Origin of the sequence: Saccharomonospora glauca K62 (assembly GCF_000243395.2) — a bacterium.
GTDB lineage: Bacteria > Actinomycetota > Actinomycetes > Mycobacteriales > Pseudonocardiaceae > Saccharomonospora > Saccharomonospora glauca.
Map to the genome: position 1 here is coordinate 1,876,783 of NZ_CM001484.1, position 54,118 is coordinate 1,930,900.

At 71.1% G+C, this 54,118-nt stretch carries 60 protein-coding genes, 1 tRNA gene and 1 pseudogene (2 of these 62 running past the window's edge); 20 read left to right on the top strand and 42 right to left on the bottom strand.

The annotated features are described in order from the left end of the window. Positions 1-462 carry the 5' end (the start) of a Gfo/Idh/MocA family protein gene (locus SACGLDRAFT_RS09055; protein WP_005463852.1) on the bottom strand. 957 nt of this gene lie to the left of the window's left edge, so 462 of the gene's 1,419 nt are visible here — the first part of the coding sequence; the start codon lies at positions 460-462; the stop codon falls past the left edge of the window. 254 nt (positions 463-716) lie between these two features. Further along, entirely contained in the window at positions 717-1,655 is a 939-nt protein-coding gene (locus SACGLDRAFT_RS09060; RefSeq protein WP_005463854.1) for a 1-phosphofructokinase family hexose kinase, read from the bottom strand. Positions 1,656-1,831: 176 nt separating this feature from the next. On the opposite strand from SACGLDRAFT_RS09060, the gene SACGLDRAFT_RS09065 reads away from it, so the two are divergent. Then, on the top strand, positions 1,832-2,617 hold the full coding sequence (locus SACGLDRAFT_RS09065; protein WP_005463856.1) for a DeoR/GlpR family DNA-binding transcription regulator: 786 nt from the start codon (positions 1,832-1,834) through the stop codon (positions 2,615-2,617). Positions 2,618-2,729: 112 nt separating this feature from the next. Here the strand turns inward: SACGLDRAFT_RS09065 and SACGLDRAFT_RS09070 are convergent, their stop codons facing one another. Then, positions 2,730-3,356, bottom strand: coding sequence for a TetR/AcrR family transcriptional regulator (locus tag SACGLDRAFT_RS09070; RefSeq protein ID WP_005463857.1), 627 nt, complete (start codon positions 3,354-3,356; stop codon positions 2,730-2,732). Positions 3,357-3,412: 56 nt separating this feature from the next. On the opposite strand from SACGLDRAFT_RS09070, the gene SACGLDRAFT_RS09075 reads away from it, so the two are divergent. The 3 genes and pseudogenes from SACGLDRAFT_RS09075 to SACGLDRAFT_RS09085 all read left to right on the top strand — a co-directional run. Then, on the top strand, positions 3,413-4,165 hold the full coding sequence (locus tag SACGLDRAFT_RS09075) for an SDR family oxidoreductase (RefSeq protein WP_005463858.1): 753 nt from the start codon (positions 3,413-3,415) through the stop codon (positions 4,163-4,165). After that, the gene (locus SACGLDRAFT_RS09080; RefSeq protein ID WP_005463859.1) at positions 4,162-4,941 is read left to right on the top strand and encodes an SDR family oxidoreductase; all 780 of its coding nucleotides are present in this window, start codon (positions 4,162-4,164) and stop codon (positions 4,939-4,941) included. The genes SACGLDRAFT_RS09075 and SACGLDRAFT_RS09080 overlap by 4 nt, the downstream gene beginning before the upstream one ends. A 74-nt stretch (positions 4,942-5,015) precedes the next feature. Further along, positions 5,016-5,572 (top strand): annotated as a pseudogene (locus tag SACGLDRAFT_RS09085) (TetR/AcrR family transcriptional regulator); the annotation flags it as partial. A 14-nt stretch (positions 5,573-5,586) separates the two neighbouring features. On the opposite strand, the gene SACGLDRAFT_RS09090 reads toward SACGLDRAFT_RS09085, so the two are convergent. Continuing rightward, on the bottom strand, positions 5,587-6,510 hold the full coding sequence (locus tag SACGLDRAFT_RS09090) for a serine hydrolase (protein WP_005463861.1): 924 nt from the start codon (positions 6,508-6,510) through the stop codon (positions 5,587-5,589). Continuing rightward, entirely contained in the window at positions 6,507-7,451 is a 945-nt protein-coding gene (locus SACGLDRAFT_RS09095; RefSeq protein WP_005463862.1) for a LysR family transcriptional regulator, read from the bottom strand. Before SACGLDRAFT_RS09095 ends, SACGLDRAFT_RS09090 begins: the two co-directional genes overlap by 4 nt. A 114-nt stretch (positions 7,452-7,565) precedes the next feature. Between SACGLDRAFT_RS09095 and bla the strand changes: the two genes are divergently transcribed. After that, positions 7,566-8,468, top strand: coding sequence for a class A beta-lactamase (gene bla, locus SACGLDRAFT_RS09100; protein WP_005463863.1), 903 nt, complete (start codon positions 7,566-7,568; stop codon positions 8,466-8,468). A gap of 204 nt (positions 8,469-8,672) precedes the next feature. Here bla and SACGLDRAFT_RS09105 read toward each other — a convergent pair whose 3' ends face one another. From SACGLDRAFT_RS09105 to SACGLDRAFT_RS09140, 8 genes are all read right to left on the bottom strand, one after another. Beyond that, a complete protein-coding gene (locus SACGLDRAFT_RS09105; RefSeq protein ID WP_005463864.1) occupies positions 8,673-9,809 on the bottom strand; it encodes an acyl-CoA dehydrogenase family protein in 1,137 nt (378 codons plus the stop codon). Continuing rightward, entirely contained in the window at positions 9,806-10,999 is a 1,194-nt protein-coding gene (locus tag SACGLDRAFT_RS09110) for an acyl-CoA dehydrogenase family protein (protein WP_005463865.1), read from the bottom strand. The genes SACGLDRAFT_RS09105 and SACGLDRAFT_RS09110 overlap by 4 nt, the downstream gene beginning before the upstream one ends. Beyond that, a complete protein-coding gene (locus SACGLDRAFT_RS09115; RefSeq protein ID WP_005463866.1) occupies positions 10,999-12,207 on the bottom strand; it encodes an acyl-CoA dehydrogenase family protein in 1,209 nt (402 codons plus the stop codon). The genes SACGLDRAFT_RS09110 and SACGLDRAFT_RS09115 overlap by 1 nt, the downstream gene beginning before the upstream one ends. Further along, a complete protein-coding gene (locus tag SACGLDRAFT_RS09120; RefSeq protein WP_005463867.1) occupies positions 12,208-13,227 on the bottom strand; it encodes a phosphotransferase family protein in 1,020 nt (339 codons plus the stop codon). Between the two features lie 103 nt (positions 13,228-13,330). Beyond that, positions 13,331-13,792, bottom strand: a complete 462-nt coding sequence (locus SACGLDRAFT_RS09125) for a MaoC family dehydratase (protein WP_005463868.1) — start codon at positions 13,790-13,792, stop codon at positions 13,331-13,333. Next, the gene (gene fabG / locus SACGLDRAFT_RS09130) at positions 13,789-14,550 is read right to left on the bottom strand and encodes a 3-oxoacyl-ACP reductase FabG (RefSeq protein ID WP_005463869.1); all 762 of its coding nucleotides are present in this window, start codon (positions 14,548-14,550) and stop codon (positions 13,789-13,791) included. The genes SACGLDRAFT_RS09125 and fabG overlap by 4 nt, the downstream gene beginning before the upstream one ends. Before the next feature lie 84 nt (positions 14,551-14,634). Further along, complete coding sequence (locus SACGLDRAFT_RS09135) at positions 14,635-15,285, bottom strand: DUF998 domain-containing protein (RefSeq protein ID WP_232284103.1); 651 nt, start codon at positions 15,283-15,285, stop codon at positions 14,635-14,637. Positions 15,286-15,391: 106 nt separating this feature from the next. Further along, entirely contained in the window at positions 15,392-16,531 is a 1,140-nt protein-coding gene (locus SACGLDRAFT_RS09140; protein ID WP_005463871.1) for a J domain-containing protein, read from the bottom strand. Between the two features lie 305 nt (positions 16,532-16,836). Between SACGLDRAFT_RS09140 and SACGLDRAFT_RS09145 the strand changes: the two genes are divergently transcribed. Further along, positions 16,837-17,610 carry a mechanosensitive ion channel family protein gene (locus tag SACGLDRAFT_RS09145; RefSeq protein WP_005463872.1) on the top strand — a complete coding sequence of 258 codons (774 nt, stop codon included), beginning with the start codon at positions 16,837-16,839 and terminating at the stop codon, positions 17,608-17,610. 66 nt (positions 17,611-17,676) lie between these two features. Here the strand turns inward: SACGLDRAFT_RS09145 and SACGLDRAFT_RS09150 are convergent, their stop codons facing one another. The 11 genes from SACGLDRAFT_RS09150 to SACGLDRAFT_RS09200 are packed head-to-tail and all read right to left on the bottom strand — an operon-like array spanning position 17,677 to position 23,296. Beyond that, positions 17,677-18,054, bottom strand: a complete 378-nt coding sequence (locus SACGLDRAFT_RS09150; RefSeq protein WP_005463873.1) for a DUF6401 family natural product biosynthesis protein — start codon at positions 18,052-18,054, stop codon at positions 17,677-17,679. Between the two features lie 23 nt (positions 18,055-18,077). Beyond that, positions 18,078-18,392 carry a gas vesicle protein K gene (locus SACGLDRAFT_RS09155; protein ID WP_005463874.1) on the bottom strand — a complete coding sequence of 105 codons (315 nt, stop codon included), beginning with the start codon at positions 18,390-18,392 and terminating at the stop codon, positions 18,078-18,080. After that, entirely contained in the window at positions 18,389-18,628 is a 240-nt protein-coding gene (locus tag SACGLDRAFT_RS09160) for a gas vesicle protein (protein ID WP_005463875.1), read from the bottom strand. The genes SACGLDRAFT_RS09155 and SACGLDRAFT_RS09160 overlap by 4 nt, the downstream gene beginning before the upstream one ends. Positions 18,629-18,630: 2 nt before the next feature. Beyond that, positions 18,631-19,455: a GvpL/GvpF family gas vesicle protein gene (locus SACGLDRAFT_RS09165; RefSeq protein WP_005463876.1), complete on the bottom strand. Its 825-nt coding sequence runs from the start codon at positions 19,453-19,455 to the stop codon at positions 18,631-18,633. Beyond that, a complete protein-coding gene (gvpJ, locus tag SACGLDRAFT_RS09170) occupies positions 19,448-19,861 on the bottom strand; it encodes a gas vesicle protein (protein WP_005463877.1) in 414 nt (137 codons plus the stop codon). The genes SACGLDRAFT_RS09165 and gvpJ (SACGLDRAFT_RS09170) overlap by 8 nt, the downstream gene beginning before the upstream one ends. A gap of 27 nt (positions 19,862-19,888) precedes the next feature. Further along, entirely contained in the window at positions 19,889-20,158 is a 270-nt protein-coding gene (gene gvpO, locus SACGLDRAFT_RS09175; RefSeq protein ID WP_005463878.1) for a gas vesicle protein GvpO, read from the bottom strand. Positions 20,159-20,163: 5 nt separating this feature from the next. Then, the gene (locus SACGLDRAFT_RS09180) at positions 20,164-20,418 is read right to left on the bottom strand and encodes a gas vesicle protein GvpG (RefSeq protein ID WP_005463879.1); all 255 of its coding nucleotides are present in this window, start codon (positions 20,416-20,418) and stop codon (positions 20,164-20,166) included. 37 nt (positions 20,419-20,455) lie between these two features. After that, positions 20,456-21,259, bottom strand: coding sequence for a GvpL/GvpF family gas vesicle protein (locus SACGLDRAFT_RS09185; protein ID WP_005463880.1), 804 nt, complete (start codon positions 21,257-21,259; stop codon positions 20,456-20,458). After that, positions 21,260-21,622 (bottom strand): gas vesicle protein GvpJ, encoded by a 363-nt coding sequence (gene gvpJ, locus SACGLDRAFT_RS09190; RefSeq protein ID WP_005463881.1) that lies wholly within the window; start codon positions 21,620-21,622, stop codon positions 21,260-21,262. A 15-nt stretch (positions 21,623-21,637) separates the two neighbouring features. Further along, positions 21,638-22,675, bottom strand: a complete 1,038-nt coding sequence (locus SACGLDRAFT_RS09195) for an SRPBCC family protein (RefSeq protein WP_005463884.1) — start codon at positions 22,673-22,675, stop codon at positions 21,638-21,640. A 3-nt stretch (positions 22,676-22,678) separates the two neighbouring features. Next, the gene (locus SACGLDRAFT_RS09200; RefSeq protein WP_005463886.1) at positions 22,679-23,296 is read right to left on the bottom strand and encodes a hypothetical protein; all 618 of its coding nucleotides are present in this window, start codon (positions 23,294-23,296) and stop codon (positions 22,679-22,681) included. Between the two features lie 178 nt (positions 23,297-23,474). Between SACGLDRAFT_RS09200 and SACGLDRAFT_RS09205 the strand changes: the two genes are divergently transcribed. After that, positions 23,475-25,157, top strand: coding sequence for a serine/threonine-protein kinase (locus SACGLDRAFT_RS09205; RefSeq protein WP_005463888.1), 1,683 nt, complete (start codon positions 23,475-23,477; stop codon positions 25,155-25,157). Positions 25,158-25,227: 70 nt separating this feature from the next. Here SACGLDRAFT_RS09205 and SACGLDRAFT_RS09210 read toward each other — a convergent pair whose 3' ends face one another. The 4 genes from SACGLDRAFT_RS09210 to SACGLDRAFT_RS22700 are packed head-to-tail and all read right to left on the bottom strand — an operon-like array spanning position 25,228 to position 27,317. Then, positions 25,228-25,722, bottom strand: a complete 495-nt coding sequence (locus SACGLDRAFT_RS09210) for a hypothetical protein (protein ID WP_005463890.1) — start codon at positions 25,720-25,722, stop codon at positions 25,228-25,230. After that, positions 25,719-26,465 (bottom strand): metallophosphoesterase family protein, encoded by a 747-nt coding sequence (locus SACGLDRAFT_RS09215; protein WP_005463892.1) that lies wholly within the window; start codon positions 26,463-26,465, stop codon positions 25,719-25,721. The genes SACGLDRAFT_RS09210 and SACGLDRAFT_RS09215 overlap by 4 nt, the downstream gene beginning before the upstream one ends. Further along, positions 26,462-26,737 (bottom strand): BON domain-containing protein, encoded by a 276-nt coding sequence (locus tag SACGLDRAFT_RS22695; protein ID WP_005463894.1) that lies wholly within the window; start codon positions 26,735-26,737, stop codon positions 26,462-26,464. Before SACGLDRAFT_RS22695 ends, SACGLDRAFT_RS09215 begins: the two co-directional genes overlap by 4 nt. Next, a complete protein-coding gene (locus tag SACGLDRAFT_RS22700) occupies positions 26,715-27,317 on the bottom strand; it encodes a nucleotidyltransferase family protein (protein WP_005463896.1) in 603 nt (200 codons plus the stop codon). Before SACGLDRAFT_RS22700 ends, SACGLDRAFT_RS22695 begins: the two co-directional genes overlap by 23 nt. A gap of 199 nt (positions 27,318-27,516) precedes the next feature. Here SACGLDRAFT_RS22700 and SACGLDRAFT_RS09230 point away from each other — a divergent pair, with 199 nt between their 5' ends. After that, a complete protein-coding gene (locus tag SACGLDRAFT_RS09230; RefSeq protein ID WP_005463898.1) occupies positions 27,517-28,905 on the top strand; it encodes an aldehyde dehydrogenase family protein in 1,389 nt (462 codons plus the stop codon). Between the two features lie 36 nt (positions 28,906-28,941). Here the strand turns inward: SACGLDRAFT_RS09230 and SACGLDRAFT_RS09235 are convergent, their stop codons facing one another. Both SACGLDRAFT_RS09235 and selD read right to left on the bottom strand, forming a co-directional pair. After that, the gene (locus SACGLDRAFT_RS09235) at positions 28,942-29,409 is read right to left on the bottom strand and encodes a YbhB/YbcL family Raf kinase inhibitor-like protein (protein ID WP_005463899.1); all 468 of its coding nucleotides are present in this window, start codon (positions 29,407-29,409) and stop codon (positions 28,942-28,944) included. Between the two features lie 80 nt (positions 29,410-29,489). Then, positions 29,490-30,482: a selenide, water dikinase SelD gene (gene selD, locus SACGLDRAFT_RS09240; protein WP_040919774.1), complete on the bottom strand. Its 993-nt coding sequence runs from the start codon at positions 30,480-30,482 to the stop codon at positions 29,490-29,492. A gap of 74 nt (positions 30,483-30,556) precedes the next feature. Here selD and SACGLDRAFT_RS09245 point away from each other — a divergent pair. From SACGLDRAFT_RS09245 to selB, 3 genes are all read left to right on the top strand, one after another. Next, positions 30,557-30,651, top strand: a tRNA-Sec gene (locus SACGLDRAFT_RS09245). 26 nt (positions 30,652-30,677) lie between these two features. After that, complete coding sequence (selA, locus tag SACGLDRAFT_RS09250) at positions 30,678-32,009, top strand: L-seryl-tRNA(Sec) selenium transferase (RefSeq protein WP_005463902.1); 1,332 nt, start codon at positions 30,678-30,680, stop codon at positions 32,007-32,009. Further along, entirely contained in the window at positions 31,997-33,748 is a 1,752-nt protein-coding gene (selB, locus tag SACGLDRAFT_RS09255) for a selenocysteine-specific translation elongation factor (protein WP_005463904.1), read from the top strand. Before selA ends, selB begins: the two co-directional genes overlap by 13 nt. Here selB and SACGLDRAFT_RS09260 read toward each other — a convergent pair. Next, positions 33,739-35,766, bottom strand: a complete 2,028-nt coding sequence (locus SACGLDRAFT_RS09260; protein ID WP_005463906.1) for a CocE/NonD family hydrolase — start codon at positions 35,764-35,766, stop codon at positions 33,739-33,741. The genes selB and SACGLDRAFT_RS09260 overlap by 10 nt on opposite strands. A gap of 15 nt (positions 35,767-35,781) precedes the next feature. Next, complete coding sequence (locus tag SACGLDRAFT_RS09265) at positions 35,782-37,056, bottom strand: ATP-grasp domain-containing protein (protein ID WP_005463907.1); 1,275 nt, start codon at positions 37,054-37,056, stop codon at positions 35,782-35,784. A 271-nt stretch (positions 37,057-37,327) separates the two neighbouring features. On the opposite strand from SACGLDRAFT_RS09265, the gene trxA reads away from it, so the two are divergent. Together trxA and SACGLDRAFT_RS09275 are read left to right on the top strand one after the other, a co-directional pair. Further along, positions 37,328-37,687, top strand: a complete 360-nt coding sequence (trxA, locus tag SACGLDRAFT_RS09270) for a thioredoxin (protein WP_040919777.1) — start codon at positions 37,328-37,330, stop codon at positions 37,685-37,687. Positions 37,688-37,751: 64 nt separating this feature from the next. Then, positions 37,752-38,021 carry a PASTA domain-containing protein gene (locus SACGLDRAFT_RS09275; RefSeq protein WP_005463911.1) on the top strand — a complete coding sequence of 90 codons (270 nt, stop codon included), beginning with the start codon at positions 37,752-37,754 and terminating at the stop codon, positions 38,019-38,021. Positions 38,022-38,038: 17 nt separating this feature from the next. Here SACGLDRAFT_RS09275 and SACGLDRAFT_RS09280 read toward each other — a convergent pair whose 3' ends face one another. After that, complete coding sequence (locus SACGLDRAFT_RS09280; protein ID WP_005463913.1) at positions 38,039-38,554, bottom strand: flavodoxin domain-containing protein; 516 nt, start codon at positions 38,552-38,554, stop codon at positions 38,039-38,041. Positions 38,555-39,151: 597 nt separating this feature from the next. On the opposite strand from SACGLDRAFT_RS09280, the gene SACGLDRAFT_RS09285 reads away from it, so the two are divergent. From SACGLDRAFT_RS09285 to SACGLDRAFT_RS09295, 3 genes are all read left to right on the top strand, one after another. Further along, a complete protein-coding gene (locus tag SACGLDRAFT_RS09285; RefSeq protein ID WP_005463915.1) occupies positions 39,152-39,625 on the top strand; it encodes an NUDIX domain-containing protein in 474 nt (157 codons plus the stop codon). 152 nt (positions 39,626-39,777) lie between these two features. Then, positions 39,778-40,083: an LIM domain-containing protein gene (locus tag SACGLDRAFT_RS09290; protein WP_040918834.1), complete on the top strand. Its 306-nt coding sequence runs from the start codon at positions 39,778-39,780 to the stop codon at positions 40,081-40,083. Positions 40,084-40,291: 208 nt separating this feature from the next. Then, entirely contained in the window at positions 40,292-40,813 is a 522-nt protein-coding gene (locus SACGLDRAFT_RS09295) for a hypothetical protein (RefSeq protein ID WP_005463919.1), read from the top strand. Between the two features lie 20 nt (positions 40,814-40,833). Here the strand turns inward: SACGLDRAFT_RS09295 and SACGLDRAFT_RS09300 are convergent, their stop codons facing one another. The 3 genes from SACGLDRAFT_RS09300 to SACGLDRAFT_RS09310 form a co-directional block, all read right to left on the bottom strand. Beyond that, a complete protein-coding gene (locus tag SACGLDRAFT_RS09300) occupies positions 40,834-41,544 on the bottom strand; it encodes an alpha/beta fold hydrolase (RefSeq protein ID WP_157608912.1) in 711 nt (236 codons plus the stop codon). An 85-nt stretch (positions 41,545-41,629) separates the two neighbouring features. Beyond that, positions 41,630-42,172, bottom strand: a complete 543-nt coding sequence (locus SACGLDRAFT_RS09305; protein ID WP_005463922.1) for a dihydrofolate reductase family protein — start codon at positions 42,170-42,172, stop codon at positions 41,630-41,632. Between the two features lie 158 nt (positions 42,173-42,330). Continuing rightward, on the bottom strand, positions 42,331-43,428 hold the full coding sequence (locus SACGLDRAFT_RS09310) for an ABC transporter ATP-binding protein (protein WP_005463924.1): 1,098 nt from the start codon (positions 43,426-43,428) through the stop codon (positions 42,331-42,333). A 128-nt stretch (positions 43,429-43,556) separates the two neighbouring features. Between SACGLDRAFT_RS09310 and SACGLDRAFT_RS09315 the strand changes: the two genes are divergently transcribed. Continuing rightward, on the top strand, positions 43,557-44,756 hold the full coding sequence (locus tag SACGLDRAFT_RS09315; protein WP_005463926.1) for an ROK family transcriptional regulator: 1,200 nt from the start codon (positions 43,557-43,559) through the stop codon (positions 44,754-44,756). A gap of 6 nt (positions 44,757-44,762) precedes the next feature. On the opposite strand, the gene SACGLDRAFT_RS09320 is transcribed toward SACGLDRAFT_RS09315, so the two are convergent. From SACGLDRAFT_RS09320 to SACGLDRAFT_RS09330, 3 genes are all read right to left on the bottom strand, one after another. Beyond that, on the bottom strand, positions 44,763-45,434 hold the full coding sequence (locus SACGLDRAFT_RS09320; RefSeq protein WP_005463928.1) for an SRPBCC family protein: 672 nt from the start codon (positions 45,432-45,434) through the stop codon (positions 44,763-44,765). 24 nt (positions 45,435-45,458) lie between these two features. Beyond that, positions 45,459-45,806, bottom strand: a complete 348-nt coding sequence (locus SACGLDRAFT_RS09325) for a histidine triad nucleotide-binding protein (protein ID WP_040918837.1) — start codon at positions 45,804-45,806, stop codon at positions 45,459-45,461. 105 nt (positions 45,807-45,911) lie between these two features. After that, positions 45,912-46,265, bottom strand: a complete 354-nt coding sequence (locus tag SACGLDRAFT_RS09330; RefSeq protein ID WP_005463932.1) for a histone-like nucleoid-structuring protein Lsr2 — start codon at positions 46,263-46,265, stop codon at positions 45,912-45,914. A gap of 631 nt (positions 46,266-46,896) precedes the next feature. Between SACGLDRAFT_RS09330 and SACGLDRAFT_RS09335 the strand changes: the two genes are divergently transcribed. After that, on the top strand, positions 46,897-48,090 hold the full coding sequence (locus tag SACGLDRAFT_RS09335; RefSeq protein ID WP_005463934.1) for an aminotransferase class V-fold PLP-dependent enzyme: 1,194 nt from the start codon (positions 46,897-46,899) through the stop codon (positions 48,088-48,090). Between the two features lie 147 nt (positions 48,091-48,237). Next, positions 48,238-49,707: an SDR family oxidoreductase gene (locus SACGLDRAFT_RS09340; protein WP_005463936.1), complete on the top strand. Its 1,470-nt coding sequence runs from the start codon at positions 48,238-48,240 to the stop codon at positions 49,705-49,707. Positions 49,708-49,783: 76 nt separating this feature from the next. On the opposite strand, the gene SACGLDRAFT_RS09345 is transcribed toward SACGLDRAFT_RS09340, so the two are convergent. The 3 genes from SACGLDRAFT_RS09345 to SACGLDRAFT_RS09355 all read right to left on the bottom strand — a co-directional run bounded on the left by SACGLDRAFT_RS09345 (position 49,784) and on the right by SACGLDRAFT_RS09355 (position 52,696). Beyond that, a complete protein-coding gene (locus tag SACGLDRAFT_RS09345) occupies positions 49,784-51,178 on the bottom strand; it encodes an APC family permease (RefSeq protein WP_005463938.1) in 1,395 nt (464 codons plus the stop codon). Between the two features lie 175 nt (positions 51,179-51,353). Further along, positions 51,354-52,286: a hypothetical protein gene (locus tag SACGLDRAFT_RS09350; RefSeq protein WP_198283536.1), complete on the bottom strand. Its 933-nt coding sequence runs from the start codon at positions 52,284-52,286 to the stop codon at positions 51,354-51,356. Continuing rightward, a complete protein-coding gene (locus SACGLDRAFT_RS09355) occupies positions 52,253-52,696 on the bottom strand; it encodes a hypothetical protein (RefSeq protein WP_005463942.1) in 444 nt (147 codons plus the stop codon). The genes SACGLDRAFT_RS09350 and SACGLDRAFT_RS09355 overlap by 34 nt, the downstream gene beginning before the upstream one ends. A gap of 89 nt (positions 52,697-52,785) precedes the next feature. Here SACGLDRAFT_RS09355 and SACGLDRAFT_RS21530 point away from each other — a divergent pair, with 89 nt between their 5' ends. Next, on the top strand, positions 52,786-54,118 hold the start of the coding sequence (locus tag SACGLDRAFT_RS21530; RefSeq protein WP_005463944.1) for a CHAT domain-containing protein. 1,802 nt of this gene lie beyond the right edge of the window; only the first 1,333 of its 3,135 coding nucleotides appear in the window; its start codon is at positions 52,786-52,788; its stop codon lies off the right edge, out of view.

Here is a 54,118-nt window from a genome sequence, read left to right on the forward strand (position 1 = left end):
GACCGCGGCCAGGCCCTGGCGGAAGTGCCAGTCCCAGGGGGTCGCGACGTAGACGAGGTCGACCTCGTCGGACGCGCACAGCTCCTCGTAGGCGCGATCGCCACCGGTGTACACGGTCGGCCGCGCCCCGGTCTCCGCCTGCACGGTGTCGGCCGCCCGGTTCGCGCGGTCGGGCAGCGTGTCGCACACCGCCGTGACGACGGCGCCGGGTACGGCGACCCATCCGGTCAACATGCCCATGCCGCGGTTGCCCAGGCCGATCAACCCGATGCGCACCTCGTCGTAGCGGTCGAACGGCACGCCGATCATCGAGCGTTGACCCGCCGCGCGGGCCGGTGCGACGGCGGTGCTCGTCTCGGCGTTCGCGGGCAGCGCGCCGCTTGCGGCGAGTGCTCCCGCTGCCCCCGCTGCCAATCCCATGCTCTGCAGGAACGAACGTCGACTCGGTCTGGCTTCCACCATGACTTCTCCCTGTCGGCCTCGACGTGGTCGGCATCGGTGCGAACCCCGGTGGCACCGGGTGCGGGAACCGCGGGATGCCGGCTGCTCCATTGCGTGGCGGCAATCTTTGCCCCGCCGTCAACAAGATGTCAAGAGTTGATCGAATCGAGCATGTTTCAATCAAAATCAATCAAGAACGCGGCGTGTCCGCAGCTGGCGTCCGCGTGTCCGCAGGTGCCGTACGGCGAGTGGAGTATTCGGCTCCGGCGAGCGGGTCAGTGCGCGCCGGACGACACCGGGACGCGATCCCGTGTGCGCCGGTACAACTCCAGGTCCACCTCGCCCGCCACCGGCCGGGCCACGGCCGCCGCGGACAACGCCACGGCGTCGGCGAGGTGGGTCGCGACGAGCTCGGGGACCGGACGCCGTGAGCGGTGCAACGCGCGCGCCAGCGCGGCGACGGCGGCGTCCCCGGCGCCGGTGGGATTGCCGGAGACGACCGAGTCCGGCCGGGCCGTCCACATCCGGTGTGGACCGCCTGGGTCCGCGGCCACGGCGAGCATTCCCACCTCGCCTCGTGACACCACCACGCAGCCGGCTCCGTCGGAGAGCAGGACGCGGGCACCCGCGACCACGTCGTCGAGCCCCGTGGCGGCGCGCAATTCGTGGTGGTTCGGTTTGACGAGCGTGGCGCCCGCGCGGGCGGCGGCGCGCAGGAGCGGGCCCGAGGTGTCGACGACGACGCGCGCGCCGCGTCCCGTCGCCGTCCCGACGAGCGCGGCCACCGTCGCGTCGGTGGTGCCGGGCGGCATCGAACCCGACACCACCACGACGTCCCCGGTGTCCACCAGTTCGGTGACCAAGGCGCGCAGCCGGGACCACGCCTGTTCGGGCACCGAGGCACCGGGTTCGTTGAACAGGGTCGTCCCCGACGGTGCGACGACGGCGGTCGTGCGCCGGGTGGAAGCCGGGACCGGAATCCAGCGTTGCTCGACGCCGGTGAGGAGCTCGCGCAACCGTTCGCCCGTCTCGCCGCCGAGGAACCCCGTGCACGTCACCGACTCGCCGAGCTGGTGGAGCACTCGGGCCACGTTGACGCCCTTGCCGCCCGCCGTCTCGGAGACCGTCTCGACCCGATTCACGTCTCCCCAGCGCACGTGCCGAAGGTGGTAGGTGACGTCGAGGGCGGGGTTGGGCGTGATCGTGAGGATCATGGATGCTCGCTTCCCGCTGCCGGACGCGACGGCAGCCCGAAGTGCCGTGTGCCGAAATGCTTACTGCTGCTCGTTTCCCAGGAGTTCCAATCACTTTCCATCACGAGCGCAGTACGATGAGGACAATAGCACCGGATGTCGTCGCCGGGGCCTGACAAAGGAAAGAGAAAGTGTCGATGAAGCGCCATGAAAGGCTAGCGGGACTGCTCGAACTCGTCATCGAACGGGAGAGCGTCCATGTCGACGACCTCGTGCGCGAACTCGGTGTCTCGGCGGCCACCGTGAGACGGGACCTCGACGAACTCGCCGAGCAGCAACTCATCACGCGCACGCGGGGCGGCGCCACGACCGCTCCCGGCTCCTCGGACCTGCCCCTGCGCTACAAGACGACGCGTCACCCGGAGGAGAAGATGCGCATCGCGCGGGAGGCGGCGTCGATGGTGGAGGCGAGGCAGGTGGTGGGGCTCAACGGCGGCACCACGACCACCGAGGTGGCGCGTGAGATCGCGTCGCGGCCCGAATTGCGGTCCCCCGCGCCCGGTGACGAGGTCGTCGTCGTCACCAACGCCGTTAACATCGCCAACGAGCTGGCCGTGCGCCCGCATCTGCGGGTGGTTGTCACCGGGGGAGTGGCGCGGGCGCTGAGTTACGAGCTGACCGGCCCTCTCGCCACGCCGATCCTCGAACAGGTCACCCTGGACGTGTTGTTCCTCGGGGTCGACGCGCTCGATGTCGCGCACGGGGCCGCCGCGCACCACGAGGGCGAGGCGGCGGTGAACGGCGCGTTCGTCGCGCGGGCCAACCGTGTCGTGGTGGTGGCGGACTCGGCCAAACTCGGCCGGACGGCCTTCGCCACCATCTGCGACATCGAGGCGGTGGACACGCTGGTCACCGACACCGGGGCCGACCGGGGCCTCGTGAAGGAGCTGCGCCGCAGCGGTGTGGAAGTGATCCGGGTGTGAGCGACTCCGCGGGGCGGGACTGGCGCAAGAGGTGAACGAGCGCTTAGTATGTCGCTGGCCGACGGGAACGAACCCGTCGTGCGGCGGTCCGGGAGGTGTGCGTGCGACGCGGTCAGTTCGACGACCGGGTGGGGTCGGCGCCGAGCATGCGCAACGCGAGTTCGCCGTACTCCCGACCCAGCGTGGTGGGGGACTTGCGAGAGCGGTCCGTGTACCAGCGTGCGACGTCCACGCCGAGCGAGAGCACCGCGCGGGCGGCCGTCATGGGGTCGGACACGGTGAAGTCGCCCGCTTCCACCCCCTCGATCACGAGGTCGTGCACGATGCGCTCAATGTCGCGGCGCAGCTCGGCGACGACGCGGTACTCCTTCTCGGGAAGCGCGCCGAGTTCGTACTGCACCACGCGCGCGATCGTGTGGCGCCGGGCGTGCCAGGCCACGAACCGTTCCACGATCTCCCGCATCGAGTCGACGGGCGTGTCGGCCGACTCGGCGGCGGTCTTGACGAGTTCGAGTGCCTGCTCGTGGCCGCTGCGGCTGATCGCGAACAGCAAAGCGGCCTTCGACGGGAAGTGCACGTACAGCGCGGCCGGACTCATGCCCGCGTTCGTCGCGATGTCGCGGGTGGTGGTGGCGTGGTAGCCGCGCTGGGCGAAGGACTCGACCCCGGCCAGCATGAGGCGGCGGGCCGCGTCCGGTTGGACATCCGGCCACAAGTCGGCCGTCAGCGACATCGTCATGCCCGAAATTGTAAGCGAGTTGTAAGCGAGCGCTTAGCGCGGATTGGAGAACGTCCGTGGGAGAATTGACGGACCGTGTCGCCATTGTGACAGGTGCCAGTCGCGGGATCGGTTTCGGGGTCGCGCAAGCGCTGGTCGCCGCCGGGGCGAAGGTCACCATCACCGCTCGCAAACCGGACCCGCTCGCCGAGGCCGTCGAGAAGCTGGGTGGCGACGCGGTCGCGCTCGGAATCCCCGGCAAGGCCGATGACACCGCTCACCAGGACGAGGTGGTGAAGCGCACCCTGGAGACGTTCGGCCGTGTCGACTTCCTCGTCAACAACACGGGAATCAATCCCGTCTACGGGTCGATCCTCGACGTGGAGCCCTCGGCGGCGGCCAAGATCCTCGGGGTCAACGTACTGGCGCCGCTGGCGTGGACCCGCAAGGTCCGCGACGCCTGGATGGGGGAGCATGGCGGCGCGATCGTCAACGTCGCGTCGATCGCGGGACTGCGCACGTCGCCGGGCATCGGCATGTACGGCGTGAGCAAGGCGGCGCTGATCCGACTCACCACCGAGCTCGCCCAGGAGCTGGCGCCGTCCATCCGGGTCAACGCCGTGGCTCCCGCCGTGGTGAAGACGGCGTTCGCCACGGCGCTCTACGCCGACCGTGAGGAGGAGGTCGCCGCCGCGTACCCGATGAAGCGGCTCGGCGTACCGTCCGATGTGGCCGGTGCCGTGAAGTTCCTGCTGTCGGACGAGGCGGGCTGGATCACCGGTCAGACCCTCGTCGTCGACGGCGGCGTGACACTCGGCGGTGGGCTGTGACGGTGGAACTCGACGGCGCGGGTGCCGTCGTCACCGGCGGGGGCCGCGGCATCGGCGCGGCGCTGGCCGCCCGGTTGGCCGCCGAGGGCGCGCGCGTCGTGGTCGCCGACCTCGACGGCGAGGCCGCCTCGGAGGTCGCCGCCCGGATCGGGGGCACGGCCGTGCCCGGCGACGCCGCGTCGGAGGACGGGGTCCGCGCTCTGGTCGCGGCGGCGCGTGAGGCGCTGGGGGAGATCGACCTGTTCTGCGCCAACGCGGGGATCGCCGTGCCCGGCGGCCCCGAGGCGCCCGAGGAGGACTGGGCGCGGGTGTGGGAGGTCAACGTCATGGCCCATGTCCGCGCCGCGCGCGAGCTGTTGCCGCGCTGGCTGGAACGCGGGCGGGGGCACTTCCTCGCCACCGTGTCGGCCGCGGGGCTGCTCACCAACCTCGGGTCCGCGCCCTACTCCGTGACCAAGCACGCCTCCCTGGGATTCGCCGAGTGGCTCGCCGTGACGTACCGGCATCGCGGTATCCGGGTGCAGGCGATCTGCCCGCAGGGAGTACGCACGGACATGCTCGCCGGCGCCGGATCGATGGGGGCAGCGTTGCTGGAGCCGGGTGCCATCGAACCGGAACAGGTGGCCGACGCCGCCGTGGCCGGACTCCGCGACGGCCGGTTCCTCATCCTCCCGCACCCCGAGGTGGCCGAGTACTACGCGCATCGCGCCACCCGGACCGAACAGTGGCTCGCCGGGATGAACAAGCTCCAGCGCAAACTGGAGGACGCGTCGTGACGGTGGGGCCCGGGGACCGGGCCCCGACCACGGCGGTCAATATGTTCGCCGCGATGAGTTTCTCGTAGTCCGACGTGCAGTGCGGACTGCTGTCGGCAGCCACCCGGCTGTTCGCCGAGCGGGGTTTCGACCGCACGTTGGTGAGCCGGATCGTCGAGGCCGCCGGGGTCGCCGAGGGCGCGATGTACCACTACTTCCGCTCCGAGGACGACCTGTTGTACGAGGTCTACGCGCGGGTGTTGCGCGAGCAGACGCGGCGGATGGAGACATTCGCCGCGAGCGACGAACCGGTGGGCGACCGGTCGCACGCGATCGCCGCCGACGTCGTGGTGAGCACCATCGCCAACCTCGACGACACGACGATCTTCTTCCAGTCCATGCACCGGCTCGCCCCCGCCACACGGGCCGCGGTGCGCAGGCAACGTCGCCGCTACCACGAGCGTTTCCGGGGCTGATCGAGGAAGGGCAGCGCTCCGGCGAGTTCCGTGCGGACAAACCGGCGGAGGTCGTTGTGGACTTCTTCTTCGGCGCGGTGCACCACCTCGGCTTCCGATGCCGGGCGAGTGGTGAGCTGTCGGCCCGTGAGGTCGGTGACCACTTCGCCGACCTGGTGCTCGACTCCCTACGGCCGACCGCTGGGCGACGTCAGCGCCGCAGACTCTCGAACGCCGCTCTGGCGGCGGCGCCGATGGCGAGATCGATGTCGTGGGCGACGATCGCGCGTCGGTGGGAGCGGGTCAGCGCGGCGATGGCGACCCGGTCGCCGGACTCCGACTCGACGACCCCGATCTCGTGTCGCAGGTGCAGGAACGAGCCCGTCTTGCCGCTGACCTTCACCGTGTCGGTTCGCAGGTCGGCTGAGAGCCGGTGGGTAAACACCTGTAGTCCCATCAGCCGTCGTAGCTCCGCGGTGGCCGACGGGTGGGCGAGGCGGTCGAGCCAGATGCGGTGCAACAGCTCGACCAGCGCGGCGGCCGAGGCCACGTTGCCGTGGGCCGGATCGAGCGTGTCGATCGAGTGCTGGCGGGTGGTGTCGTCGCGGATCGCCAGTTCCAACGCGAGATGGAAGTCGTCGCCCGCGACGCCCGCCGCGCAGTCGTACATGCGTTGAAGTCGGTGCCGCACTCGGATGCCGGAGCATCCCCACTCGCGCAGGCGGTCGTCCACTGTCGTCACACCTACCAGGTCGAACAGGGCGTCGCCGCTGGCGTTGTCGCTGACGGACAGGGTCTGGTGGAGCAGGTCGCCGACCGCGAGGGTCGCGGGATGCCGGAACGCCGACACACCGGTGGGGCCGACGCTGCGTCGCGCCGGTTCGATGGTCACGGGCCGAGCGGCGTCCAGGCGGCCGTGCGCGATTTCGTCGAGCACCACCAGGGCGAGCGGGACCTTGACGACCGATGCCAGCGGCACGGGCGTCTCGGCGTCGAACCCCAGCTCCTCTCCGGTGTCGAGGTTGCGGGCCAGCAGGTGTCCGAGCGCGCCGACCTCGCGCCAGTGCTCCGCGATCGACTCGGCCACGCGCAGCAGTTCCGTCGACGTCGCCACGTAGGTGGGTTCGGTACTCATCCTCGCGCCGCCAATGGGTTGTCACGGCGGGAACTTCGACTGTCCGAAGCGGACGCGGCGTCAGGTGGAGTCGCGCCGAGCGCAGCCGCGACCAGGGGAGTGAGCCACGCGAGGTCACCGCGCTCCGTGGTGCGTCGAGGGGAGAACGCCACCTCGTACCCGCGATGCAGGGAAGCATCGGCGAGTGGGCGCCACGACAGTCCGTGCCGACGGGCGAGTTCCGCCGGACACAGCAGCAGCGACGGGCCTGCGAGGGCGTCGGCGACGGCCGCGGACAGCGACGTGGCGGGCACGAGGCGACTCTCGGCCAGCCCGGCGCGGGCGAGGGCCTTGGCGAGCCGGTCGGCGGCGAAGGGCACGTCGTCCTCGGCGGTGACGAGAATCGGCGCGGGTCGGTCCGCGCTTCCCCGCCGGGGCCGCAGGTCCTCCAGGTGCACGGTACGGCCGGGGCCGGGGGAGCCGGTGGCGAGGCCGAGCGGCACGCGCACCGACGCGGTCTCCGGTGCCACGCGGACCACCGCGCAGGTCAGTGACCCGTCGGCGAGGCCGTGTTCGCGGTCCTCGACGGACAACTCGCGCACGGCCACGGTGACGCCACGCTCGGCGCCGGCCCGGATCACGCGGGCGAGCCCCGTCGGGTCCGCGTCGGGTGGGATGCCGAGCGTGTGGGGAGCGGTGGCCAACGCCGTCGCGGCCACCTGTCGCAGGTGCTCGACCCGCCCCAGCACGTCGCGCGCGTGGGGCAGCAGCAACTGCCCGAGATCGGTCGTGGTCACGTGACGGCCGCCGCGGTCGAACAGCGCGCCGCCGAAGTGCTTCTCCAGCGTCTTGATCCGCCGACTCAACACCGGCTGCGCGACGTAGAGCGTGTCGGCGGCGGCGGAGAAACTGCCCTGCTCGGCGATCGCGACGAACGCTTCGAGGTGCGCCAGCAGGTCCACGCCTGCGGTTATATCAGAACGCTATGGCCGTCGCGGACATTGCTCTTGGACATGGGAGGCGTGGCGCTGCTTGGCTCGCCTCGAACCCGTTGCCCGACAAGACGAGGAATGCCGATGAGTGTCACCTTCTCCCGCCGTTCGTTGCTCCGTACCGGGCTGGCGGTCACCGCGGGCCTCGCGACCGTGGGACTCTCAGTGCCCGCAACCGGCTCGGCGACGGTCTCGCGGAGCGTGTCGGCGGAGTTGCGGGCGTTGGAGTCACGACACGCCGCCCGACTCGGCGTGTTCGCGCTCAACGTTCGCTCGGGAGCCGTCGTCTCCTACCGCGCCCACGAGCTGTTCCCGATGTGCTCGACGTTCAAGACCCTCGAAGTCGCGGCCGTGCTCCGCGACCTCGACCACGACGGCACGTATCTCGACCGGTGGGTGCACTACACGGAGGCCGACCTGGTGCCGGGATCGCCGATCACCGAGCAGCACGCCGTGACGGGCATGCGGGTGGAGGACCTGTGTGCCGCGGCCATCCGGCAGAGCGACAACACGGCGGCGAACCTGCTGCTACGGCCGTTGGGGGGACCGAGCGGCATCACGCGCTTCTGCCGCTCGCTCGGTGACTCCGTCACCCGGCTCGACCGGTACGAGCCGGACCTGAGCGACGGTGTCCCCGGAGATCGGCGGGACACCACCACGCCCGCCGCCATCGCCGCCGACTACCGCCGACTGCTGCTCGGGCGTGCGCTCGACGACGCCGACCGGGATCGGTTGGTCACGTGGCTCACCGAGAGCGTCACGAGCGACACGCGGTTCCGCGCCGGACTGCCCTCCCACTGGCGGGTCGCGGACAAGACCGGGTCGGGCGGGTACGGCACGGCCAACGACGTGGGCGTGGCGTGGACGGACGACGGCACCCCGCTGGTGTTGGCCGTGCTGACGACCAAGGAGGTCGAGGACGCCGACTGGGACGACGACCTGGTCGCCGGCACGGCCGAGCTACTGGCGCACACGCTCGTCGGGTAGGTCGGCCCGTGAGCGGCCGGCGGCCTGGATCGCACCCGCACTTCCCCTGCTTCGAAAGCGCGGGTGAGGACGGGGGAGGCAGCGCGAACCGGTGTGAGACGGACGGCTGTGGTCACTCGGGTTTCGCCCCGTTGGAGCGCCTGATCGCACCGCGGGCGGCGTCGGGGACCTCGACGCCGCCCGCTGACGAAACCACTTCCGCGATCACGCCGGGGGGAGGTCGACCACCTCGGCCAGGTGCGCACGATGCCGCCCCGGCGTTCCCAACGCGAGCTCGTCGGCCTTGGCGCGCTTCAGGTACACGTGAGCCGGGTGCTCCCACGTCATACCGATCCCGCCGTGCAGTTGGATCGCCTCCTCGGCGGCGTGCACGGCCGCCGACGCGCAGTAGGACTGCGCCACGGCCACGGCCACCTCGACGTCGGAGCCGGGGTCGAACGCCTCGGACGAGGCGAGCACGTCGGCGGCATAGCGGGCGGAGGCTCGGGCGGCAACGAGCTCCAGCCACACGTCGGCGAGCCGGTGCTTGAGCGCCTGGAACGACCCGACCGGCCTGCCGAACTGGTGGCGCTGCCGCACGTACTCCACGGTCGTGTCCAGACACCACTGCGCCACGCCGAGCTGTTCCGACGCCAGCAGCCCCGCGGACGTCAGCAGGCCCCGTGTCAGCGCGACGGCGGCGTCGGGGCCGCTCACCAAGAGGTGGGCCGGGGCCCGCCGCAGCCGCACGTCACCCACGCGCCGGGTGAGGTCGAACGACACGACGTCGGCGATCTCCACCTCGGCGGCGGAGGCGTCCACCGCGAACAGCGCCGGGCCGTCCGGGCCCGTGGCGGGCACGACGAGGACGTCGGCGACGGAGACGTCGGCCACCGTGGTGACCGTCCCGTCGAGTACTCCCGCGTCCGCCCGGACCGTGGTCGGGAACTCCGCGTGCGGGGTCGTCGACAGCGGCACGGCCAACGCGGCCGTGGTCTCACCCGCCGCGAGTCGGCGCAGCAGCGCGGCCACCGGTTCGGCGTCGACGTCGGCGTTCAACAACACGGACGTCGCCAGGACGGCGCTACCCAGGAACGGCACCGGCGCGACGGCTCGGCCGAGCTCCTCCAGCACGAGTGCGGTCTCGCGGAACGACGCGCCCTGACCCCCGAGCCGCTCCGGCACGGGCAGCCCCACGAGCCCGAGGTCGGTGGACAGCGTCCGCCACAGCGCCGGGTCGTAGGTCGGTTCGCTGTCCGTGCCCGACACGAGCGAGGCGGGCAGCCCGCGGTCGGCCAGCACGTCGCGGACCGTGGCGCGCAGGTCGTCCTCGACGTCGGAGTACAGCAGGTTCGGGGTCATCGGGGCAGGTCCTTCCACGCGACGTCCTTGTCCACCCTGGGGTCGGCGGGCAGCCCGAGCACCCGCTCGGCGATGATGTTGCGCAGAATCTCCGAGGTGCCTCCCTCGATGGAGTTGCCCTTGGCCCGCAGGTACCGGTACCCGGCTTCGCGGCCGGTGAAGTCGACCCGCTCCGGCCTGCGCAGCGACCAGTCGTCGTAGCGCAGACCTTCCTCGCCCAGCAGCTCCAGTTCCAATCCGGACAGTGCCTGCGAAAGCCGGGCGAAGGCGAGTTTCATCGCCGACCCCTCCGGGCCCGGTGCTCCCGCCGCGAGTTGCTGCCGCAGTCGCACACCCGCGAGCCGGAACGCCTCCTGCTCCACCCACAGGCGCAGCAGCCGCTCGTGCAGTTCCGGGGTCCGCAGTTCCGGCCGGTTCCGCCAGGTCTCCACCACCCGGCCCAGCATGCCGCTCTCGCGTGGCGCGGCGTTGCCGCCGATGGCCACGCGCTCGTTCATCAGGGTCGTCTGCGCGACTCGCCAGCCCGCGCCGACCTCGCCCAGCCGGTGGGAGTCGGGGATCCGGACGTCGGTGAGGAACACCTCGTTGAACTCGGCCTCGCCGGTGATCTGCCGCAACGGGCGCACCTCGACCCCCGGCGCCGTCATGTCGCACACGAAGTACGTGATGCCCCGGTGTTTGGGGACGTCCGGGTCGGTCCGGGCGAGCAGGATGGCCCAGCGCGCGTTGTGGGCCGACGACGTCCACACCTTCTGACCGTTCACGACCCAGTCGTCGCCGTCACGGACGGCCCTGGTGGCCAGCGCCGCCAGATCCGAGCCCGCGCCCGGCTCGCTGAACAACTGGCACCAGATCTCCTCGCCGGTCCACAGCGGGCGGAGGAAGCGCCGCTTCTGCTCCTCGGTGCCGACGGCGAGGATCGTGGGCGCGGCCATGCCGAGCCCGATGCCGTTACGGCGGGGATCGTTGTCCGGCGCTCCCGCCTCCGCGAACGCGGCGTCCACCACCGGCTGTGCTTCCCTCGGCAGCCCGAGACCGCCGAGGCCGACGGGGTAGTGCACCCACGCCAACCCGGCGTCGAACCGGGCGCGCAGGAACTCCAGCCGGTCGGTGGTCGCCGGATCGTGCTCGGCGAGGAACGCCGCCACCCGTTCGCGAAGCTCGTACGTGTCCACGACGTCAGCGCTCATCACAGGTACCTCTTCAGCTCACGTCGGGCGAGGGAACGCTTGTGCACCTCGTCGGGGCCGTCGGCCAGGCGGAGCGTGCGCACCGCCGCCCACAGGGAGGCCAGCGGGAAGTCCTGGCTCAACCCACCCGCGCCGTGGAGCTGGATCGCCTTGTCGATGATCCACTCGACGGTACGCGGGGTGGCGATCTTGATGGCTTGGATCTCCGTGTGCGCGCCCTTGTTGCCCACGGTGTCCATGAGCCACGCGGTCCGCAGCACGAGCTGCCGGAGCTGTTCCACCCGGACCCGCGACTCGGCGATCCAGTCCTGCACCACGCCCTGTTCGGCGAGCGGCTTGCCGAACGCCACCCTGGACACCGCGCGGCGACACATCAGCTCGATGGCCCGCTCGGCCATGCCGATGGCCCTCATGCAGTGATGGATGCGGCCGGGACCGAGCCGGGCCTGGGCGATGGCGAATCCGTCGCCCTCACCTCCGATGAGGTTCTCGGCCGGGACCCGAACGTGGTCGAAGACGACCTCGGCGTGGCCGCCCGCCTCCTCGTCGCCGTAGCCGAACACGGTCATCGGACGCTTGACCTCGACCCCCGGAGTGTCGCGCGGAACGAGGATCATGCTCTGCTGCCGGTGCGGCGCCGCGTCCGGGTCGGTCTTGCCCATGACGATGAAGACGCGGCAGAGCGGGTTCATGGCGCCGGAGATGAACCACTTGCGACCGGTGATCACGTACTCGTCGCCGTCGCGTTCGATCCGGGTGCCGATGTTGCGGGCGTCGGAGGACGCGACGTCGGGTTCGGTCATGGCGAACGCCGACCGGATCTCGCCTTCGAGCAGCGGTTCCAGCCACTGCTTTTGCTGCTTGGGCGTGCCGAACTCGGTCAGCAACTCCATGTTGCCCGTGTCCGGTGCCGCGCAGTTGGTGGCGATCGGGGCGAGGTGGGGGCTGCGGCCGGTGATCTCGGCCAGCGGCGCGTACTGGACGTTGGTCAGGCCCGCACCGCGTGCACCGGGCAGGAACAGGTTCCACAACCCGCGACGGCGGGCCTCGGCCTTGAGCTCCTCGATCACCGGAAGTGTCGCCCACGGGTTCTCGGCGGCCTTCGTCTGCTCGGCCAGCACCGGTTCGGCGGGGTAGACGCACTCGTCCATGAACGTGAGCAACCGCTCGCGGTAGCGCTCGGTGGTGGCGTCGTATGCGAAGTCCATTCAGTCCTCCTTCAGCACGGAGTTCCCGCGCGCCACCAGCGGCGCGACGCTCGCTCCGAGGCGGTCGAAGCCCTCACCGACGGTCTTGCCCTGCCGGTAGCGGAAGTAGATGCCCTCCAGGATCACGGCGAGCTTGAAGAACGCGAAGCCGAGATACCAGGCCATCGCCGAGGTGTCCCGCCCGGACGTGGCCGTGTAGCGGGCCACGAGGTCGTCGATGCGAGGGAAACCGGGGGCGGTGGCGACGCTGCTGATCTCGTCCCCCAACGCCTCGCCCTCGGTGTAGGCGACGAGCAGGGCGACGTCGGTGAGCGGATCGCCGAGCGTCGACATCTCCCAGTCCAGCACGGCGGTGATCTCGTCGTCGGCGCCCACCAGGAGGTTGTCGAGCCGGTAGTCACCGTGCACGATCGTGGGTGCCGATGACGTCGGGAGCCGTTTCGACAGCCGCTCCCGCAACGTGTCGATGCCGGGCAGGTCGCGGCTGCGCGAGGCGTCGAGCTGTTTGCCCCACCGGCGCAACTGGCGTTCGAGATAGCCCTCCGGCCTGCCGAACTCGGCGAGCCCCACCGAGGCGTAGTCCACCGCGTGGAGCCGGGCCAGCGTGTCGATCATCGCCTCGGCGATCCGCCGGGTGCGGTCCGGTCCGAGTGCTTCGAGCTGGTCACGGCGTCGGTAGGGCGTGCCCTCGACGTAGTCCATGACGTAGAACGGAGCGCCGAGGACGGACTCGTCGGTACACAGCAGGACGGTGGGCGGTACGGGTACCTCGGTGTCGCCGAGCGCGCTGATGACCGTGTGCTCCCGCGCCATGTCGTGGGCCGTGGGCAGGACGTGGCCCAGGGGAGGGCGGCGGACCACCCACCGGTGGGTGCCGTCGTCGACGACGTAGGTCAGGTTCGACCGGCCGCCCTCCACGAGCTGGGCGCGCAACGGTCCGGTGACCAGACCGGGCCGCTCGGCGTCGAGATGCTCCCGCAGCCGGGCCGGATCGAGTCCGGGTGGGGTCTCCTCGCTCATGTGATCTCCTCGTCGTGGCGGGCACGGCGCCGCGCGCGGCCGGTCCTCCAGGCCGATCGGCACCGTGCCCGCCGGGGCTTCGTGCTCCGGTGTGCCGGGCGAGTTACGGCACCAGCAGCGCGACCGTCTCGGCTACACAGGCCGGCTTCTCGACGTTTTCGATCTCGATGGTCCATCGCACCACCGCCCGGCTGCCCCCGGAGCCGGGCGTGACCGAGAGCAGCTCGGCGTGGGCCCTGATCCGCGAGCCGACCTTCACCGGCTGCGGGAACCGCACCTTGTTGAGGCCGTAGTTGATGCCCATGCTCAGACCCTCGACGCGGTAGATGTCCGCGCCGAGCTTGGGGATCAACGACAGCGTCAGGTAGCCGTGCGCGATCGGCCCTCCGAAGGGCCCCTTGGCCGCCTTGTCGAGATCGACGTGGATCCACTGGTGGTCGCCGGTGGCGTCGGCGAAGAGGTTCACTTGCTCCTGCGTGACCTCGTGCCACGGGCCGGTGCCCAGGGGCTCACCCACCGCGGCGGCGAACGCTTCCAGATCGGGAAAGACGCGGGGACCGGTCATGCCTTCGGCCCGCCCGCCACGTAGATGACCTGGCCGGACACGAAGGACGCGTCGTCGCTGACCAGGAACGACGCCACCCCCGCGATGTCGGACGGCTGGCCCACCCGGCGCACGGGGATCTCCGCCGCGGCCGCCTTCTTGAACTCCTCGAACGACACGCCGAGCCGCTCGGCGGTGGCCGCCGTCATGTCCGTCTCGATGAAGCCCGGCGCGATGGCGTTGACCGTGATGCCGAACTTGCCCAGTTCGATGGCCAGCGTCTTGGTGAAGCCCTGCAGGCCCGCCTTGGCGGCGGAGTAGTTGGCCTGGCCGCGGTTGCCCAGCGCGGACGTGCTGGAGAGGTTGACGATGCGGCCCCAGCCCTGTTCGGTCATGTACTTCTGTGCGGCGCGGCTCATCAGGAACGAGCCCCGCAGGTGCACGTTCATCACCGAGTCCCAGTCGGACTCGGTCATCTTGAACAGCAGGTTGTCCCGCGTGATGCCCGCGTTGTTCACCAACACCGTGGGCGGACCGAGTCGCTCGGCCACCTCCGTCACGGCCGTCTCCACCGACTCGGCGTCGGACACGTCCACACCGATGCCGATCGCCCGGCCACCGTCGGCAGTGATCGCGTCCGCGTTCGCCTTCACGGCGTCGGAGGCCAGGTCCAGCAACGCGACGGCGAACCCGTCGGAGGCGAGCCGCCGGGCGACCGCGGCGCCAATACCGCGTCCTGCGCCCGTCACGATGGCGACGCGGGAGGGGGAGTCGGTCACTGCAATCCTCCTGTTCGGACCCCGAAGCGATGCAACTTCTTCGCTGCGCGGCCCCGTCTCGTCGTTGAGTTGGTAAGCGTGCGCTTAGTACCGTACCAGGGGATCGCCCTTTTCGGGGGTGAGATCGTCCGCGCGCAGTAACCCCGGCGCGAGCGACAGCACGGCCGCGACCTCCGTGCCCGCGAGCAGTCGTTCGACGAGTCCGAGCGGGATCGACCGCCACCACGGCTCACCGCCGGCGAGCATCACCGCGACGGCGGTGAGGATGACCCCGAGCCATGCCCACGACACCAGCGCCAGCAGTCGGGTCACGACGCGCGGCCGGGACGCCGCGCCGAACACCACGTTCGCGGCCGACCAGACGGCGAACGGCAGACACAGGAAGGCCACCACGCTGGCGTAACGGTGGATAGTGCCCGCCACGCTCGGCCCCACCGACCAGTCCGTCTTGGGAAACACCACGACCGCCACGAGTCCGAGCACCCACAGGCCCCCGAACACCGTGCTCGCCGGGACCCGGCGTGCCGGAGCGCGCCCGGCCACGACGACGAACACCCCGGCCGACCCGAGCGCCACCAGTAGCACGGCCGTGTCGAACAGCCACTTGTCCGGACCGTGGGCGTACTCGCTGATCGTGCGTCGTACCGGGTCGATCCCGGCGCTCGACGGCACGAGGTGCAGCAGGCCCATGACGGCGACGCCACCCACCAGCGCCACCACGGAGACCAGAGCCATCACGGAGCTTCGCGCGAATGTGCCGGTGGCACGACGACCGGACGTCATGGGGTCCTCCCGAAGTGAACGGCGGCGTCAGCCTAACGGCGCCGCCGTTGTCTCCGCGTCACGTGCGCGACCGCGACGTCGCGGAAAGACCGACCACCTGACCCAGCACCGTGCGCAGGACGTGCCGGTCGACGCTGACGGGGTCCGCCGCCAGCCAGTCGCCCATCAGCCGCACGAACTGCTCGGGGGTCAGCGGGGGCACGAAGTCGAGATCGTCGAGGTCGTCCTCGGTCAGTTCGTCGGCGGTGAGGTCGCCCTCCCGGCTCGGGTACAGCACGAGCGCACCCCGCACCTCCACGTCGGGCAGCAGGCGGCGGAAGGCCTCCACGCTGGTGGGCAACTGGGTTCCGCCGCCCCGGAACCGGCGTCCGTTCCGGGTCAGCGTGTCGTCCTCGGCGAGACCGTAGTGACCGGGCAGCCACGACTTCGACTCCACGAGGACGAGCCTGCGACCGCACAACACCGCGTGGTCGACGTCGGCGAACACCGAGTCGGGCCAGGACAGACCGTGGAAGATGCGCACGCCGGGCAGGCGGGTGAGGTAGCGCTCGAACACCTCGGCGGTCAGCCGCTGCACCACCTCGTCGTCCTCCGAACCGGGGGAGCCGAACACGACGCGGTCGCCGAACTCGCTGCGGAAGGACTTGAGAGCGCGCAGCGACTCCAGGTGCCGTCGCACGAGCAACACCGTTGTTGCCGACGCCGACACCACGAGCAGCACCCACATCACCATCAGCCACGTCGGGAAGGCGGACGGCGCCAGCAGCGGCAGGGGCAGCACCACGGCCCCGAGCAGCGCGCCTCCCACGGGAGCGTGGCCGGGGGACCCCGGATGGGAGTAGTGCACGCGGGAGACGCCCTCCACGAGGTCCCACCACGGCAGGTCACGGACGTCGATCGTGGGGGCGGAGGGCACGAAGTTCGGGTCCTCGCCGAACCGACGGGGCGCGGCACGGCGGGTCGCGCGCCTCTCCGCGGCCAGCGCCAACGAAGGACGCCTGCCCCGACGGTCGTAGGCGGCGCGCAGCGCCGGGTCGGACAGGGTCTCGTAGGCCTGCCGCAACAGTTGGAACTCTTCGGCCGAGCCCCCCGCGTCCGGGTGGGCCCGGCGGGCGCGGGACCGGTACGCCGACTTGATCTCCGCGGTCGACGCGGCACGCTCGACGCCCAGCACTGCGTAGTAGTCGACCTCGGTCACGTCCACCTCCGCTCGCGGGCGCTCACACTATGGCGTGGCGACCGCTCGACAGTGACAACGACCTGTGGATATGCCGTCACGTACCGTGTGCTATTGGTGGTCTTTTTCGGGGTTTGCGTCCCGTTCTTCACTCCGGCGAGCCGAGTCGGGACTCGAAAGGGTGCCTACGGTTCGTGAGTGTCGGGTCCGAAATCGGGTACTCCCCCGCACAGCCGACGAACCGTGTGGCCCGGCGTCAAGATCCGAGTGGCCCCGTCCGCGTGACGAGCTAAGACCGGCCGGCCACGGAAAGGATGTGAACACCGATGAACATCACGGAATCGTTCAACGACGCGCTTCGGTCGGTCATCACCTTCCTGCCGAAGTTCGCCGCGTTCCTGGTCATCCTGCTCATCGGATGGCTGGTGGCGATAGGGTTACGCAAGCTGGTCAACGTCGTGCTGGAACGTCTGAACTTCGACCGCGCCGTGGAGCGCGGGGGCATCAAGCGGGCGCTGGAGCGGTCGAAGTACGACGCGAGCGGTCTCGTGGCGGCGATCGTGTACTACGCCGTGCTGCTGATCGCGCTGCAGATCGCGTTCGGCGTCTTCGGGCCCAACCCGGTGAGCTCGCTGCTCGCGGCCATCGTCGCGTGGTTGCCCAGGGCCGTCGTCGCCATCGTGATCGTCGTCGTGGCCTCGGCGATCGCCAACGCCGTCAAGGACATCATGGGCGGTGCCCTGGGCGGGCTGAGCTACGGTCGGGCGCTCGCCACGGCCGCGCAGGTGGTCATCATCGGCCTCGGGGTGATCGCCGCGTTGAACCAGATCGGCATCGCCACCGCGGTGACGACCCCGGTGTTGATCGCGGTTCTCGCCACGGTCGGTGCCATCCTCGCCATCGGGGTGGGTGGCGGTCTGATGCGGCCGATGCAGCAGCGATGGGAGCGGTGGCTCAACCGTGCCGAGAACGAGATGCCGAGCGCCAAGGCGCAGGCGGAGGCCTACCAGCGGGGCAGGGAGGACGTCAGCCAGGCCCAGACGGAGCCCCTCCAGACCCCCGAGGAGCAGGAGCGTACCGCGCACCGTCCGACACCCTGAGCCGACAAGACTCGTGGACACGAAAAGACGCCGAGCGCGCGAGCGTCGGCGTCTTTTCGTAGGTTCTCAGGTGAACAGCAGCGGATCGATGTCGGGGACGTCGTCGGCGGAGGTCTCGGCGAGCACGCACACCGCGAGCAGGCGCAGCACGATCCACTCGGTGGTGGCGCACGCGGGGACGGTGGCGTGGGTCTCGGGCGTCCAGCCCGCCTCGGCCGCAGCGTCGAGCGCGCCCTGGGCGTAGGCGGCGAGTTCCACGACCCCCGGCGTGCCCCTTCCGGTCGTCAGGGCGTCGCGCACCGCGGCCGCGTGCTGGTCGAGACCCGCGAGCTGCGCGGGACCGAGAGCCGACGTGCTCAACCCGGCAGCGTGGAGCCGTTCGGCGAGAACACGGAGATCACGCCGGGCATAGTCGGCCTGCCGTGCGCCTGACAACCAACCCATGGCGCGACAGCATAGGAAACGCCTTACTCGTCGCCGAGCAGAGGTCCCAGAGGTCCCAGGTCGATGTTGAGGTCCTCCGGTTCGAGCCCGAAGTGCTCCCGGAGTTCCTCCATACGCTCCTCCAGCTTCATGAGGGTCAGACCAATGCGTTCCACCTGCTCCTCGGTCAGATCACCCGCGTCGACCCGGCGCAGGGCCTGCCGCTCCATGAGCTGACGCAGCAGCTCGATGATGGTCAACACCAGGCCCGCCAGACCCTGTTCGACGGACTCCGGGTCCGAGTCGATGCGCTCGGCGAGCGGATTGCGGTGGCGCGCGTCACCGGTGGGCTCGCTCACGGTCGGCCTCCTCGTTCCAGCGTGCTCACCGACGTGATCAGTGCCCGTAACGACACGTGCACGAGGTCGACGTCGGCGATGGAGATCGTGACCTCCCCCGTGATCACCACACCGCCCGCGAGGACCCGGTCGAGTAGGTCCACCAGGGCGATCCGGCGCTCGGGCGAGGCGACGGGAGCCGAGTCCACCGCGGAGTCGAGGCGGTCTGCGGTGTCGGGAAGGGGGTCGCCGGTCACGGTCACTCCGGCTGACTCACGGCCGCGAACGAGTAGGGCGGCCAGGGACCGGTCAGCTCCACCCGCACCGCCTCGTGCTCGGCGTCGAGGGCCCGGACCAGGTCGGCGAACTCGGTCGCCCGTTCGTCGTCGACCAGATACGCACCGTTGAGCACCATGTGGGCTCGCTCGCCCGACAGCTTCGGGTCCTGCGGCGGATGCCGACGGTACGCCACCGCCGCGCGCGCCAGGCGGGCGTGCAGGTGTTCGGCGTGTTCGGCGGCGATCCGCTCGCCGGTCTCCCTGGCCGACAGGGCCGCCTTGCGGCGGCGCAGGTAGGCAGTGCCCGAGCCGGCGGAGCCGCCCGAGGCGGACGACACGGAGGCCGTAGGTTCGGCCGCCCCGGCGAGCTTCGCGGGATCGGTGTAGACCTTCACACCCCACTCGGTACGACCGGTGAGGGCGTCCAGGGCGGTGGTGAACTCCTGTTCACGCTCCGTCAGAAGGTCGCGCACGCGCTCGTCGTCGAAGCAGACCGTGGCCAGCCTCAGCGGAACCGCGGCCGAGGAGGCGGCGGACACGGCCGCCACGACCGCGTCGTGGGCGCGTGCCGTGGTGGCCAGCCAGTCGAGGTCCTCCAGATTGCGCCGCAGCGCCTCCTCCCCGAACTCGGCGAGGGGCACCGGTCCGACCACCGCCGTCAGCGGTTCCTCCCCGGAGCCTTGCCCACCCATCGCGACGGTGCGCACCTCGGCGTCCGCGACCCCGCGCAGCCCGGCCAGCGGTGCCGGGTCGAGTCCCCGCGCCACCGCGTACAGCCACAGGCCGGTCGCCGTCGGCTCACTCATCACGGCTCTCCGCGACGGGCTCGGCGTCGATCACGTCCTCGGTACGGGGAACCCCCGCCTCCACCTGCGCGGCGGAGGACTTCGCCTCCAACGCCTCGATCCGGCTGCGCAGCTCCCGGTTCTCCCGCTCCAGCGTGCTCCGCTCGTGTCGGTCGTCGCGGCCGGTGAGCCACGGATCGTTCTCCCACCAGTTGATGCCCACCTCCTTGGCGGTCTCCAGCGAGGCGACCACCAGCCGGAGCTTGATCGTGAGCAGCTCGATGTCGAGCAGGTTCACCTGGATGTCGCCCGCGATGACGAGCCCCTGGTCCAGGACCCGTTCGAGGATGTCGCCGAGGTTGGCGGACTGGTGCCCCGCCGAACTCGACGACGTCAGCGCCGAGCCCGGACGTCCGGTCGAGGTCATGTGTTCTCCGTCCTTTTCCCGCTCTCGTCAGTCGGTGCGTCCCCTCGCGTAGCGACGGAGCCTGCGGTAGGACACCAATTCGCCGCCCACGTCCAGTTCGACCTCGTACAACCCGAGGATGTTGGCCGTGGAGGGAACACGGCTCTCTTCCACGACCTCGACCTCCACCACCCAGCCGACGTCGGTGGGGGTGAGGGAGGTGACACCGAGCGGTTGCCGTTTCGTGAGCCGTTCGATGTGGCCCAACGCGAGTTCGGCGGCCTCCTCGGCGCTCGCCTCGTCGAGGTCCTGCTGCACGGCCCTCACCCGCCTTCGGTGGGCGGCTCACCGCCGTCGTGGCCGGTGAGCCTGCCGAGGACCCGGCGCTGGATCAGGGCCTCCTCCTCGGCCGTGATCTCGCCCCTGGCGCGGGCCTGCTCGGCGGCTTCCAACTCACGACGCACTGCCGCCGGGTCGTACAGTTCTCGGTCCACCTGGTCGCGGATCACCTCCGCCAGGGAGACCACTCCACGAACCGGTGCCAGGGGCAGGCCGAGGAGCATAGTCACGAGTCCCACGTCGGGACCTCCTTCCCGTGGTACGGCGGTCGGGTCTTCAGCTGCCCGGCCGTGCCGTACGCACGAAGTCGTAAGCAGCGAGTGGCCCCGACAACCGCAGGTCCACGCGGTCCTCCCACCGCCGCGCCAGCGTGTCGACCGTCCGCTCCAGATCGCCCTGGGCCGCCACCTCGGCCAGGCAGGTGACGTGGACGGCGTCGAGCTCGTGCGTGGCCTCGCGCGGCGCGACGTCGACCCCGAGGTCCTCCAGCGCTTCCACCGCGATCCGGGTGTCGGCCTCCCGCTTGGCGGCGATGGCGTTCGAGATCAACTCCCCGAGGGCGATGCGCTCGTTGCGGGTGGCTTCCCGCGGCGCGTCCCGGATCGCTTCCCGCAACTGCTGGGCCCGCGAGTCCTCGGAGAGGATCTCGTCGAGGACCGCGCGTTCGTCGTAGCGGCCCTTGAGGAGGTACTGCGCCCTGCCCTCCAGTTCGGCCAGAGCGGCGGCGAACTCGTCGTGGTGTTCGGTGAGCAACTCCTCCCGCACCGCGTCTCGGTCGGTGAGGACCGCGCCGAACCTCAGGGGGAGGACGGGGACCTCACTCGCGGACGCGTCCAGGATGCGGGCGTGCGCCATGAGGTCCTCCGGGGTCCCGAGGGGGCGGTCCACGGTGATCTCGCTGACCAGGGCCGCGATGTCGCCGTGCCGCACCGTCTCGATCGTGGTCGGGGGCTCGCCGATGCCGGTGACCTCCGAATCCGTCTCCACGTCGGAGGGAACGATGCCGTAGACGTAGATCGCGGTCTCGCGCCCGCCGTCCTCGTCGCGGTGGTCCGTCCGGCGGGTCGCCGCTTCCGTCATCTAGGAGCTCCTTTCCTCGGTCTCGCCGAGGACGTCGCGCAACTTGTTGCCCGCCGCCTCCAGGGCGCCCTTCGTCCGCGACTTCGCGGCGCCGGAGTTCATGTCCTCCATGAGTTCGGGCAGCCCCTTCTTGTCGTCGTCGGCGACCTGGAGCCGGTTCGTCGCCTCCGCGAAGCGCAGGTAGGTGTCCACACTGGCCACCACGATCCGCGCGTCCACGGTGAGCAGCTCGATCCCGACCAACGACACCCGCACGTAGGCGTCGATCACCAAGCCCTTGTCGAGAATCGTGTCGATGACATCGGCCAAGCCGGACGGGGAGGGCCCTCCGCCGCCTCCGGTCGCGGCAACTGCTGTGGTCACGTCTGCCCTTCCTCGTCAGCGCCCGCGAGTCCGTCGGGAGGACCGCTCGCGGCCGGTGTCGTCCTCGGTCTCCTCGTCGTCCTCGTACTCGGAGTCCTCGTCGTCCTCGTCGTAGTCGGCGTCTTCGTCCTCGTCGTCGTAGTCGTCTTCGTAGTCCTCTTCGGACTCGTCGGCTTCCCGGTCGTCGTTGGGCTCCTCGTCGCCTGCGTCCACCACCTCGCCGTCGTGGATCGTGCCGCGCCAACCCTCGACCTCGTCGGGGTGCAGCAGGGTCTGCGTCATCACGTGGCGGCGGAAATGCTTGAGCTCCAACCGGACCCGGCGTCCCTGGGCGCGCCACAGGTTCCCCGTCTGCTCGAAGAACCCCTGGGGGTGGTACTCGAGTACGAGGAGGATGCGGGTGAGGCGAGGCGCCAGCTCGTGGAATGTCACGGCCCCGTCCACGTAGCCCTTCTCACCCTCCGACCGCCACACGATGTGCTGGTCGGGGACCTGGTCGGTGATCGTGGACTTCCACGACCGGTGCGACCAGAGGACCTGCGCTTTCCACATGAGCTTCTCGTCGGATTCCTGCTCGACGTTTTCGACCTTCTTCATGAAGGAGGGGAAGTCGGTGAACCGGGTCCACTGGTCGTAGGCCACGTTCACGGGCACGCCCACGTCGATCGTCTCGACGATGTTGGTGAGCTTCAGCCCACCGCCCTTCTTGCCCGAGCCACCGCCGAACGCCTTCTTCACCGTGTCGCCGACCTTGGCGGCGCCCGTGCTGAGTGCCGCGGTGACGGGGCTTTTGCCCTCGGCCAGCTTCTTGGCCCCGGTCAGAGCCGTCATCAGTCCGCCGTCGCCCTTGCCCTCGGCGTAGTCGGTGAGCCGTTGAGCCGACTGACCCACCTTGTCCACCACCGACGAGACCGCCTTGTTGGCGACGGCGCCCACGAGCGCGTTGAGCGCGCCGGAGAGTTCACCGCCCCCGGCGGCGTCGGTGACCTTCTCGGTGGTCTTGCCGACGGCGTCCTTCGCCTTGCCGCCGGCCGCGCGTGCTGCCTTGGTCATCGCTCACCTCCCGCTCCGGCGAACGGGGGAACGTCCCGCCGACGTCCGGGCGCGGGTGCGCGGCCGATCGGGGGAATCCTCGCTGTCGCCGTCGTCCGGGGTGTTCTCGGTCGAGTCCGCCGAACTCGGGGAGCGCCTGCGAGCCGGGCGACGGTTCCCCTCCGAGGCCGAGCGGCGACGTCGGGGCGGCGAGCCGCCGTCCTCTTCCGTGGCACCGCGGGACCGCCTACGGACCCCCGGCCTCCGGGGAGGCTCGGGCTCCTCCGGGGGCTCCTCCTCGGGTTCGGAGGCTTCCTCCTCGTCACCGGAGGAGTCCCGGTCCTCGTCACCGGAGCCTTCGGTGATTCTCTGGCTCAATGACTCGATCCGGGAGGTCGCCGCCTTGGTGGCCGCCGCGCGGGCGGCCTCCAACAGCTCACCCCGCACACTGTCGGTGAGTCTGCTCAACTCGGCCGAGTCACCCAGCCGAGAGAGCCCTGCTCGGAGCAGGCCCGTCGGATTCGTACCGTGTTTCCCCGTCGCTCCGGCCGCGGCGATCATCAGGGCGAGGCGCATTTTCTTGGTGCGTCCCAGCAGATACCCCGCGATAACCGCGGCGGCGGTCTGCGCGCCGCGTTTCATCAACGTCTCCTCGGTCCGGAAGTCACGGACGCGAAACAGTTACCCCTTTGGGGTGAAACGGAAACGCCGCGCGCAAGGTCGTCTCGCAGGGAACCGAACGGCATGATGGCTTGCCGGGTCTGGGAGGATGCTGTGATCGTGACGCTCTAGTCTGTCGGGGTGACAGGAAGGGCCACAGGTGAGTGAGGGCGACGAAACACTGATCGCCGGGCGTTACCGGCTGGAACACCAGATCGGCAGCGGCGCGATGGGGGTCGTCTGGCGCGCGGTCGACGTGCGGCTCGACCGGCCGGTGGCCGTGAAGCAGCTACTGCTACCTCCGGGACTCAACGCGACCGAGACGGAGAAGGCACGCCAGCGCGCGTTCCGGGAAGGCCGGATCGCCGCCCGGCTCCAGCACCCCAACGCGATCTCGGTCTACAACGTCGTCGACCACGAGGGCCACCCGGTGCTCGTGATGGAGTACCTTCCGTCGCGAAGCCTGGCCGACCTGCTCGACGAACGTGGCGTGCTGCCACCGACCGAGGTGGCGCGTATCGGCGCGCAAGTCGCGGCGGCGCTCATCAAGGCCCACTCGGCGGGAGTCATCCACCGGGACGTCAAGCCCGGCAACATCCTGATCGCCGACGACGGCACCGCGAAGATCACCGACTTCGGTATCTCCCGCGCCGCGGGCGACATCACCGTGACCAGCACGGGCCTGCTGGCGGGGACGCCCGCGTTCCTGTCGCCCGAGACGGCCCGAGGTGCGGAACCGGGGCCCGCCGCCGACGTCTTCTCCCTGGGCGCCACCCTGTACGCGGCCGTGGAGGGCAGACCGCCGTTCGAGAATCCCGGCAACGAGATCGCGATGCTCCACGTGGTGGCCGCCGGCCAGATCATTCCCCCACGTCAGGCGGGAGTCCTCGACAGCACGCTGCGTGCGATGTTGACCTCGGAACCGCAGACGCGCCCGACGATGGCGCAGGCGGAGGCCGCCTTGCGCGCGGTGGCCGAGGGACGCCCCGACGGGCTCGACGCGCCCACGTTGCCTCCGAGCCCCGTGCGCGGCTCGACGCGCCTGGACCTGCATCCGGCCGCGGACGTCCCGGCGGCGCCCGCCGCACCTCCTCCGCCGCCACCGCAGCAGACCGGCCCCCGCACTCCGACGGCGACGGCGATGCCCGCCGTGCCACCGCAGCGTCCCGACCGGTCGGTACCCGGAGCCCACCCCGTCACCGGCCCCACCCCCGTCCCGGCGGCCGCGCCCACCGGGGCCGAGCAGCAGGGGTGGTCCCGTGCGCGCATCGCGACGACGATCCTCGCCGTTCTCGCCGCGGCGGCCGTGGGAATCCTGGTGGCCGAGCTGATCGTGGGCGGCACCGACGGCTCCGACGAGTCCACGGAGGCCAACGCCCCGGTCACGACCAGCTCGGAAAGCGCGGTCTCCGACTCCGCGCCGCCGCCCAGTGAGCAGATCACCGCCGAGTCCTCCGCGTCGTCCAGCGAGCCGCCTCCACCGCAGCTCTTGAGCCCCGCGGAGTTGGAGCAGGCCGTCACCGACTACTACGCGCTCATGCCCGGCGACGTGGACCAGGGCTGGCAGCTGCTGGGGCCCGGCCTGCGGGCCCAGGGCGAGGAGGCCTACCGCGAGTTCTGGGCCGGGATCGAGTCCGTGAAGATCGTCGGCGGTCCCACGGCGGTGAGCGGGCACGTCGTCGAAGTGGAACTCGAATTCACCACCGCCGAGTCGGTCACCCGTGAAAGACACCAGCTCGGCATGGTGGTGGAGGACGGACGGGCCCTCATCGACACCGACGAGCTTCTCGGCATCACCGACCTCGGGGAGCCCGACGAGGACGACGACGAGGACGACGACTGACCCCGCGAGTCCGGAATCGTCGTTCGCGGGTCGGTCGGCGGCGTCGCCTCGAGGGGGTTCGGCGCGACGCTCACTCGTCGGAGGTGGGCCCTTCTCGACGCTCGGGGCCGCGTCCCTCGCCGAGGTCCTCGGCGTCCAGCGCGTCGAGGGCCGCGGTCACGTCCGCGCACACGGCGTCACCGGCGAGGGGCCGGGGCGGGGTGTGGGAGCGACCCACGGTCACGACACGCACGCCGGGGACGTCGTGAACGGCACCGGCCTCGGCGTCCACCACCACCGCGGCGCGGATCGGGCCCGCGTGCCTGCGCAGCACGTCGAGCACGTCGGAGGGATCACCGTGGACCACGGCGTCGATCGGCCTGCCGAACGCGTCCGCGTCCCCGAGCAGCCGGTCGACCTCGGCCAACGCGCGGTTCACCGCGAACCGGCACCACACGACCTGCCTGCGTTCGGTCAGTCGCCGCCAGGCGGGCGGCACCTCGTCCCGCCCCGAGGGCGGGGCCGGGTCGAACACCACCACTGTCGGGAGGCCCTCGGCGCCGTCCCACACCACCGTGGTCGTCACGCGGTCTCTCCCACCGTCTCGAACGTGTGCTCTTCGAGGGAGTACAGGGCGTACGCCGAGCGGATCACCGGCTGGGCGACGTTGCGCACGCGGACGCCGCCGGGCGTGACCCCGTGTTCACAGCCGGAGTGGGCGTGGCCGTGGATCGCCAGCGTCGCGCCGGCCTCGTCGACCACCTCGCCCAGCTGGTACGCCCCGAGGAACGGGTAGATCTCCAATGGCTCGCCGTGCAGGGTGTCGGGCACGGGGGAGTAGTGCATCAGAGCCACGCGCACCTCGGCGTCGAGTCTCTTCAGCGCCGCACGGAGGGAGTCCGCGACGTCCACTGTGTGCTCGACGAAGGACTTCATCTCCGGCTCCCCGAACGCGCTGGCGCATCGGCCCTCGAAGCCCCCCGCGAAGCCTTTCACCCCCGCGACGCCGATCCGGGTCCCGTCGACGGACAGCACCGTCCCGTCGCCCTCCAGGACTCGGATCCCGGCCTCGCCGTCGAGGATGGCCGTGACCTCGTCGACGGCGTCGCTGTGGTAGTCGTGATTGCCGAGCACCGCCACCACCGGCAGGCCGAGATCGGCGAACTCGTGGGCGACGATGCGCGCCTCCTCGGGCGTGCCGTGCCGGGTGAGATCACCGGCGAGCAACAGCACGTCGGCGCGGTCGGGCAGGTGCTCCAGCGCGGGCCGGAGCCTGCCCCGAGCGTCCTCCCCGAGGTGAACGTCCCCGACCGCCGCGATCCTGATCATCCCAGCACCTCGGCGTCACCCGGTTCCGTCGCCTCCACCACGCGGACGTCGTTGTGCAGGCGCAATTCCGGCGCCCGCTCGTGCAGGACGGCGTCCAGGCGTTCCTTGCACCTCTGCGACGACACCGCGCCGGTGAGGTAGACGTGCTCGCCGCGGACGTCCACCTGGATGCCGAGTTCCGCGGTGCGTTCGTCCTCGGCGAGCGCCCGCCGGAGCCGCGCCGCCGTGTACTCGGGCTGCCGGGGGCCCTCACCGGGTTCGGGACCGGACATGGGGAGCTCCTTTCGCGTGGGCGAGCTCGCGTCCGTTGGTGACGCCGAGCTCGGACAGCAAGGTGAGGAACGCGCGCGCGTACGGCGACGCGCCGGTTCGTCTGGCCACGGCGGCCCAGTCCACCTGTTCGCGAACGGCGCGAGCGATGGGCAGCAGCGGGGTGAAGTCGCAGCGGTGGGCCTCCAGCACCAGCAGCTTGTCGACCATCAGATCGGTCGCCGGAACCACCGGGGCGGTGGTGGCGCCCAGCCGCAGGACCTCGGCGCGGTCGAGCGCCTCCGGCGTCACCGGCCTGCCGTTCGGACGGAAGACCAGGTCCACGAGACAGTTGCCGTCGTAGACCTTGGTCAACCAGTCCTCGGGCGGGTCGACGGCGCGCATCCCGGCCGCGACCAGAACCTTCCTCGCCACGGGGGCGTCCCGCTCGGTGACGAAGACGTCCACGTCGTGGTCCGAGGCGGGCCCGCCGTGCGCGTACACCGCGCATCCTCCGGCCAACGCGAACCGGACACCGTGGGCACGCAGGGTGTTCGACACCCGCATCGCGGTGCGCAGCAACTCCCTGGGTTCGGTGTCCACCGTGCTCGGTTACCCGAGACTCACCGCGGGTATGCCCCCGCGCGAGAAGGTGAGGCCGTGGCCCGGCCCGCCCGGAGCGGAAGTCCTCCGTCCGGCGTGGACAGCCCGTGCGGCGGGACGCGGGGCCGCCGCTCACGAAACCGACCGATCGTCCGTACCGACGTCACCGTCGCCGACCCCACGAGGTGATGCACTCCCGATGACCGACCTCACCGTCGACCTGCCGTCGGCCGATCCCGCCGACGAGCGCAGCATCCGTGTCGAGAATCCGGCCGACGGCAGTCTCGTGGGCCGGGTCCCCATGGCGACGTCGGAGGAGGTGGGTGCCGCCGTCGCCGGGGCCAGGGCCGCCTTGCCGGGCTGGGCCGCGACCCCGGCCGTGTCACGGGCGGAGGCGGTGCGAGCCGCCGCCGACGCGCTCGCCGACCGCGCCGACGAGCTGGCGCGGATCAACGAGGCCGAGACCGGCCGTCCCGCCGCCGAGGCCCGCGAAGGAGTGCTCGCGGGGGTCGCCACCCTGCGCCAGTACGCCGAACTCGGCCCGCTGCACCGCGGGCGCGCGCTGCTGGGACACGAGTCGGCCACCGACCTGATGGTGCCCGAACCTCGTGGCGTGGTCGTGGCGTTGACGCCGTGGAACGACCCCGTCGCCGTCGCCTGCGGATTGGTCGGTGCGGCCCTGGTCACGGGCAACACGGTGGTGGCCAAACCGAGCGAACGCTGCCCGCACACCGGGTTGCTGTTCGGTGAGGTGCTCCGGCCGCACTTCCCCGAGGGCGTGGTGCGGCACCTCGCGGGCGACGGCACCGTCGGCTCGTGGTTGGCCGAGCACCCGGACGTCGACGTCATCGCCCACGTCGGCAGCACCGCCACCGGACGGTCACTGGCCGCCGTGGCGGCCCGCACGGGCGCGAAGGTGCTCCTGGAGAACGGGGGCAACGACCCGCTGATCGTCGATGCCGACGTCGATCCTCAGTGGGCCGCCGAGCAGGCCGCCACGGGCGCGTTCGCGAACAGCGGTCAGATCTGTGTGGCCGTCGAGCGCATCTTCGTGCACCGCCGGATCGCCGAGCCCTTCGTCGACGCGCTCACGGCCGCCGCCGACCGGGCCGGACCGCTGCCCCTCGTGGACCTCCGTCACCGGGCCGCCGTGCACGCGCACGTGACCGACGCCGTGGCGGCGGGAGCCCGGTTGCGGGCCGGGGGCGTGATACCGGACGGGCCCGGTTCCCGTTATCCCGCCACGGTGCTCACCGACTGCGACCCGACGATGCGGGTCATGCGGGAGGAGACGTTCGGCCCGGTGGCACCGGTGTGCGTGGTGGACGACTTCGCCGAAGGACTCGCCCGCGCCCGTGACGACGCCTACGGCCTCGCGGCCACGGTGCTGACCCGGTCCGCGGAACACACCCAACGGGCGTGGCGGGCGCTGCCGGTGGGCACGGTGAAGGTCAACGCCGTGTTCGGGGGCGCGCCCGGTGGCGCCGCGCACCCCCGCCGCGCGAGTGGACACGGCTACGGTTACGGGCCCGAACTGCTCGACGAGCTGACGGCCACCAAAGTCGTGCATATCGAACCCGCTCCGTGAGGACCCGCTCGGTGATCCCGCCGCGGCCGAGGGGGGTCACCGAGCGAACAGCCCCACGAGCGTGCCGGTGGCGAGAACGTGCTCGTCGAGCGCGGCACGCACGTCCTCGGCCGTCGCGCCCTCACCCAGACCGAGCGGGCGGTCCGCGGCGTAGAGGCGGAAGAAGTACCGGTGCGCGGTGTCCCCCACCGGTGGTTGCGGACCTCCCCAGCCCAGATCACCGAAGCTGTTGCGGCCCAGCGCGGCGTTGCTCGGCGCCGCCTCCTCGATACTCGTCACGTCGGGCGGAATCGCCGTGATCACCCAGTGGACGAACACCTCGCCGGGGGCGTCCGGGTCCTCGCACAGCAGCACCAGCTCCTCCGTGCCGTCGGGCACGTGGGTCCACTGCAGCGGCGGTACCTCGTTGCCGCCCTGCCGGGAGTACCGCTCGGGAATCATCGTGCCGTCCTCGAACGCGGGGGAGCGCAACTCCATCCCGTCCGCACGGTCCGCTTCGGCCATGGGGCCTCCTCCTTCGCGGTGGGGTCGTCCCGTTTCGCGTTCCCTCCGCCGCGCCGGACAAACCGTGCCGAAACCCCGTGTCAGCGCACCACGACGACGTGCTCGCCCCTCGGCACCAGCTCACCGATCACGGGCGCACCGGGAACCTCCCCGGCCACCAGCAGACCGCCCGAGGTCTGGGCGTCGGCCAGCAACAGCGCCGTCTCCTCGGACACCGCCGTCAGGTCGGTGTGCGGACGCACCCAGTCGAGGTTGCGCCGAGTCCCGCCCGACACGTAACCCTCGCGGACGGCGACGCGCGCGGCGGGCAGCACCGGTACCGCGGCCGAGTCGACCACCGCGGTCACGCCACTGGCCCTCGCCAGCTTGTACAGGTGACCCAGCAGCCCGAACCCGGTGACGTCGGTGGCGCACCGGTGTCCCGCCGCCACGGCCGCCTTCGCGGCGGTGGCGTTGAGGGTGGTCATCACCTCGACGGCTTCGGGGAACGACTCCCCGGTCGCCTTGTGCCGGGTGTTCAACACGCCCACCCCGAGCGGTTTCGTCAGCGACAACGGCAGTCCGGGCCGCCCGGTGTCGTTGCGCAGCAACGCCTCCGCCGAGGCCAGGCCGGTGACCGCCAACCCGTACTTCGGCTCCGGGTCGTCGACGCTGTGCCCACCGGCGAGATGGCACCCCGCCTCGGCGCAGACCTCCACCCCACCGCGCAACACCTCGGTCGCCAGCTCGAACGGCAGCGTCTCCCTCGGCCAGCACAACAGGTTCAACGCCACCAGCGGGGTCCCGCCCATCGCGTAGACGTCGGACAGCGCGTTGGTCGCGGCGATGCGGCCCCAGTCGTACGGGTCGTCCACCACGGGGGTGAAGAAGTCCGTGGTCGCGATCACCGCACGGTCGCCGTCGAGCCGGACGGCCGCGGCGTCGTCGCCGCCGTCGAGACCGACGAGCAGTTCCCCGGCCGGGGACGCGGGCACGGTGCCGGCGAGACCCCGCACGATGTCCTCCAGCTCGCCGGGCGGAATCTTGCAGGCGCAGCCGCCTCCGTGGGCGTACTGGGTCAGTCGGTGAGCCATGGTCACCATGCTGCTCCCGGTCGCGTCGGGCTGCACGTTGTGAATCTTGCTGGCACGATGTCGTTATGTTCCGGGGAGGCGCTTCCGGCCTGGTGACCGGCACGGTCTTCAAAACCGTTGAACGACGGACACCGTCGTTGGCGGGTTCGATTCCCGTTCGCCTCCGCCAAGACCGGTGCGCGGGAGGAGGTGGAGGTGTCCGACACCGCCGAGTCCGGGCGTTCCGGAACTGACGCCCGCAGGCGCATCCCGCGCACCGACGCGTTGCTCTCCGAACCTCGGCTGGCCAAGGCCGCAGACGAGCTCGGCCGTGGGCTCGTCCGCCGCGCGATCACCACGGCCCAGGAACGCGCACGGGCGGGTGAGATCACCCCGGAGGCGGTCGCCGACGAGGCCGTGGCTCTCCTACCCACCACCGCCTCGTCGCTGCGGGAGGTGCTCAACGCCACCGGCGTGGTGGTCCACACCAACTTGGGGCGGGCCCCGCTGTCGCGAGCGGCGGTGCGAGCGATGCGGGCCGCGGCGGGGAACACGGACGTCGAGTTCGATCTCGCCGAGGGCCGCCGGGCCCGGCGTGGCCGGGGCGCGCTCGCCGCGTTGGCGGAGGCACTGCCCGAGGTGGGTGGCGTCGACGGGGTGCACGTGGTCAACAACAACGCCGCCGCGCTGCTGTTGTGCGCCCTCGTCCTCGCGCCGGGCAAGGAGATCGTGATCAGCCGGGGGGAGCTGGTCGAGATCGGTGACTCCTTCCGCATCCCCGACCTCCTGGCCGCCACGGGGGCGCGCTTGCGGGAGGTCGGTACCACCAACCGGACCCACCCGGCCGACTACGCCGACGCGATCGGCCCGGACACCGGTTTCGTGCTCAAGGTGCACCCGTCGAACTTCCGGGTCAGCGGTTTCACCGCACAGGTCCCGGTGGCCCGGCTGGCGCGGTTCGGCGTGCCCGTGGTGGTCGACATCGGGTCTGGGCTGCTGCGGGCGCATCCCCGGCTTCCCGACGAACCCGACGCCGCGAGCGCGCTGGCCGACGGCGCCGCCGTGGTCACCGCCAGCGCCGACAAACTGCTCGGAGGCCCCCAGGCGGGCCTGATCCTCGGAGACCACGAGCTCGTGCGGCGGCTGCGACGGCACCCGGTCGCTCGCGCGTTGCGGGTGGACAAGTTGACGCTCGCGGCGTTGGAGGCCACCGTGCGCGGTCCCGCGCCACCCGTGCGGCGGTTCCTCGACACCGATCCCGAGACGCTGCGGGCCCGCGCGGAACGGCTCGCCGCCGTGCTCTCCCGCCGGGGCGTGGACGCCGTCGCCGTGTCCACCGTGGCCGCCGTGGGAGGTGGTGGCGCGCCGGGCGTGGAACTGCCCAGCGCCGCGGTGAGCCTGCCCGTCGACTACGCGCGAAGACTGCGCACCTCCGAGCCCGCCGTGGTGGGACGCGTCGAGCGGGACCGCTGCCTGCTCGACCTGTGCGCGATCACCCCCGACGCCGACGACCGTGTGGTGGAGGCCGTCACGCGATGCACGTCGTAGCCACGGCCGGACACGTCGACCACGGTAAGTCCACATTGGTGCGGGCCCTGACCGGGATGGAACCCGATCGGCTGGCCGAGGAGCGCCGCCGCGGACTGACGATCGACCTCGGATTCGTGTGGACCGACATCGCGGGCCGGTCGTTCGCGTTCGTCGATGTTCCGGGCCACCAGCGATTCGTTCCCACCATGCTCGCCGGGGTCGGACCGGTGGCGGCCGTGCTGTTCGTGGTGGCCGCCGACGAGGGATGGGGGGAGCAGTCGAGCGAGCATCTCGCCGCGCTCGACGCGTTCGGCGTGCGACACGGTGTGCTCGCCGTGACCAAGGCCGACCGAGCCGATCCGAGGCCCGTCCTCGCCGCCGCGCTCGACCGCCTCGCCCCCACAAGCCTCGGCCGTGTCCCCGCCGTCGCGGTCAGCGGGCGGACCGGGGAGGGACTGCCGGAGCTGCGGGCCGAACTCGCCGCGCTGGGCGAGCGGCTGCCGTGTCCCGACCGGGACGCCGACGTGCGGTTGTGGATCGACCGGTCGTTCAGCATCCGGGGCGCGGGCACGGTCGTCACCGGCACCTTGGGCGCGGGTACGTTGTCGGTGGGTGACGAGCTCGAACTCGGGCCGGGCGGCCGTTCCTGCACGGTGCGGGGACTGCAGTCGCTCGGGCGTGCCTACGACACCGTGGAGGCGGTCGCCCGTGTCGCGGTGAACGTGAGGGGCGTCGACCACCGTGACATCGAACGAGGTGACGCCCTGCTCACTCCCGGCGCGTGGCGGGCCACGCGCGAGGTCGACGTCCGGCTGCGAGGGGAGAAGGCGGAGAGCCTGCACCGGCACCTGATCGCCCACGTCGGCGCCGCCGCCGTACCCTGCCGGGTCCGCCCCCTGGGCGCCGACCTGGCGCGGCTGTCCCTCGCCGGGGAACTGCCGTTGCGGGCCGGGGACCGGGGGCTGCTGCGCGATCCGGGCGAGCACCGGGTCCCCGCCGGGTTCGACGTCCTGGACCCCCGACCACCGGCGTTACGGCGCAGGGGAGCGGCGCGGGAGCGGGCCGAGGAGCTGGCCGACGGCGATCCCGCCGCCGCGTACGTCCGCCGGCACGGAGTGGTCTCCGCCGCCGAGTTGCACGCGCTCGGCTGGGCCGTGCCGGGCGCTCGGGTGGGTCGATGGGCGGTCGCCGAGGGACTGCCACGGCGACTCGCCGAGCGCGCGGCCGCGTTGCTCGCCGACTGGCGGGAGCGCCATCCGGTGTCGGCCGGCCTCCCCGTCGAGTCGTTGCGCCGCACCCTGGACGTTCCCGACGAGCTGCTCGCCGCCGCCCTCGCCGAGGCCGGGCTGGGCGTGCGCGACGGTGTCGTGACCGATCCCGCGTGGACACCCCGGTTGCCCGACGCCGTGGAGCGGGCCGTGCGCGTCGTCGAGAAAAGACTCGCCCGCGACTCGTTCGCCGCGCCCGAGGCCGGCGACCTCGCCGAGATCGGGCTCGGTCCGAAGCAGCTCGCCGCCGCGGAGCGGGCGGGCCGGTTGCTGCGCGTCGCCGACGGGGTGGTGCTCGCCCCCGACGCGCTGGACGAAGCCGTGCGGGTGCTGGCCGAGCTGCCCGAACCGTTCACCGTCAGCCAGGCCCGACGAGCCCTCGGCACCACCCGCAGGGTCGCCGTACCGCTGCTCGAACGCCTCGACGCCGAGGGCCGTACCCGGCGCGCGCCGGACGGCACGCGCACGCTGCGGGACCCTCACACGTGATCGCGGGGCACCGAGGTGTGCCAGTTCCGGGAGAACATCCGCTGCGTGCCCTCGTAGGCGTCCAGGCGGGCGTGGACGACGAACTCGGTGGGCGTGCACGTGAGCGTGGTGTGGGTGACCGTGGCGACGTCCCACTCCCCACGAGTGAACCGCATGGTCCAGTCCACACTGCCGCGTGCCGACTCGAAGTCGTCGGCGACCCACTCGTAGCGTTCGTCGGCCCGCCTGCGCACGTCGAGGTCGATGTCGTCGAGCCGGAGCACACCGAGGTCCTTCACGACGTCCAACGCCGACCGGTAGTTCACGAGGTCCCGTGACACGGTCCAGCGCCCGTCGCCGGGACGAAGGCGCTGCGTGGGTGTCGGCGGCGTGCCCTCGGGTTCGTCGAACGGCCCGGGACTCACCTCGTCGTCCCGCACCGGCCGCACCGGGAACGTTACCGAGCTTCGGCCCGGAAACACCGTCAGTCGCACCGGCTCCGGTGGCGGCCAGGCCAACGGCCAGTAGGACGTCGAGACGGCGATGCGCATGCGATGGCCCGCCGGGAACGCCTGCGCCACCCCGTTCAGCGGCACGCTCACGCGGTAACGGCGGTGCGGTTCGAGCGGCTGCGGGCGGTCGTGGCCGTCTCGGTGGGTGAGGTTGAGCAGGCCGTAGCTCACGCGCGTGGCGCGGCCCTCCGGCGAGACGTCCGACAGCCGCACCGTCACCATCGCGTTCGGCCGGTCGGCGCTCAACTCCAGGTGCACCACCGGCGAGCCGAGGATCTCGTGGCGTTCGGTGAGCACGTCGGTGTCGAACACCAGCGACCCGCCGTCCTCCTCCCGTTGGTCGTAGGGCAGGTCGGGCGGGGCGTTGTACGAGCACCACTTCCCCGCGAACTGGCCCACCGACAGCGGCGACTCGATGGTGAGCGGTTCCTCGTCGGCGTCGCCCGGCACGGGCTCTGCGACGAGCCGGTTGCGCAGGAGCGTGAACTCGGTGGGGACGACGTTCGGCGACGGCCACGACGGCTCCCCGATCCAGCGGCCCGGACGCTGCTCGTACGCGGTGGCGGGCTTGGCACTCTCCTGCATCCAGATGCGCAGCATCGGCTCGTCCATCACCCCGGTGTCCACGCCCTTGAGCCAGTGGTCCCACCAGCGCACCAACTCCTGGAGGAAACCGATGGCGGGGCCCGGCCTGCCCAGGTGCGGGTACTTGTGCGACCACGGCCCGATCAGGCCCTTCCGCGGCACGTTCAGGTGGCGCAACAACCGGAAGACGGAGTTCGAGTACCCGTCGGCCCAGCCACTCACGGCCAGCACCGGACACCCCACGGCGGCGTAGTCCTCGCACACCGAACCGTGCCGCCAGTAGTCGTCGCGACGCTGGTGGCGCAGCCACTCCACCAGCCACGGCTCGCAGTGCTCCAGCCGCTCCCGCCACATGTCCCGCCACCGAGGACCCACCACGGCCGGGTCCGGCGGGCACGAGTTGTAGGCGAACATCGTCGAGGCCCACGACAGGTTGTCCGACAACAGACAGCCGCCCATGTAGTGCACGTCGTCGGCGTAACGGTCGTCGGTGGACGACAGGGTCGCGATGGCCTTCAGGCTCGGTGGGCGGCGCGCCGCGATCTGCAGGGCGTTGAACCCACCCCAGGAGATGCCCATCATCGCCGTGGTGCCGTCACACCACGGTTGGTCCGCCAACCACGCCAGCACCTCCTCGCCGTCGGCCAGCTCGCGTTCCAGATACTCGTCGGCGAGGATGCCGTCGCTGTTGCCGCTGCCCCGCAAGTCCACACGCACCCCCGCGTAGCCGTGCCCGGCCAGGTACGGGTGGTGGATCGAGTCGCGCTGCGCCGTCAAGTCGTTCAGGCGGTACGGGATGAACTCCAGGATCGCGGGCACCGGGACGTCGTCGGAGGACACCGGCCGCCACACCCGCGCCGACAGGCGAGTGCCGTCCGACAACGGAATCCACACGTGGTCGTCCCTGCGGACTTCGTGGGGTAGCGAGGTGACGGTGCGCACGGTGGAACCTCCCGCTCAGACGTCGTCGATCTCGAAACGCAACGCGGACACGCAGCGCTCGTACTTGTCGTGCAGTTCTCGCTCGCTGTTCGCGAGGACGTGGATGTCGGCCAACTCGTAGCTGTAGCTGTCGCGCGCGTATTGCTCCGACAGCCGGGCCCCCTTCTCCGTCGTGAGCACGACGCACACGCCCCCGAGATCGCGTTCGACGGCGGCGATCTCGGTGGGGCTCGGCACACGGCGCACGATTCCGTCGGTGAACCTGCGCAGGAACCACTTCGCGGCCACGGCGGCCGGCCCTTCCCGATACGGCATCCGCGGGTCCCGGCCGAGGGCGAGACTCACCATGCAATGCAGGTTTGACACTCCGTCGACCGCCTCGAACAGCCGCGCGTGCGACTGCGACAGCCTCGGGTTGACCTCCAGCACCCACACTCGATTCGTCGCCGTGTCGACGAAGAACTCGATGTCGAAGGTGGTGGACCGCAGTCCCAACCGCACCACGAGGGCCTTCGCGACCTCCGACACCCGGCGCACCGCCTCCTCCGGCAGTGTGGACGGGTACTGATAGCGCAGGAAACTCGACGTGCCGGGATAGCACACCGAGTCGACCACGCCGTACACGTGCGGTTCGTGGTGGTGGCGGTAGCCCTCGACGGTGACCTGCGCCCCGCTCACGGCCTCCTCGGCGAGACAGGCCCGAGCGCCGGCCCTGGCGACTTCCGGAGGCAGCGACACGCGTTCCAACACCGCGTCGAACGGTCCGCCCACCGTGCCGATGCCCGCCCGGATCTCGGTGACGGCCTCGGCGAGCTCGCGGTCGTGGCGGACCCGGTAGGCGAGTTTGGACGACGCCGACTTCACCGGCTTGAGCCATACCGGATAGTCCAGGCCCTCGGGCAGCCGCGGCGGGTCGGCGTGGAGATCCACCAGACCGAAGCGGGGGCACGTGTCGGCCACCCCGGCCTGCTCCAGCCTGCTCCAGTACTTGTGCTCGCACTTCACGATCGACTCCAGGCTGGTGCTGGGCAGCCCGTAGCGCTCGCACAACACCGGCACCAGCGACGTCACCGGGAAGTCCCAGTAGCCGGTGACGGCGTCGATGGGGCCGTCGAAGGAGTCCAGCAGGTGGCGGGCCCGTGCCAGGCAGTGCCGGAAGTCCGTGTAGCCGATGCGCACCTCGTCAACGTCGAGCAGCGCGTGGAATCGGTAGTCCTCCGCTCCGGGGAGTCGGTGCAGCAGCTCGGCGTTGTTCTCGTCGAGCCCCACCACGAAGACGTTCGCGACCACCGGCCACCTCCCGTGGGCAGCGACCCGTTCCGCAGAGGATGACCCACCGACCAACCCCCGAAACCGGTCCCCCTCCCACCGTGTCCGCAGCCTGTGCACTCGTGTCCGCAGTCTGTGAACACGTGTTCGCACTTCGTGTACGGAGAAGTGCGAACACGCGTGCGAGAAGTGCGGACACGCGTGCATAACCTGCGGACACGCCCGGTGCGGAATTGTGCGGGCCTTCCTGCTGTTGATTCCGGATATCGGCCACGACAACAGGGAGAGACAAGTGGCGACAGTCGAACTGACGAGCGAGAACTTCAACGAGATCGTCGGCGCACCGGGAACGGTGTTCGTGGACTTCTGGGCGTCCTGGTGCGGGCCCTGTCGGGCGTTCGCCCCGGTGTTCGAACAGGCTTCGGAGGAGCACCCGGACATCACCTTCGGCAAGGTGGACACCGAAGCGCAGGTGGAACTCGCGCAGGCGTTCGGGATCTCCTCCATCCCCACGCTGCTCGCGGTTCGGGACGGCGTCGTGCTCTACGCCGAGCCGGGCGCACTGCCCGCCCCGGCGCTCGCGGAGCTGATCGAGAAGGTGCAGCAGGTCGACATGGACGAGGTGCGCGCCGAGATCGAACGCGCGAGCTGAGAACGTCGAGGACTCACGATCGGCGGGACCTGCTCTCGGCGATCGTGAGTCCTACACTGGTGGCATGCGTGGACCTCGCCCGGTCACCGAGGTGCCCGACGTCGTAGGCCTCGCCGCCGACGACGCGTGTGACATCGTGCGGCGGGCCGGTCTGAAGCCGGTGCCACCGGACGGTGGCGAGTTGCCGATGTCCGGCATCGTGACGGCGCAACGACCCATCGGAGCCGCCGGGGCGGTGGAAGGCGCCGAGGTGGTGCTGTGGATCCATCCCGGCAAGGAGGCTCCCGTCGGAGCCACGAGCACGGGACCATTGGAGTCCGCCTCGCCCGAGTGAGCGCCCCGAGCTCCGCCTCAGCGCGCGGGCACATGGCGCGCCAGAGCCGTGCCCCACTCCCGAGCCCGCTCGGTCTCCCCGTCGACGAGCGGTCCCAGCGTGTCGACCACCAGGAAGTGCCGGGGAACGGCGAGGAGGTCCACGGGCGCTCCTCTCAGCAACTTGACGATTCCCTTGGCGGCGGAACCGGGCAACCGCGGCCTGGCCACCTTGGTGTCGAACACGGCGAGCCCGATCGGAGCCGGCAGCCGAACTCGGGCCACCCACTCCCGGACGCCCTCCCGACGTGACACCAGTGAGGTGCCGACGGCACGGGCGCGCTGCGCGGCGTCGTCACGCGTCGTGGGGCGGCTCATGCCGAAGGCGTGTGTCGGAGCGCCGATCACCAGCAACTCCACGTCCTCCACCGCATCGGGCGCGTCGCCGACCTCCACGAGCTCGACGTCGCCGTGGCGTCGCAGACCCTCGGCCACCGCCTCGGCGACCGCGCGGGTGTTGCCGAACATGGACTCGTACACCAGTAGTGCCCGCATGCCGTCACGATGACCACGGCGTGCGAGCGGAAACAGAGCCGAAGGACTCCGTGCGGGCGCCTCGGGGCCCCGAGGCGCGGCGGGGAGCCCGGGACGGTGTCGCGGGAGCACACCGCCCGCGGGACGGAACGGCCGGACGCCCGACACGGTTCCCCGCGCGCCGGGTGACGGCGGCGGCCCGCGCACGCTCGCGTTCCCGACATGGCACGCACACGACCACGGTGCCGGTGTCCTCCCCGGTGGCGTCCACCAGCGACGCGACCCTGGCGGTGCGGAATCCGCATTCCCCGCACACGATCGCCGGCGCGTCGCGGTGGAACCGGATACTGCTGTCGCCGGACGCCGAAGATTCAGCCGTCACAGCGCATCGCCCTCCTCACGTTCAGTGAACGGACATGAGCCGGGTACCCACGGCGTCGCGCGTTCACACGAGTTGCACGGGAACGGTCACGCACAGTGACGTCCGGATGCGGACGCGGGGAAGGCGTGGTTCGCTCGATGCAGCGCCATACAAGACCCGAGGGAGTCCGAAATGGAGCCCCGGCATTCGCCGCGAGTTGGGCGAGCGGGAGGTGAAGGCCGTAGCGCCGTGCACCGGTGACCCCACGACACCCCCGACGCAGCGCGGGCATCCTGCTGTACCGCGTTGACGACGACGCGCCCCGCGTTCTGCTCGGCCACATGGGTGGACCTTTCTGGGCGAGGCGGGACGCGGGGGCGTGGACCGTTCCCAAAGGGGAGCACCAACCCGACGAAACGCCCGAAGCCGCCGCGCGTCGGGAGTTCACGGAGGAACTCGGCGTGCCACCGCCGGACGGAGACCTGGTGCCGCTCGGGGAGGTACGCCAAGCCGGCGGAAAGATCGTGACGGCGTTCGCGGCGCACGGTGACCTGGACCCGGCCGCGGTGGTGCCCGGCACCTTCCCGTTGGAGTGGCCGAAGGGGTCGGGAATCGTACGGGAATTTCCCGAACTCGATCACGTCGAGTGGTTCGAGCTCGAACGAGCGAAGGCCAAGATCGTGGCCGCACAGCGAGTGTTCCTCGACCGGCTCGCCCAACACCTTGCTTGAGCGCGTTTCCCCGGATCGAGTGTCCACGATGGTCTGCCCGAAAACGGTGGGTCGAATCTCGGAAGCCCGCACCCCATCTGGATCGATCGGGTGATACGGACCAACGTCCGCGGCGCTGTTTGCCTCCCCCTGCCAGGGGTACGCCAGGCACCATGAGCATGGCGCCGCAGATCCCGCCGGTGGGAATCGATCGAGCCCACGTCGTGGGGGAACCGAATCACCGGATCATGCTTGCCGACGGTACGGCGGTGGGGATTCTCACCTCCTATCCGGTGCGGCCCGACGCGGATCTCCACAGTTTGGCCGAGGCGATCGAATTCCATTGCGCGCAGTGTCACGAACACTGTGAAGCCACCCTCGTCGCCGTCCGAGACGGTTGGCTGCTGTGCCCCGCGTGCTATGCGGCGCTCGACACCGTCGCGCCGTCCTCGGCACCGGACGCGCGGAGCGCGGCATGACCCCGGCGGCACCCGGCATCGGGGTCCTTCGACCCTGCCCTCCGGCGTCCCGGACGAGGCAGTCTGACAGGCGTTCCCCGTCGTGCCGCGGGGCGAGGAACGGCAGGTCCGGTGTCCGCGGCACGGGGCCGGTCCGTCGCGGGGAGTGGACGGACCGGCCCGCCCGCTTCCACACGACGTCAGCGAGGGGCCCGTGCGACAGGTGAGGATGGCGTGGGGGCGTTCGGCCGCGGTGGGTGTCGTCGCCGGCGCGGCCGGAGTCGCCGCCATGACAGTGGCCGAGAAAGTGGAACAACGGATCACCGGACGCCCCGACTCCTTCGTGCCCGCCCGCACGCTCGAACGGTTGCTCGGCCTCGCGGCCGCCCGCGGGCGCCGGGCCCGGCTGCGCAATCTTGCCATGCACCTGGGACAAGGGGCCCTGCTCGGTGTCATGCGCGGGACGATGGCCGGAGCCGGACTGCGTGGTCCGTGGTCGTCCCTGCTGTTCTACGCAGTGCGGTTGACCAACGACCAGACCTTCGAAAACGCCACCGGGGTCGGCGCTCCGCCGTGGACGTGGCCGCGCGACGAACTCGTCGTCGACCTCGTGCACAAGGCGGTCTACGCCTTCGCCACTGGTCTCGTCGCCGACGTTCTCGCCGCTCGGTGGGGGCCGGGGCCGGGCCAGGTCCATGCCCGGCTGCGACCCGGACGACAGCCGGACGTCGGCCCACTGCCACCGGTGTGACCGGGGGCGGCCCGTCCGCTTCAACGCACCGAGAACGGCGTGGGCCTGGGGTCGGCGCTCCAGCGCGCGAGCCGTTCGGCGAGCAGGGCGTAGACCTCCGGGTCCAGGCCCATCCCGGTGTGTGAGCTTGCTACCTCGACGCAGTCGGCGCACGGGTCCTGGCAGAGCGGCCACGGCACCACGGTGTCGTGACGCGAGAACACCGACACGGCCGCGACCGGCCGAGGAAGGGGCGCTCGCAGCAGCGCCCGGTTCGTGCGGTAGCAGTCCCCGTCCAGACAGTCGGCGTCGAGCAGACCGGGCACGCCCCGTGCGGACGCCCGTGCCAGGACACGGGCGAATTCGACCCCGCTGGCGTGGGCCCCGAGGGGGTCGAGCACGGGCGAGGCCAGCATCACCAGTCCCCGGACCAGGTCGGGTCTGCGCACGGCGGCGATCCGGGCGAGCCAACCACCTCGGCTCTGCCCCACGACGATCACCCGGCGCCCGGTGAGCCGGGCCAGGTACTCCAGCCGGCGCTCGATGCGCTCCACCAGCGTGGTCGTGCACCCGAGATTCAGGCCGGTGCGGGTGCCGAGGGGTCGGTACCCCCGGACCGCCAGCCACGAGCGGAGCGGCAGCAGGCTCCAGTCACCGAATCCGAAGCCGGGAACGAGCAGCACTCCTTGCCCGGCCCCGTCGCGAGGTCCACCCACCCGCCACACGGGATGCCGTACGAGCTGCGGGATCATTCGCGCCGTCACGAGCAGGGTTCGTTCCCGAGAGGACCACACACGGGTCCATACCCGCTCACTCCTCACCTACTCGGCGCGAGGATCACCGCAGTCGGAAGCGCAGGGTGGTGACGGGACCCGTGGTGGTGACCGTGGGTGGGCTCAGCGGCACCGGAGCGCCTCTTCGGGTGAACAGCCGTACTCCGTCACCGAGCAGGATCGGGACCACGTGCACCAGCAGCTCGTCGACGAGGTCACGCTCGACGCACTGGCGGGCGACGTCCGCGCCGAGCAGGAGCAGATCGCGGCCACCCGCCGCGCCCAGCGCCGTGTCGACGGCGTCGGCGATGTCGCCGGACAGGAACGTGATCGACGGATCGGGTTCCTGTCCGGGAGGCCGGTGGGTGAGCACGAACTGCGGCCCGTGCCATGCCCCGCCGAACGGTTCCGTGGCCTCCGGCCGCTGCTCGGGTCTTCGGCCGACGTCGTAGGTACGTCGCCCGCACAGGATGGCTCCGGTGCGGGCGATCACCTCGTCCACTTCGGGAATCGGGCCGGGGTGGGCGAACACCCAGTCCATCGCGTCCTCGGGACCGGCGACGAAGCCGTCCACCGAGAGCGTGGTGTGCCAGCGCACGATGCCCATGACGCATTCCTTCGGTCGGCGTGCCGGGACGGACAAACCCGACGGGGCCGAATCTATCGCTTCGGACGGGGTCACGTCGATCGGTCGTGGACGGGGTTCGCGCCGCTGGCCGGCCTCACGCCCTGGATGTCACCCGGCCTCGGGCGTGAGGCCGACGATCAGGAAGTGAGTCGCACACCCGTTTCGGGGTTGAACGTGTGCGCGGCGTCGGGGTAGCGCAGGGTGACGCGAATCGTCTCACCGAACGACGGGGTGTTGTTGGCCTCCGTCCGCACGATGAACCGCTCCTGCTTGCCGCCGAGGTCCACCTGTCCGTACACGTAGGCGTCGGACCCGAGCACCTCCACCAGCTCCACCTTCAACTCCAACGCGGGCTCGTCCGCCGACGCGGTGCGCAGGCCCTCCGGGCGAATTCCCACGGTCACCTCGCGCAGGCCGGAGGCGGCTCCGGACAGGACGTCGCGGGCCACGGGCACCGTGAGACCGTCCAATTTGGCTCCACCGTCGGTGAGCGGCACCGTGGTCAGGTTCATGGCGGGGGAGCCGATGAATCCCGCCACGAAGACGTTCGCGGGCGCGTCGTAGAGCGTCTTCGGGGTGTCGCACTGCTGAAGGACGCCGTTCTTCAGCACCGCCACCCGATGTCCCATCGTCATGGCTTCCACCTGGTCGTGGGTCACGTAGACCGTGGTGGTGCCCAGCCTGCTCTGCAGCGCCGTGATGTTCGCGCGGGTCTCCACCCGGAGCTTGGCATCCAGGTTGGACAGTGGCTCGTCCATGAGGAACACGGCGGGTTCGCGGACGATGGCGCGTCCCATCGCGACTCGCTGACGCTGACCGCCCGACAGCGCCTTCGGCTTGCGGTCGAGGTAGTCGGTGAGGTCCAGCAGCCGTGCCGCTTCGGCGACCCGCTCGGCGATCTCCGCCTTGGGAACTCGCTTGATCTTGAGGGCGAAGCCCATGTTCTCCGCCACCGTCATGTGCGGGTACAGCGCGTAGGACTGGAACACCATCGCGATGTCCCGGTTCTTGGGGGAGACCCCGGTGACGTCCTTGCCGCCGATGGTGATGGAGCCCTCGTCGACATCCTCCAGGCCCGCGAGCATCCGCAGCGCGGTCGACTTACCGGAGCCGGATGGGCCGACGAGTACGAGGAACTCGCCGTCGGCGATGTCGAGGGAGAGCTTGTCCACCGCCCGCACGGGAGGGTTGCCGGCAAAGATGCGGGACGCTTCGACGAAGGAGACCTCGGCCATGCTGAGTCGTTCCTCTCCTGCTGGCGAGCGCGGGCCGCTCGCGATGCGCCACTGTCTACCGCGATTCACTCGATCGTGGCTAGAGTTTGATAGTCCAGTGGACTGACCAATCACGAAGAGGTGAGGGTGTGGACTGGGCCAGACCGGCACGTCAGGTGGGCCAACATGCTCACAACTTGGCGCTCGTCTCGCGGTTGATCGCGAGTCACGGACCGGTGTCCCGCGCCGAGCTGGCCCAGCGGAGCGGCCTGACGAAGACCACCGTGACGCAGTTGACGGGCGAGCTGCTGGACGCCGGACTGGTGCGGGAACTGGGCACGGCACGCCACAGCGGTCCAGGCAGGCCCGCCACCCACCTCGTGATCAACGCGTCCGGCCCGGCGGGGGTCGGGATGCAGATCGAGGCCGACCACGTCGCGGGCTGTCTCGTGGATCTCACCGGCCGGGTACGCGATCGCGCGCTGCGGCGGGTCGACGATCTCCACGGCGACCCGGCTGCGGCGGTGAAGGCCGCCGAGTCGGTTCTGCGCAGGTTGCTGGCGGCGGCCGCCGCGCGCGACACGGTGGTCGCGGGGATCGCGGTCGGGGTTCCCGGCGAGGTCGACGGGGAGGGCCGGGTGCGGTCGGCGGAACTCGGGTGGGACGACGTCCCGCTGGCCCGGCTGCTCCTGCGCCGGCTGGCAGGGCTGAGCGGCGGTCTCATTCCCGTGTCGGTGCACGACGGTTTCCGGCTCGCCGCGCTGGCCGAACGGTGGTTCGGCGGGGCGGCCCCCGCGCGGTCGCTGGTGGTGGTCGGGGGAGAGCTGTCGTTGGGGGTGGGCGTGGTCGACGCGGGCGATCGGTGGGACCACATCCCGGCGGGGCCGTTGGGACACGTGCGGGTGCGGCGAGGCGGGGACCGATGTCGGTGCGGGGCCCGCGGGTGCCTGGACACGGTAGCGGGACCGCGAGCCCTGCTCCGGGCGGTGGTCCCGGACACCCCCGTGGCGTCCCGGCTGTCCGGCGGCGACAACCGGATGCGGGCGTTGGCGCGATCGAAAACCCCGGAGGCGGACGCGGTGCTGCGCCGCGCCGCCTCGGCCCTCGGGGGAGCCCTCGCGGGCCTGCTGGTCGCCCACGGCCCGGCCACGGTGGTGCTCGCCGGGCACCTGGCCCCGCTCGGGGCCCCGTTCGCCGCGCGAGTCGCCGCCGAACTCGGTCGGGGACTGCCCGAGGACGAGCCGCCGGTGTCCGCCTCGTCCCTCGGGGGAGACGCGGTGGCGTTGGCCGCGGCGGGGACCGTGACCCGGCGGCTCGTGGAGGACCCGGCTCGCTGGTTGGCGAGCTGAGCGCGTTCAGGCCGAGGAAGGGCGAGTCAGATCCGGGGCCAGCCGCCGCAGGCAGTCGTGGATCGCGTCGGTGAGGTTCTCGGCCGTCGAGACCCCACTCGCCTCGGTGGCCCTGACCCAAGCGCTGACCGAGTGCTGGGCGAAGGTCTGCACCTCCGTGGAGCTGCGCCACCCAGCGGGGTCCTCGTCGGTGTCGCCGGCGAGGAAACGTTCGAGGCTCGCGATGGCCACGTCCCAGCCGGGACCGTGACGCACGGCGCCGTCACGGGGCACACCGGTGTGAACCAGTTCGAGCACGGTGTCGCCCGCCTCGTCCGCGGCGAGTCGTACGGTGACCACACACGTCTCGCCGCCCCACGTGACGGCGAACAGGTGCGGTGGCACGCATTCCAACACCGTTCCGTCGGCCTGGTCGGCGACGTGGAACGAGCCGCCCGCGCGCAGCTCGCCCGTGACCGGGGCCAGCCATCGGCCGATCCGGTCGGCCTCGGTCACGGCCTGCCACACGGTTTCGGGTGGGTGGGGGAACCGCCGCCGCAGGACGAGCCCGTACTCGCCGGCCGAGGCCTCCTCGGGCCGCGGCGTCGCGGAGCGTTCCGAGGCCGCGGACTCGGAGGTCTCCGTCGCCGTACGTACCTCGCGGTAGGTCGCGGTGAGCCGATCAGCGATGTCGATCATTGGCGTTCCTCCCGGAACCGACCCTCAGCCCGGAGGCCACGTGAGGTTGCGGCCACCCAGCACATGACAGTGGACGTGGAAGACCGTCTGGTTGGCGTCCTTGCCCGTGTTGAACACCAGGCGATAACCGGACGCGTCCACGCCGTCGATCTTGGCGACCTCACCCGCGGCCGCGAGGACCTCTCCCGCGAGCTGCGGGTCGGCGACCGCCATGGCCGCGGCGTCGGTGTGGTGCTCCTTGGGAATCACCAGGACGTGCGTGTCGGCCTGGGGATCGATGTCGCGGAACGCGAGCACCGTGTCGGTCTCGTGCACGATGGTGGCCGGCACGGAACGTTCCACGATCCGGCAGAACAGGCAATCTGTGCTCACGCGCTCACTGTATGCGGCATTGTGCCCGCCCGCGAGGAAGGGGCCGGAAAAATCCCGGCTCACGCGGCGAACGACGCGGAGCCGGGACGAACGCGACCCGTAAGGTCAGTGCGCCTTGCGGTAGGCCTCGGCGACCTCGGAGGGAATGCGGCCGCGATCGGAGATCTCGTAGCCGTTCTTCCGAGCCCACGCGCGAATGGCCTGGTTCTGTTCGCGCTCGGCGGACGAGGAACGCGCGGGCGCCTGGCCGCCCGCCCGACGACGGCTGGAGGTCCGCTTCCGTCCGCCCGACCGGCGAGCGTGCTCGATGTACTGGGCGAGCGCGTCTCGCAGTTCCTCGGCGTTCTCCGCCGACAGGTCGATCTCGTAGGTGACACCGTCGAGGGCGAACTGCACCGTCTCGTCGGCCTCGGACCCGTCGAGGTCGTCCACGAGGGAGACAAGAATCTGCTGCGCCACCAGTTCCTCCTGCTTCGCGCCGGTTCGGCGAATGAATTGAAGTCTGCTGGCCGAGAAGTGTACCCGACGGCGATGGGGGCCAAGCAGGCGCCGTTTGCGGTATCCGGCGAAATGGAAACGGCCCTGTCCGGTTCCGGCATACCGTTCGTCCGGACACCGGGAATGCGCGCCGCAGTTGTGGGGAAGCGAAGCGTATTCGTCCCAGGTCGGAAGTCTTGTGACCACTTCGGTCCCCGCCCGGCGAGCCCCGTCCCGAGCGCGGCGCGCCGGGCGGAGTTTTCCGTGTCATACCGCGGCTTCTGCCGCGAGGGAGGGGCGCTCGCGGGGACGCGACCGCGGAGGCTGTGTCCGGCGAGGACTGCGCAACCTTCGGGTGGTGCGAAGGAAGACACGCCGCGACGTCGGGTGATTCCGGTGGCCGGAACGGGTGGGGTCCCGTCCCATTTTCCGCGGCGGTATCGGGGTGGAAAGGTGGGAAAGGGGCGGTGGGCCGCGCTAAAGACACTTCGCCGACCAGCGGCGTTATTCCCCCGAAAAACGGGTGGCCCGTTACCCGGCTGGGTAGTGTGACCGGTGATCACAATACCTACCCGCGCGGTGGCCGCCGCGCAGTCCGAGGGGAGTTGGGGCCGTGATCCACGACAGCGAGACGAAGGAGAAGGTCGCGAGGCTTCGTGCCGACACCCCCGCGTGCGAGACCGTCGTGCACTTCAACAACGCGGGCTCCTCGCTCCCGCCCCGACAGGTGGTGGACCGCGTGATACGGCACCTGCGGTTGGAGGAGCGCCTCGGCGGATACGAAGCCGCCGAGAAAGTGCGGGACGAACTCGACGACTGTTACGCCGTCATCGCGCGGCTGATGGGGGCGCGACCGGAGGAGATCGCCATCACCGACAGCGCCACGCGCTCGTGGTTGTCGGTGTTCACCGCGGTGTCCTGGCGCGAGGGGGACCGGATTCTCACGGCCGCGCCCGAGTACTCCAGCAACCTCATCGCCATGATCTCGGCGGCGCGTGCCCACGGGGTCACCGTGGAACGGGTGCCGAGCACCGCCGACGGCGACGTCGATCCGGACGCGCTGCGAACGATGCTCGACGACCGCGTACGCATGGTGGCGCTCACGCACGCGCCCACCAACGGCGGTCTCGTGCAGCCCGTGGAACGCGTCGGCGAGATTGTGGCGGACAGCCCGGCGCTGTTCCTCGTGGACGCCTGCCAGACCGTTGGTCAGGTGCCGATCGACCTCACCACCACCGGCGTTGACGCGCTGACGGCCACCGGCCGCAAGTACCTCCGTGCTCCCCGCGGCACCGGGTTCCTCGCCGTTCGCCGTTCGGTGCTCGACCAGTTGACCCCCGTGCACGTGGACCTCGACTCGGCGTGGCTGGAGGACGGCCGGGTGCGGTTGCGCGACGACGCCCGCCGATTCGAGCTATTCGAGCGCAACGTCGCCGCCGTGCTCGGCCTCGGGGAGGCAGTGCGCTACTACCTCGACGTGGGCCCGGAGTGGGCGCACGACTACGTGACCGCGTTGGCCGAGCACCTGCGCGAGCAGCTCACCGAGCTGCCGGAGGTCACCGTGACCGACATTGGTTCCCGCCGGTCGGGCATCGTGTCCTTCCGCGCCGAGACGCTGCCCGCCTCCGAGATCGCCGGGAGACTGCGGCAACGCGGAATCCACGTGAGCGTCTCCCACGCGTCCTCGACGCCGTGGGACATGGTGGAGCGCGACCTCGACCACCTCGTCCGGGCCTCCGTGCACTACTACAACACCCCCGACGAGGTCGCCCGGTTCCGCGCGGAGCTGGCCGCGATCCTGCGCTGACACCGGCCACCCCGCGAGGGGCGGGACCGTGCGGGTCCGGTATGGGCCGTTCACACTCGGCTGTGACGGGGTGGGCGGGCCCGAGACCGCCCGTTGTGGGGCACGGCGGACGCCGCCGGGCCGCGCGGCACGGCGAGAGGAGCCGGGATGCGATGCGTGGTGTTCGGGGCCACCGGCTACATCGGCGGCCGCCTGGTGCCCGAGCTGCTGGCCGCCGGACACCGGGTGCGCGCGGTGGCCAGGAACCCGGTGAAGCTCGCGGAGGTGCCCTGGCGCGACCGGGTCGAGGTCGTGCGCGCCGACGTCCTCGACGCCGAGAGCGTCGTCGCCGCCATGAGTGACCAGGACGTCGTCTACTACCTCGTCCACTCCCTGACCCAACGCGATTTCGCCGACGTCGACCGGGCAGCGGCGCGGATCGTGGCGGAGGCCGCGGGAGCGGCGGGGGTGAGCCGGGTCGTGTACCTGGGCGGCATCGTCCCCGAGTCGCGGCCGTTGTCCGCGCACCTGGCGTCGCGCTCCGAGGTGGGGCGCATCCTGCGGGAGGGGCCGGTGCCCACCGTGGAGTTGCGGGCGGCGGTCATCCTCGGCTCGGGGTCGGCGAGCTTCGAGATGCTGCGCTACCTGACCGAGAACCTGCCGGTCATGGTCACGCCGCGGTGGGTTCGCAACCGGATCCAGCCGATCGCCGTCCGCGACGTGCTGCACTACCTCGTCGGCGCGGCCACCGCGGAGGGACGGATCAACGCGGCCTTCGACATCGGGGGCCCGGAGGTCCTGACCTACCTCGACATGCTGCGCCGGTACGCCGCCGTGGCCGGGCTGCGCAGACGGGTGATCCTCGTGGTGCCCGTGTTGACGCCGTGGCTGTCGGCGCAGTGGGTCAACCTGGTGACCCCCGTGCCCCGCGCCATCGCCGTGCCGCTCGTCGAGTCGCTGGTGCACGAGGTGGTGTGCCGGGACCACACCGTCGCCGAGGTGATCCCGGACCCGCCCGGTGGGTTGACCTCCTACGACCGCGCGATCGCCCTGGCGCTGGCCCGCGTGCGGCAGGCCGAGGTGCCGACCCGGTGGTCCGACGCCACGCCGGGGGAGCCGTCGGAGCCGATGCCGCTCGACCCGGCCTGGTCGGGCGGCTCCGTGTACACCGACGTGAGGCAGGCACGCACGAGTGCCGATCCGCGTGTGCTGTGGGACGTCGTCGAGGCGGTCGGCGGGGAGACCGGCTGGTACTCGTTCCCGCTGGCGTGGTCGGTGCGGGGGTGGCTCGATCGGCTGTCCGGCGGGGTCGGCCTACGGCGGGGCCGCCGTGATCCTCACCGACTGCGGGTGGGGGAGGCACTCGACTGGTGGCGGGTGGAGCGGGTGGAGCGCCCGCGCCTGCTGCGGCTGCGCGCCGAGATGCGACTTCCCGGTCGGGCGTGGCTCGAACTGTCGGTGTCGCCGGACGAGGACGGTGGCGCCCACTACCGGCAGCGGGCGGTGTTCGTCCCGAGGGGGTTCGCGGGTCACCTCTACTGGAAGGCCGTCGCGCCGTTCCACGCGCTGGTCTTCGGCAGCATGGCGCGCAACATCACCACGGCCGCGGAGACGAGCGCAAACCGCCCCCGCAGCTGACCCGGCACCCGCGTGTCCGCAGGCTGTGCACGCGTGTCCGCACTTCCCGTACGCGTGTCCGCACCGCACGAACGCGTCACTTGCCGAGTTGCGACGGATTGAACTCCGAGCGGCGCCGGAACAGGGCGTTGACTCCCCAGAAGAGCAGACCAATGCCCAGCAGGATGCCGCCGACGAGGTACTCCGTGCCCGGCCTGCCGGACAACGGACTCGCGAAGAACGCGCAGGTGAGCGCACCCAGCACCGGCGCCCAGGTGGGCGCGCGGAAGTGCTCGTGCTCGACCTTGTCCCGGCGCAGCACCAGCACCGCGACGTTCACCACCGTGAACACGGCGAGCAGCAGCAACGACGTGGTACTCCCCAGGTCGGCGATCTCCAACGAACTCACCAGGACCACCGCCACGAGACCGGTGAACAGGATCGCCACCCACGGGGTGCGCCGCACCGGGTGGACCACCCCGAACGGCGTCGGGATGATGCGTTCCTGCGCCATGCCGTAGACGAGTCGGCTGGCCATCATCATGTTGATCAAGGCGGTGTTGGTCACCGCGAACAGCGCGATCAGGGAGAACACCACCGGGGGGAACCAAGGGGCCGCCGCCTTGACGACCAGCAGCAGGGGACCGTCGGAGTCCGCGAGCGTGTCGGTGGGGACCAGCGTCGAGGTGATCAACGCGATCAGCAGGTAGATCGTGGCGGTGATCGTCATGCCCAGCAGCAGGGCGCGGGGGAAGGTTCGGGTGGGAGACTTGGTCTCCTCGGCCATGTTCACCGAGTCCTCGAAGCCCACCATCGCGAAGAAGGCCAGCGCGGTGGCCGAGGTGACCGCCAACAGCGGCGAGGTGTCGGGGTCGAACTTCACCAGACGCCCCGGATCGGGGTCCACGTCGGCGCTGTGCGTCCCGGTGAACAGCGCATAGGCACCGAAGACGATCACGATGAGCAACCCGGTGACTTCCACGCAGGTCAGCACCACGTTCATCCGAACGGATTCGCTGACACCCCGAAAGTTGATCAGCGACAGGAGCGCCAGGAACCCGATCGCCACGAGCCAGGACCACCCGGACACGTTCTCCCCGACGATCCCCTCCAGGTAGTCGCCGCTGAACGCCTGCGCCGCGGACGACGCCGAGGTGATCCCGGAACTCATCACCGCGAACGCGATGAGGAAGGTCAGGATGTTCACCCCGAACGCCTTGTGGACGTAGAGCGGCGCGCCGCCGGCCCTCGGGTATTTCCCGACCAGCTCCAGATAGCTCAACGCGGTGAGGAAGGCGACGACGAAGGCCACCAGGAAGGGAACCCACAACGCTCCCCCGACCTTGCCCGCGACCTCACCGGTGAGCGCGTAGATCGTCGTCCCGAGGATGTCCCCGATGATGAAGAACAGCAGCAGTTTGGGGCCGATGACCTTCTTGAGGGCGGGCTTCCGCGCGGCATCGGGGTCGCCGGCCACGTTCGTCTCCTCCATCAGCGCTCCGAAAGGGTGCGCGACGTGTCCGGACCGGTGTTCCTGCCCACCACACGCCGGGCGCCGCGGTTGCGATACGTCGGCAGGGGGCTACCCATTTCGTGCCGGGTGATGCGGGGTCGGTGCCCGCGTCTCGCCCGAATCGGGGGTCCCCGCCGAGAGCGGCGTACGCAACTCACGCTCCCTTTCGCACTCGGCGGGTCACCCACTCGCCGTCGGCCGGGGTGAACTCCCCCTCGATCGTCCGGCCCAGCGCGCGGGCCAACGCGGTCGCATGAAGGTCCACAGTGGCTTCCACCAGCTCGGCGAGCCGGTCCATCGTGTCCCGTCCCCTCCGCCACGCGACCAGCCACGCACCCGCGCCGACGAGGGCCGCGGGCCACCACACGACGCCCACGGCCAGATAGAGGGTGGCCCAGGCGCCGGTCCGCGCGGCCGAAAGGAATTCCGCCTGGGCATGGGCGATCGGCGCGCGCTCGTCGTCCGACAACAGCAGCCAAAGACGCGGCCACGCACTGCCGAGGTCGAGACCGTAGGCGGTGTAGGTGCGGGCTTCCGCCGTGAGCATCCGGTCGCCCATCCACGTGGGACGGCGCGGTTCCGTCAGCGCGATCCGGTCGCGAGCGGCGGCGAGCGCGGCGGTGTCGGGCAATTCCGGGGGAGGGGCGTCGGACGCCCGGAGCAGTCGTGCCTTCCGCCGCAGCGCGGCCTCGTATCGAGACGTCCGCTCCGCCCAGCGTCGACCACGACGACGGATCAGGGGAGCGCCGAGCTTGCCCCACTCACCCGTCCAGAACCGCACCACGACCCGGTGCAGCGGCTGCACGATCGCCGCGGCCGTCACACTGCTCGTGACGACGGCCAGCGCGAGCACCAGCACGGTGGTGTCCTCGCGCGCCGCCGTGGAGTCGATGAACCGGGTGACGTCGGCGGTGAGCAGACCGAGGTTCCAGGCGTCGGCGTGGCCCAGTCGCAGTGCGACGACGACGGCGACGACGAACACCACACCCGGCAGGGCGAGTCCGGTGAGCCACCGCTCGGCGAGTTTTCCGCCCAGCGACGCGACGAAGCCCGTCACCGGTTCATCCGGAACAACGGCATCGGGCACGCCCAGACGGCACACGTCGGTGCGATCGCCGCTCCCGGCCGCGGCAGCTCCACCCGGTCGCACAGGTTTCCGGGGCACACGTGCACTTCCTCGATCGGCCGTCCCCCGCCCAGGCCGGGCAGTGGTTGGTAGGCGGAACCGGGTGGGGCGGGGGAGCTGTAGCTGGCTCCGCCTCGTGGTACCGCGCCGGAGCCGACGAGACCGTGGGCTCGCAGGATCTCCTCGACCTCCGCCACCACCAGGTCGACGTCCCGGTCCGACACGTCGGGGTCCCTGAGCCGGGCGAGGGCGTGCGAGGCGTCGGGGCCGAGGAGGCCCGCGGCCTCGGTGACGTCCGAGCACGCGCGGGACAACCGGGCGGCGCTGTCGGCGCTCAGCGGCTTGCGCGAACCGGACCGCGGTTTGTCCATGTGGTCTCTCCCTCCGTCGTGCCGCGGTGAGGGCGGCATCCCATGGCAGAGTAGTAATGTCGATCACTCCCTGGAGGGAGATCGGTGTCATGGGGGACGATCCGCGGGCCGGGTGGCGCTCGTACTGGGACCTGGCGTACGAGTACCTGACGAGCTGGCAGCGCACCGGGGACCGCGAGACGCTGGACGTGAGCGTGGCCCTGCTGCGGGAAGGCCGACATTTCGCACGCGACCGCGACGAGGAGACCTTCTACCTGGTCAATCTGGCGAAGGTGCTCGCCGCGCGCTACGACGTGACGGCCCACGCCCCCGGCCTCGTCGAGTCGGTGGCACTGTACGAGGCGGCGGTGCGGCGAGTCCCGATCGAGGAGCCGCGCCGGCCGCACCTGCTGCTCGAACGGGCACGACGACTCGACCAACTCCGGTCGGGCACCAGCGATCCCGCCGCGCTCTCCGAGGTGGTCGCGGCCTGGCGGGAAGCCCTGGCCACCTCCCCCGACGGGTCGCGTGACCGAGCCCGGTGCCGGGTGGGGCTGGGCAAGGCGCTCGCCCGCCGACACGCCGTCGCCCCGGTCCCGGAGGATCTCGACGAGGCCGTCCTGCTGCTGCACACGGCACTGTCCGAGGAGGCGTGGTCGGTGGTGGAGGAGGCCGACCTCGCCATCCACCTGGCCGATCTCCTTCTGAGTCGTGCCGAACGGGACGACAGACCCGCCGACCTCGACACGGCCCTGGAGTTCCTGGATGCCGTTCCCGAGCCCGAGGGCGTGGTCCGGGAAGCCCTACTGATCAAGCGCTGCCGTCTCCTGCGCCTCCAATACCGGGTGACCGGACACCTCGCCACGCTGGAGGAGTCGATCGCGTGCGGCCGGGAGGCACTCGGGAACGTCACACCGGGGAACTCCGCCGCCGCGCACGGCGTGCTGGCGGAGGCGCTCCTCGAACGCCACCGGCGCACCGCCGCCCCGGAGGACCTCGACGAGGCCATCGAGCTCCTGCACCGGGTCGTCGATCTCCCCGGCCCCAACCGCAGGAGCGTGGTCGTGACACTCGCGCGGTGCCTGCTCGCCCGCGCCGAGCCCACCCGGCACCCGAACGACGTGGTCCGGGCGATCGATCTTCTGCGCTCCGCGCTCGCCGAGACGGACGCGGACCCGATACTGTCGAGCGAACTCGGCTTCGCACTGCTGAGATTGCACGAGCGGACCAAGGAGCCGGAACCTCTCCTCGCCGCCTTCGCGACCTTCAACGCCTCCTTGGGGAAGTTGCCCGAGGACCATCCGCGATACCGCTCCACGCTGGCGAACATGGGCGAGGTGATGGAGCGCCTGTACGTGCTCACCCACGACGTGACGCAGCTGGAGTACGCGGTCGGGCTCCACCGAAGGGCCCTGGCACTGTGCCCACGCGGGGACGACGACT

Excerpts from the sequence above, each read along its gene's own strand:
- SACGLDRAFT_RS09060 (WP_005463854.1), bottom strand. The coding sequence starts at position 1,655 with ATGATCCTCACGATCACGCCCAACCCCGCCCTCGACGTCACCTACCAC.
- SACGLDRAFT_RS09065 (WP_005463856.1), top strand. The coding sequence starts at position 1,832 with ATGAAGCGCCATGAAAGGCTAGCGGGACTGCTCGAACTCGTCATCGAA.
- SACGLDRAFT_RS09070 (WP_005463857.1), bottom strand. The coding sequence starts at position 3,356 with ATGACGATGTCGCTGACGGCCGACTTGTGGCCGGATGTCCAACCGGAC.
- SACGLDRAFT_RS09090 (WP_005463861.1), bottom strand. The coding sequence starts at position 6,510 with ATGAGTACCGAACCCACCTACGTGGCGACGTCGACGGAACTGCTGCGC.
- bla (WP_005463863.1), top strand. The coding sequence starts at position 7,566 with ATGAGTGTCACCTTCTCCCGCCGTTCGTTGCTCCGTACCGGGCTGGCG.
- SACGLDRAFT_RS09105 (WP_005463864.1), bottom strand. The coding sequence starts at position 9,809 with ATGACCCCGAACCTGCTGTACTCCGACGTCGAGGACGACCTGCGCGCC.
- SACGLDRAFT_RS09110 (WP_005463865.1), bottom strand. The coding sequence starts at position 10,999 with ATGAGCGCTGACGTCGTGGACACGTACGAGCTTCGCGAACGGGTGGCG.
- SACGLDRAFT_RS09115 (WP_005463866.1), bottom strand. The coding sequence starts at position 12,207 with ATGGACTTCGCATACGACGCCACCACCGAGCGCTACCGCGAGCGGTTG.
- SACGLDRAFT_RS09120 (WP_005463867.1), bottom strand. The coding sequence starts at position 13,227 with ATGAGCGAGGAGACCCCACCCGGACTCGATCCGGCCCGGCTGCGGGAG.
- SACGLDRAFT_RS09125 (WP_005463868.1), bottom strand. The coding sequence starts at position 13,792 with ATGACCGGTCCCCGCGTCTTTCCCGATCTGGAAGCGTTCGCCGCCGCG.
- SACGLDRAFT_RS09135 (WP_232284103.1), bottom strand. The coding sequence starts at position 15,285 with ATGGCTCTGGTCTCCGTGGTGGCGCTGGTGGGTGGCGTCGCCGTCATG.
- SACGLDRAFT_RS09145 (WP_005463872.1), top strand. The coding sequence starts at position 16,837 with ATGAACATCACGGAATCGTTCAACGACGCGCTTCGGTCGGTCATCACC.
- SACGLDRAFT_RS09150 (WP_005463873.1), bottom strand. The coding sequence starts at position 18,054 with ATGGGTTGGTTGTCAGGCGCACGGCAGGCCGACTATGCCCGGCGTGAT.
- SACGLDRAFT_RS09165 (WP_005463876.1), bottom strand. The coding sequence starts at position 19,455 with ATGAGTGAGCCGACGGCGACCGGCCTGTGGCTGTACGCGGTGGCGCGG.
- gvpJ (WP_005463877.1), bottom strand. The coding sequence starts at position 19,861 with ATGACCTCGACCGGACGTCCGGGCTCGGCGCTGACGTCGTCGAGTTCG.
- SACGLDRAFT_RS09185 (WP_005463880.1), bottom strand. The coding sequence starts at position 21,259 with ATGACGGAAGCGGCGACCCGCCGGACGGACCACCGCGACGAGGACGGC.
- SACGLDRAFT_RS09195 (WP_005463884.1), bottom strand. The coding sequence starts at position 22,675 with ATGACCAAGGCAGCACGCGCGGCCGGCGGCAAGGCGAAGGACGCCGTC.
- SACGLDRAFT_RS09200 (WP_005463886.1), bottom strand. The coding sequence starts at position 23,296 with ATGAAACGCGGCGCGCAGACCGCCGCCGCGGTTATCGCGGGGTATCTG.
- SACGLDRAFT_RS09215 (WP_005463892.1), bottom strand. The coding sequence starts at position 26,465 with ATGATCAGGATCGCGGCGGTCGGGGACGTTCACCTCGGGGAGGACGCT.
- SACGLDRAFT_RS22695 (WP_005463894.1), bottom strand. The coding sequence starts at position 26,737 with ATGTCCGGTCCCGAACCCGGTGAGGGCCCCCGGCAGCCCGAGTACACG.
- SACGLDRAFT_RS09230 (WP_005463898.1), top strand. The coding sequence starts at position 27,517 with ATGACCGACCTCACCGTCGACCTGCCGTCGGCCGATCCCGCCGACGAG.
- SACGLDRAFT_RS09235 (WP_005463899.1), bottom strand. The coding sequence starts at position 29,409 with ATGGCCGAAGCGGACCGTGCGGACGGGATGGAGTTGCGCTCCCCCGCG.
- selD (WP_040919774.1), bottom strand. The coding sequence starts at position 30,482 with ATGGCTCACCGACTGACCCAGTACGCCCACGGAGGCGGCTGCGCCTGC.
- selB (WP_005463904.1), top strand. The coding sequence starts at position 31,997 with ATGCACGTCGTAGCCACGGCCGGACACGTCGACCACGGTAAGTCCACA.
- SACGLDRAFT_RS09275 (WP_005463911.1), top strand. The coding sequence starts at position 37,752 with ATGCGTGGACCTCGCCCGGTCACCGAGGTGCCCGACGTCGTAGGCCTC.
- SACGLDRAFT_RS09280 (WP_005463913.1), bottom strand. The coding sequence starts at position 38,554 with ATGCGGGCACTACTGGTGTACGAGTCCATGTTCGGCAACACCCGCGCG.
- SACGLDRAFT_RS09290 (WP_040918834.1), top strand. The coding sequence starts at position 39,778 with ATGAGCATGGCGCCGCAGATCCCGCCGGTGGGAATCGATCGAGCCCAC.
- SACGLDRAFT_RS09295 (WP_005463919.1), top strand. The coding sequence starts at position 40,292 with ATGGCGTGGGGGCGTTCGGCCGCGGTGGGTGTCGTCGCCGGCGCGGCC.
- SACGLDRAFT_RS09300 (WP_157608912.1), bottom strand. The coding sequence starts at position 41,544 with ATGATCCCGCAGCTCGTACGGCATCCCGTGTGGCGGGTGGGTGGACCT.
- SACGLDRAFT_RS09305 (WP_005463922.1), bottom strand. The coding sequence starts at position 42,172 with ATGGGCATCGTGCGCTGGCACACCACGCTCTCGGTGGACGGCTTCGTC.
- SACGLDRAFT_RS09310 (WP_005463924.1), bottom strand. The coding sequence starts at position 43,428 with ATGGCCGAGGTCTCCTTCGTCGAAGCGTCCCGCATCTTTGCCGGCAAC.
- SACGLDRAFT_RS09320 (WP_005463928.1), bottom strand. The coding sequence starts at position 45,434 with ATGATCGACATCGCTGATCGGCTCACCGCGACCTACCGCGAGGTACGT.
- SACGLDRAFT_RS09340 (WP_005463936.1), top strand. The coding sequence starts at position 48,238 with ATGCGATGCGTGGTGTTCGGGGCCACCGGCTACATCGGCGGCCGCCTG.
- SACGLDRAFT_RS09345 (WP_005463938.1), bottom strand. The coding sequence starts at position 51,178 with ATGGAGGAGACGAACGTGGCCGGCGACCCCGATGCCGCGCGGAAGCCC.
- SACGLDRAFT_RS09355 (WP_005463942.1), bottom strand. The coding sequence starts at position 52,696 with ATGGACAAACCGCGGTCCGGTTCGCGCAAGCCGCTGAGCGCCGACAGC.